The 56803-nt window shown below is 73.4% G+C and carries 53 protein-coding genes and 1 tRNA gene; 43 read left to right on the top strand and 11 right to left on the bottom strand.

Annotated features, from left to right (window positions below; genetic code table 11):
- Window positions 1-43: 43 nt before the first annotated feature.
- The 4 genes from cysT to AW16_RS0111360 all read right to left on the bottom strand — a co-directional run bounded on the left by cysT (window position 44) and on the right by AW16_RS0111360 (window position 3022).
- Entirely contained in the window at window positions 44-895 is an 852-nt protein-coding gene (cysT, locus tag AW16_RS0111375) for a sulfate ABC transporter permease subunit CysT (RefSeq protein ID WP_029290458.1), read from the bottom strand.
- Window positions 895-1947: a sulfate ABC transporter substrate-binding protein gene (locus AW16_RS0111370; protein WP_029290457.1), complete on the bottom strand. Its 1053-nt coding sequence runs from the start codon at window positions 1945-1947 to the stop codon at window positions 895-897. The genes cysT and AW16_RS0111370 overlap by 1 nt, the downstream gene beginning before the upstream one ends.
- A gap of 296 nt (window positions 1948-2243) precedes the next feature.
- A tRNA-Arg gene (locus AW16_RS0111365) sits at window positions 2244-2316 on the bottom strand.
- Between the two features lie 52 nt (window positions 2317-2368).
- On the bottom strand, window positions 2369-3022 hold the full coding sequence (locus AW16_RS0111360; RefSeq protein ID WP_029290456.1) for a FadR/GntR family transcriptional regulator: 654 nt from the start codon (window positions 3020-3022) through the stop codon (window positions 2369-2371).
- Between the two features lie 92 nt (window positions 3023-3114).
- On the opposite strand from AW16_RS0111360, the gene AW16_RS0111355 reads away from it, so the two are divergent.
- The 15 genes from AW16_RS0111355 to rho all read left to right on the top strand — a co-directional run bounded on the left by AW16_RS0111355 (window position 3115) and on the right by rho (window position 25260).
- Window positions 3115-4398, top strand: a complete 1284-nt coding sequence (locus AW16_RS0111355) for a CynX/NimT family MFS transporter (RefSeq protein ID WP_197021611.1) — start codon at window positions 3115-3117, stop codon at window positions 4396-4398.
- 9 nt (window positions 4399-4407) lie between these two features.
- A complete protein-coding gene (gene argS, locus AW16_RS0111350; protein WP_029290454.1) occupies window positions 4408-6087 on the top strand; it encodes an arginine--tRNA ligase in 1680 nt (559 codons plus the stop codon).
- Window positions 6084-7445 carry a diaminopimelate decarboxylase gene (gene lysA, locus AW16_RS0111345; RefSeq protein ID WP_029290453.1) on the top strand — a complete coding sequence of 454 codons (1362 nt, stop codon included), beginning with the start codon at window positions 6084-6086 and terminating at the stop codon, window positions 7443-7445. The genes argS and lysA overlap by 4 nt, the downstream gene beginning before the upstream one ends.
- Before the next feature lie 236 nt (window positions 7446-7681).
- Window positions 7682-10882, top strand: coding sequence for an Ig-like domain-containing protein (locus tag AW16_RS0111340; protein WP_081861616.1), 3201 nt, complete (start codon window positions 7682-7684; stop codon window positions 10880-10882).
- A 201-nt stretch (window positions 10883-11083) separates the two neighbouring features.
- Window positions 11084-12193 (top strand): hemin ABC transporter substrate-binding protein, encoded by a 1110-nt coding sequence (locus tag AW16_RS0111335; protein ID WP_051681885.1) that lies wholly within the window; start codon window positions 11084-11086, stop codon window positions 12191-12193.
- A 62-nt stretch (window positions 12194-12255) separates the two neighbouring features.
- Window positions 12256-13278: a FecCD family ABC transporter permease gene (locus AW16_RS0111330; protein ID WP_369794783.1), complete on the top strand. Its 1023-nt coding sequence runs from the start codon at window positions 12256-12258 to the stop codon at window positions 13276-13278.
- Window positions 13275-14105, top strand: a complete 831-nt coding sequence (locus AW16_RS0111325; RefSeq protein WP_081861615.1) for a heme ABC transporter ATP-binding protein — start codon at window positions 13275-13277, stop codon at window positions 14103-14105. The genes AW16_RS0111330 and AW16_RS0111325 overlap by 4 nt, the downstream gene beginning before the upstream one ends.
- On the top strand, window positions 14102-15292 hold the full coding sequence (locus AW16_RS0111320) for a hypothetical protein (RefSeq protein ID WP_029290448.1): 1191 nt from the start codon (window positions 14102-14104) through the stop codon (window positions 15290-15292). Before AW16_RS0111325 ends, AW16_RS0111320 begins: the two co-directional genes overlap by 4 nt.
- The gene (locus AW16_RS17770; protein ID WP_156044146.1) at window positions 15289-16620 is read left to right on the top strand and encodes an HtaA domain-containing protein; all 1332 of its coding nucleotides are present in this window, start codon (window positions 15289-15291) and stop codon (window positions 16618-16620) included. The genes AW16_RS0111320 and AW16_RS17770 overlap by 4 nt, the downstream gene beginning before the upstream one ends.
- Before the next feature lie 82 nt (window positions 16621-16702).
- Window positions 16703-18352 (top strand): HtaA domain-containing protein, encoded by a 1650-nt coding sequence (locus tag AW16_RS0111310; RefSeq protein ID WP_029290446.1) that lies wholly within the window; start codon window positions 16703-16705, stop codon window positions 18350-18352.
- Between the two features lie 83 nt (window positions 18353-18435).
- Window positions 18436-19533 (top strand): WxL protein peptidoglycan domain-containing protein, encoded by a 1098-nt coding sequence (locus tag AW16_RS0111305; protein WP_051681884.1) that lies wholly within the window; start codon window positions 18436-18438, stop codon window positions 19531-19533.
- 79 nt (window positions 19534-19612) lie between these two features.
- Window positions 19613-20923, top strand: a complete 1311-nt coding sequence (locus AW16_RS0111295; protein WP_029290445.1) for a homoserine dehydrogenase — start codon at window positions 19613-19615, stop codon at window positions 20921-20923.
- Window positions 20923-21993, top strand: a complete 1071-nt coding sequence (thrC, locus tag AW16_RS0111290) for a threonine synthase (protein ID WP_029290444.1) — start codon at window positions 20923-20925, stop codon at window positions 21991-21993. Before AW16_RS0111295 ends, thrC begins: the two co-directional genes overlap by 1 nt.
- Window positions 21994-21997: 4 nt before the next feature.
- Window positions 21998-22936, top strand: a complete 939-nt coding sequence (gene thrB, locus AW16_RS0111285; protein ID WP_029290443.1) for a homoserine kinase — start codon at window positions 21998-22000, stop codon at window positions 22934-22936.
- Window positions 22937-23226: 290 nt separating this feature from the next.
- Window positions 23227-25260, top strand: a complete 2034-nt coding sequence (gene rho / locus AW16_RS0111280; protein ID WP_255347059.1) for a transcription termination factor Rho — start codon at window positions 23227-23229, stop codon at window positions 25258-25260.
- A gap of 73 nt (window positions 25261-25333) precedes the next feature.
- Here the strand turns inward: rho and AW16_RS0111275 are convergent, their stop codons facing one another.
- The 4 genes from AW16_RS0111275 to AW16_RS0111260 form a co-directional block, all read right to left on the bottom strand.
- The gene (locus tag AW16_RS0111275; RefSeq protein WP_156044145.1) at window positions 25334-25543 is read right to left on the bottom strand and encodes a hypothetical protein; all 210 of its coding nucleotides are present in this window, start codon (window positions 25541-25543) and stop codon (window positions 25334-25336) included.
- Between the two features lie 103 nt (window positions 25544-25646).
- The gene (locus AW16_RS0111270; protein WP_156044144.1) at window positions 25647-25820 is read right to left on the bottom strand and encodes a hypothetical protein; all 174 of its coding nucleotides are present in this window, start codon (window positions 25818-25820) and stop codon (window positions 25647-25649) included.
- A 163-nt stretch (window positions 25821-25983) separates the two neighbouring features.
- A complete protein-coding gene (locus AW16_RS0111265) occupies window positions 25984-27372 on the bottom strand; it encodes a mechanosensitive ion channel family protein (protein WP_081861614.1) in 1389 nt (462 codons plus the stop codon).
- A 76-nt stretch (window positions 27373-27448) separates the two neighbouring features.
- Complete coding sequence (locus AW16_RS0111260; protein WP_231496029.1) at window positions 27449-28588, bottom strand: glycosyltransferase family 4 protein; 1140 nt, start codon at window positions 28586-28588, stop codon at window positions 27449-27451.
- 151 nt (window positions 28589-28739) lie between these two features.
- On the opposite strand from AW16_RS0111260, the gene rpmE reads away from it, so the two are divergent.
- From rpmE to AW16_RS0111165, 19 genes are all read left to right on the top strand, one after another.
- Window positions 28740-28952: a 50S ribosomal protein L31 gene (gene rpmE / locus AW16_RS0111255; RefSeq protein WP_029290437.1), complete on the top strand. Its 213-nt coding sequence runs from the start codon at window positions 28740-28742 to the stop codon at window positions 28950-28952.
- Between the two features lie 126 nt (window positions 28953-29078).
- Window positions 29079-30167 (top strand): peptide chain release factor 1, encoded by a 1089-nt coding sequence (prfA, locus tag AW16_RS0111250; RefSeq protein WP_029290436.1) that lies wholly within the window; start codon window positions 29079-29081, stop codon window positions 30165-30167.
- Window positions 30164-31078 carry a peptide chain release factor N(5)-glutamine methyltransferase gene (gene prmC / locus AW16_RS0111245; protein WP_029290434.1) on the top strand — a complete coding sequence of 305 codons (915 nt, stop codon included), beginning with the start codon at window positions 30164-30166 and terminating at the stop codon, window positions 31076-31078. Before prfA ends, prmC begins: the two co-directional genes overlap by 4 nt.
- Complete coding sequence (locus AW16_RS0111240) at window positions 31075-31722, top strand: L-threonylcarbamoyladenylate synthase (protein ID WP_029290433.1); 648 nt, start codon at window positions 31075-31077, stop codon at window positions 31720-31722. Before prmC ends, AW16_RS0111240 begins: the two co-directional genes overlap by 4 nt.
- Complete coding sequence (locus AW16_RS0111235) at window positions 31719-32882, top strand: MraY family glycosyltransferase (protein WP_029290431.1); 1164 nt, start codon at window positions 31719-31721, stop codon at window positions 32880-32882. Before AW16_RS0111240 ends, AW16_RS0111235 begins: the two co-directional genes overlap by 4 nt.
- On the top strand, window positions 32879-33391 hold the full coding sequence (locus AW16_RS0111230) for a hypothetical protein (RefSeq protein WP_051681882.1): 513 nt from the start codon (window positions 32879-32881) through the stop codon (window positions 33389-33391). The genes AW16_RS0111235 and AW16_RS0111230 overlap by 4 nt, the downstream gene beginning before the upstream one ends.
- Before the next feature lie 107 nt (window positions 33392-33498).
- Window positions 33499-34293, top strand: coding sequence for a F0F1 ATP synthase subunit A (gene atpB, locus AW16_RS0111225; protein WP_029290428.1), 795 nt, complete (start codon window positions 33499-33501; stop codon window positions 34291-34293).
- A 62-nt stretch (window positions 34294-34355) separates the two neighbouring features.
- The gene (atpE, locus tag AW16_RS0111220) at window positions 34356-34586 is read left to right on the top strand and encodes an ATP synthase F0 subunit C (protein ID WP_029290426.1); all 231 of its coding nucleotides are present in this window, start codon (window positions 34356-34358) and stop codon (window positions 34584-34586) included.
- Complete coding sequence (locus tag AW16_RS0111215; protein WP_029290425.1) at window positions 34586-35158, top strand: F0F1 ATP synthase subunit B; 573 nt, start codon at window positions 34586-34588, stop codon at window positions 35156-35158. The genes atpE and AW16_RS0111215 overlap by 1 nt, the downstream gene beginning before the upstream one ends.
- Window positions 35158-35970, top strand: coding sequence for a F0F1 ATP synthase subunit delta (locus tag AW16_RS0111210; protein WP_029290424.1), 813 nt, complete (start codon window positions 35158-35160; stop codon window positions 35968-35970). The genes AW16_RS0111215 and AW16_RS0111210 overlap by 1 nt, the downstream gene beginning before the upstream one ends.
- 84 nt (window positions 35971-36054) lie before the next feature.
- Window positions 36055-37683 carry a F0F1 ATP synthase subunit alpha gene (gene atpA / locus AW16_RS0111205; protein ID WP_029290423.1) on the top strand — a complete coding sequence of 543 codons (1629 nt, stop codon included), beginning with the start codon at window positions 36055-36057 and terminating at the stop codon, window positions 37681-37683.
- A gap of 3 nt (window positions 37684-37686) precedes the next feature.
- On the top strand, window positions 37687-38586 hold the full coding sequence (locus AW16_RS0111200; protein WP_029290422.1) for a F0F1 ATP synthase subunit gamma: 900 nt from the start codon (window positions 37687-37689) through the stop codon (window positions 38584-38586).
- 50 nt (window positions 38587-38636) lie between these two features.
- Window positions 38637-40118 (top strand): F0F1 ATP synthase subunit beta, encoded by a 1482-nt coding sequence (gene atpD, locus AW16_RS0111195; RefSeq protein ID WP_029290420.1) that lies wholly within the window; start codon window positions 38637-38639, stop codon window positions 40116-40118.
- A gap of 99 nt (window positions 40119-40217) precedes the next feature.
- Window positions 40218-40502, top strand: coding sequence for a F0F1 ATP synthase subunit epsilon (locus AW16_RS0111190; protein ID WP_029290418.1), 285 nt, complete (start codon window positions 40218-40220; stop codon window positions 40500-40502).
- Window positions 40503-40515: 13 nt separating this feature from the next.
- Window positions 40516-40914, top strand: coding sequence for a DUF2550 domain-containing protein (locus AW16_RS0111185; protein ID WP_029290417.1), 399 nt, complete (start codon window positions 40516-40518; stop codon window positions 40912-40914).
- 3 nt (window positions 40915-40917) lie between these two features.
- Complete coding sequence (gene nucS / locus AW16_RS0111180) at window positions 40918-41613, top strand: endonuclease NucS (RefSeq protein ID WP_029290416.1); 696 nt, start codon at window positions 40918-40920, stop codon at window positions 41611-41613.
- Between the two features lie 291 nt (window positions 41614-41904).
- Complete coding sequence (locus tag AW16_RS0111175) at window positions 41905-42375, top strand: hypothetical protein (protein WP_029290415.1); 471 nt, start codon at window positions 41905-41907, stop codon at window positions 42373-42375.
- Window positions 42372-43016 carry a TetR/AcrR family transcriptional regulator gene (locus AW16_RS0111170; protein ID WP_029290414.1) on the top strand — a complete coding sequence of 215 codons (645 nt, stop codon included), beginning with the start codon at window positions 42372-42374 and terminating at the stop codon, window positions 43014-43016. Before AW16_RS0111175 ends, AW16_RS0111170 begins: the two co-directional genes overlap by 4 nt.
- A gap of 130 nt (window positions 43017-43146) precedes the next feature.
- Window positions 43147-44382, top strand: coding sequence for an N-acetylglucosamine-6-phosphate deacetylase (locus tag AW16_RS0111165; protein WP_231496028.1), 1236 nt, complete (start codon window positions 43147-43149; stop codon window positions 44380-44382).
- A gap of 27 nt (window positions 44383-44409) precedes the next feature.
- Here AW16_RS0111165 and AW16_RS18140 read toward each other — a convergent pair whose 3' ends face one another.
- Window positions 44410-44958, bottom strand: coding sequence for a substrate-binding domain-containing protein (locus AW16_RS18140; protein WP_231496027.1), 549 nt, complete (start codon window positions 44956-44958; stop codon window positions 44410-44412).
- On the opposite strand from AW16_RS18140, the gene AW16_RS18800 reads away from it, so the two are divergent.
- The 6 genes from AW16_RS18800 to AW16_RS0111135 all read left to right on the top strand — a co-directional run bounded on the left by AW16_RS18800 (window position 44844) and on the right by AW16_RS0111135 (window position 49811).
- Complete coding sequence (locus tag AW16_RS18800) at window positions 44844-45323, top strand: hypothetical protein (RefSeq protein ID WP_051681880.1); 480 nt, start codon at window positions 44844-44846, stop codon at window positions 45321-45323. The two genes, AW16_RS18140 and AW16_RS18800, sit on opposite strands and share 115 nt — an antisense overlap.
- A gap of 225 nt (window positions 45324-45548) precedes the next feature.
- The gene (locus AW16_RS0111155; protein ID WP_029290410.1) at window positions 45549-46982 is read left to right on the top strand and encodes a GH1 family beta-glucosidase; all 1434 of its coding nucleotides are present in this window, start codon (window positions 45549-45551) and stop codon (window positions 46980-46982) included.
- 35 nt (window positions 46983-47017) lie between these two features.
- On the top strand, window positions 47018-47332 hold the full coding sequence (locus AW16_RS0111150) for a hypothetical protein (protein WP_029290408.1): 315 nt from the start codon (window positions 47018-47020) through the stop codon (window positions 47330-47332).
- Window position 47333: 1 nt separating this feature from the next.
- Window positions 47334-48191 carry an HAD family hydrolase gene (locus tag AW16_RS0111145; RefSeq protein ID WP_034648871.1) on the top strand — a complete coding sequence of 286 codons (858 nt, stop codon included), beginning with the start codon at window positions 47334-47336 and terminating at the stop codon, window positions 48189-48191.
- A gap of 10 nt (window positions 48192-48201) precedes the next feature.
- Window positions 48202-49032 (top strand): alpha/beta hydrolase, encoded by an 831-nt coding sequence (locus AW16_RS0111140; protein ID WP_051681879.1) that lies wholly within the window; start codon window positions 48202-48204, stop codon window positions 49030-49032.
- The gene (locus AW16_RS0111135) at window positions 49029-49811 is read left to right on the top strand and encodes an alpha/beta fold hydrolase (protein WP_029290403.1); all 783 of its coding nucleotides are present in this window, start codon (window positions 49029-49031) and stop codon (window positions 49809-49811) included. The genes AW16_RS0111140 and AW16_RS0111135 overlap by 4 nt, the downstream gene beginning before the upstream one ends.
- 56 nt (window positions 49812-49867) lie before the next feature.
- Here AW16_RS0111135 and AW16_RS0111130 read toward each other — a convergent pair whose 3' ends face one another.
- Together AW16_RS0111130 and AW16_RS17755 are read right to left on the bottom strand one after the other, a co-directional pair.
- The gene (locus tag AW16_RS0111130; protein ID WP_029290401.1) at window positions 49868-50284 is read right to left on the bottom strand and encodes a hypothetical protein; all 417 of its coding nucleotides are present in this window, start codon (window positions 50282-50284) and stop codon (window positions 49868-49870) included.
- 16 nt (window positions 50285-50300) lie between these two features.
- Window positions 50301-52490 (bottom strand): hypothetical protein, encoded by a 2190-nt coding sequence (locus AW16_RS17755; protein WP_231496026.1) that lies wholly within the window; start codon window positions 52488-52490, stop codon window positions 50301-50303.
- Between the two features lie 226 nt (window positions 52491-52716).
- Between AW16_RS17755 and AW16_RS0111120 the strand changes: the two genes are divergently transcribed.
- The 3 genes from AW16_RS0111120 (at window position 52717) to AW16_RS0111110 (ending at window position 56392) form a co-directional block, all read left to right on the top strand.
- Window positions 52717-54354 (top strand): hypothetical protein, encoded by a 1638-nt coding sequence (locus AW16_RS0111120; RefSeq protein ID WP_029290397.1) that lies wholly within the window; start codon window positions 52717-52719, stop codon window positions 54352-54354.
- A complete protein-coding gene (locus AW16_RS0111115; RefSeq protein ID WP_029290395.1) occupies window positions 54351-55394 on the top strand; it encodes a hypothetical protein in 1044 nt (347 codons plus the stop codon). The genes AW16_RS0111120 and AW16_RS0111115 overlap by 4 nt, the downstream gene beginning before the upstream one ends.
- 68 nt (window positions 55395-55462) lie before the next feature.
- Entirely contained in the window at window positions 55463-56392 is a 930-nt protein-coding gene (locus AW16_RS0111110; protein ID WP_029290393.1) for a tetratricopeptide repeat protein, read from the top strand.
- The last annotated feature ends 411 nt before the right edge of the window (window positions 56393-56803 follow it).

The following is a 56803-nucleotide window of genomic DNA, read 5'->3' as shown; positions in this document are numbered from 1 at the left end:
CGGCGGGGGGGTGGTCGGCGGCGTCGTCGGACGCTCGAGGAGGTCAGCCACGGCGGGCCGTCCGGCGCTGGACCACGTCGAGCAGCACGAGCACGACGACGGCGACCGCGAGCAGCAGCGTCGCCACCGCGGCGGCGGAGACGGGCTCGGCGGACTCGATCATCTTGAGGATGTAGGACGACGACACCTGGGTCTTCCCGACGAGGTTCGCGGAGATGAGGATGACGGACCCGAACTCGCCGAGCGCACGCGCGAAGCTCAGCGCGGCGCCGGACACCACGGCGGGCACGATCGTCGGCAGGATCACGCGGCGGAACGTCGTGAACCCGGACGCGCCCAGCGAGGCCGCGGCCTGCTCGACCTCGCGGTCCGCGTCGATGAGCACGGGCTGCACGGAGCGCACGACGAACGGCAGCGTCACGAACAGCAGCGCGAGCACCACGCCCGCGCGCGTGCCCACCAGGTTGATGCCGAACGGGCCGCCCGGGCCGTACAGCGTGATCAGCACGAGCCCCGCGACGATCGTCGGGAGCGCGAACGGCACGTCGATGACCACCTCGACCACGCGCTTGCCGGGGAACTGGTCACGCACCAGGACCCACGCGATGAGCGTGCCCATCACCGCGTTGACCACCGTCACGAGCGCCGCGGCGCCGACCGTGAACGTGATCGCCGACACCGCCTCGTGGTCCGTGACCGCGGCCCAGAAGCCGGACAGCCCGTCCTCGAACGCGGTCGAGACGAGCGCCGCGATCGGCAGCAGCACCAGCAGCGACAGCCACAGCACGCCGACGCCGAGCCCCAGGCCGGCACCCCCGCTGACCGCGCCCGGGCGGCGCCCCCGACGTGAGGTCGTCGGGGGCGCCACCCGGTCCAGCCGTGCGAGCAGGGTCATCAGCCGCGCAGCTTCGCGACGAGGCCGTTGTCCTTGTCGAACAGCTCGTCGTTGACCGTGCTCCAGCCGCCGAGGTCGGCGACCGTGATCGCCTTGACCGCGGGGAACGGGTTCGCCGGGTCGTTGGCGCCCTTCACGTCGCTCGTCGGCTTCGCGCCGCTGACCGAGCGGAACCCGTGCGCACCCAGGACCTGCTGCCCGGCGTCGCTGCGGACGTAGTCGAGGAACGCCTTCGCAGCCGGCACGGCCTTGGTCGTCACCGCCGCGGGGTTCTCGATGAGGAACGTCGTGCTGGGCACGATGTAGTCGAGGTCCTCGCCCGCCGCGCGGGCCGCGATCGCCTCGTTCTCGTACGAGATCAGCACGTCGCCCGTGCCCTTGACGAACGCGTCGGTCGCGGTGCGGCCCGAGTCGTTCCAGCTCACGACGTTCTTGACGAACTTGCCGAGGTAGTCCTGCGCCGCGGCCTTGTCGCTGAGGTCAGCGCCGAGCGCCTGCGAGTACGCGCCCAGCAGGTTCCACTTGGCCGAGCCCGACGTGCCGGGGTCGGCCGTGACGATGCCCACGCCCGGCTTGACGATGTCGTCCCAGCCGGTGATGTGCTTGGGGTTGCCCTTGCGCACGGCGATGACGACGACCGAGTCGGACACGATCCCCTTGTTCGCGTCGTCGGCCCACGTCTTGTCGATCAGGCCGGCGTCGACGATGTTGTTGACGTCGGGCGTGAGCGAGAGCGCGACGACGTCGGCCTTCTGGCCCGCGATGACCGCGCGGCTCTGGGCGCCGCTCGCGCCGTACGAGCCCTTGACCGTGACGCCCTTGCCGGCGTCGGTGGCCGCGAAGCCCTTGGCGAGGTCGTCGTACGCGGACTGGATGACGGCGAAGCCGACGAGGTTCACGGTGCTGCTGCCCGCGCCGCTCCCGGCCGTGCTCGACGCGTCGTTCTCCGAGGAGCTGCTGCACCCCGCGACAGCCATCAGGGACGCGGCGGCGACGAGGGCGGCGACTCGAGAGGGCGTCCGGGCGAAGGCCCGGTGCAGGGTGGACGTCATGGTGACTGGTCTCCTTGGGAGGGTCGGCGCTCGGCGTTTTCCGAGGTATCCGATCAGAACAGTCGGGATTCAAACAGCGCCCCGCGCTCGCGCACAACGCCTGTCCGGATGATGGGCATCCGCCCTCGTCGCCCGTCGTCGGCCCTCGCCGACCATCAGCCGGCCATCCGCTGACCGCGCGTCATACGGCACGAGCGCGCACGGCGCGCGACGCGCGCTCGCGTCGCCGCACGCGCGCTCGGCGTGACGACACAAAGAAAGGGCCGCACCACGTGGCGTGGTGCGGCCCTTCTGCGTGCGCCCGAAAGGATTCGAACCTTCGACCTTCTGCTCCGGAGGCAGACGCTCTATCCACTGAGCTACGGGCGCATGCACCTGCCCGGCAGGCGGGCTGGTGTGCGGCCCCGAGACTACCAGCCGATCACGCCTCGCCCAGCAGCGCGGACAGGTAGCGGGACGTCTCGGCGACGGCGCCCCGGTCGTCGCCCGCGACGACCGCCTCGACGAGCGCGTCGTGCGCGTCGTGCCCGTGGGTGTCGGTGACGAAGTTGAAGCGGATGTTCTCGCCGATCGCGTCGATGAGGTTGTCGTACAGCGACAGCAGCACGGGGTTGGCGCCCGCGCGGACGATCGCGCGGTGCAGCGCGAGGTCGGTCTGCACCATCGCGTCGATGTCCGCGGCGAGGTAGGCCCGCGAGCGCTCGTCGCGCAGGTCCATGAGGGTCGCGGCGTCGGTGGCGTTGCGCCGACGAGCCGCGAGCCGGGCGGCCTCGACCTCGAGCGCGCGCCGCACCTCGATCACGTCGCGCTGACCCGCGTCGGCGATCTGGCGGACCATGCTGACGGCCAGCTCGGACGTCGACAGCACGTACGTCCCCGAGCCCTGCCGGCGCTCGAGCAGCCCCGCGTGGACCAGCGACTGCACCGCCTCGCGGACCGTGTTCCTGCCCACACCGAGCAGCTCTACGAGCGCGGGCTCGGGCGGGATGCGGCTGCTCACGGGCCACTCGCCGCCTGCTATGCGTGCGCGCAGGGCCTCCACCGTGGAGTCGATGAGTCCGGTCCGTCGAGGCATGCGGGTTAGGCTCCGATCCCAGGCATGGGGTGCAGTCAACACGGGCGGCACGGCCCGCCGCCAGACCCCACGCGAAATCCAGGAGCACCCACGTGAACGCAGCAGCGCCCGCCCCGTGGCGCGGCCGGCTGGTGGTGCTCGCGGGGATCGTGCTCGTCGGGCTGAACCTGCGCATCGCGGTGGCCGCGGTCTCTCCGATCGTCGACGTGGTCCGCCAGGACGTCGACCTGACCGCCACCGAGGTCGGCCTGCTCGGCACCATCCCGGTGATCTCGTTCGCGTTGTTCGGCTCGCTCGCCACGCCGCTCGCGCGGCGCTTCGGGCTCGAGCCGACGATGGTCGCGGCGCTGCTGCTCAGCGCGGGCGGCGAGGTGGCGCGCGCGCTCGTCTCGTCGCCACCGGCCTTCCTGGGCTGGTCGATGATCGCGCTGGCCGGCATGGGCATGGGCAACGTGCTGCTCCCGCCGCTGGTCAAGAGGTACTTCCCGGACCGCATCGGCGCAGTGACCGCGTCCTACTCGGTCGCGCTGTCGGTCAGCACCGCGGTGCCGCCGCTGTTCGCGCTCCCGCTCGCGCAGGCCACCAGCTGGCGCGTCGCGATCGGCGTGTGGGCGGTCGTCGGGCTCGCGGCGGTGGTGCCGTGGGCCATCGTGATCGTCCGGTCGGCGTCGGCACGCGCGCACCTGGGCGCGATCCTGCGCCGCGCACCCCAGCCCACGGGCCCCGGCGCGCTGGGGCACACGGACGGCACCGAGGTGCGGACGGTGTGGCGCTCGCGGCAGGCGTGGGCGATGGCCGTCATGTTCGGCATGAACTCGCTCGGCACGTACGTGGGGTTCGCGTGGATCCCGCAGCTGCTCGCGGACGCGGGCCTCCCGGCCGACGAGGGCGGGCGCTGGCTCGCGCTGTTCGCGGTGCTGGGCGCGCCCATGTCGCTGTTCGGGCCGGTCCTGGCCCAGCGGCTGCGCAACCCCTACCCGGTGGTGGTCGCGTTCGTGACGTGCTGGGCGATCGGGTACGTGGGGCTGCTGACGACGCCCGCGCACGGCACCGCGGTGTGGATGGTGCTGCTCGGCATCGGCCCGTCGTCGTTCCCCGTGCTGCTCGCGCTGCTCGGCCTGCGCAGCACGACTCCCGCGACCGCGATCGCGCTGTCCGGCATGGTCCAGGGCACGGGGTACGTGATCGCAGGCGTCGGGCCCGTGGGGATCGGGGCGCTGTACGAGGCGACGGGTGGCTGGGACGCGCCGATCGTCGTGCTGCTCGGGTGCCTCGTCGTGCTGCTGACGGCTGCCTGGTTCGCATGCCGGCCGACGATGATCGGGCCCGAGACCGTCGTCGTGGACACCGCCGGGACGGCCTCCGCGCCCCGGTAAACTCCCCGGGTGACCCCCGAGCAGCTCGCCCAGGCCATCACGGCCGCCCTCGCGCAGGCCGTCGACGACGGGACGTTCGCCCTCGCGGCCGACGACGTCCCCGCCACCGTTCACCTGGAGCGCCCGCGCCAGCGCGAGCACGGTGACTGGGCCACCAACGTGGCGCTGCAGCTCGCCAAGAAGGCGGGCACCAACCCGCGCGCGTTCGCGACCGAGCTGGCCTCGCGTCTCACCGCGGTCGACGGCGTCGCGTCGGTGGACGTGGCCGGGCCCGGCTTCCTCAACATCCGGCTCGACGCCGCCGCGGCGGGCGAGCTCGCGCGCTCGGTCGTCGACGCGGGCACCGCCTACGGGCGCGGCGACGGGTTCGCGGGCGTCAAGGTCAACCTCGAGTTCGTGTCCGCCAACCCGACGGGGCCGCTGCACATCGGCGGCGTGCGCTGGGCCGCGGTGGGGGACAGCCTCGCGCGCGTGCTCGAGGCGTCGGGCGCGGACGTCACGCGCGAGTACTACTTCAACGACCACGGCGCGCAGATCGACCGCTTCGCGCGGTCCCTGCTCGCGCGCGCGCTCGGCGAGCCGGCGCCCGAGGACGGCTACGGCGGCGACTACATCACCGAGATCGCCGGCCAGGTGGTCGCGGACGCGGCCGCCGCGGGCGAGCCGGACCCGCGCACGCTCGAGCGGGCCGAGGCGACCGAGGCGTTCCGTGCCCGCGGCGTCGAGCTCATGTTCGGCGAGGTCAAGAAGTCGCTGCACGACTTCGGCGTCGACTTCGACGTGTACTTCCACGAGGACTCGCTGCACGAGTCGGGCGCGGTGGACCGGGCCGTCGCCCGCCTGCGCGAGCTCGGCCACATGTACGACCAGGACGGCGCGACGTGGCTGCGCACCACCGACTTCGGAGACGACAAGGACCGCGTCGTCATCAAGTCGGACGGCAACGCCGCCTACATCGCGGGCGACATCGCCTACTACCTCGACAAGCGCGAGCGCGGGTTCGACCGCGTCGTCATCATGCTCGGCGCGGACCACCACGGGTACATCGGCCGCATGATGGCGGTGTGCGCCGCGTTCGGGGACACGCCGCACGTGAACCTCGAGCTGCTCATCGGGCAGCTGGTGAACCTCGTCAAGGACGGGCAGCCGGTGCGCATGTCCAAGCGCGCGGGCACCATCCTGACGATCGACGACCTGGTCGACGCCGTCGGGGTGGACGCCGCGCGGTACGCGCTCGCCCGCTCGTCGGCCGACACCACGCTGGACCTGGACCTGGACCTGCTGGCCAGCGCGAAGAACGAGAACCCGGTGTTCTACGTGCAGTACGCGCACGCGCGCACGGTCAACGTGGGCCGCAACGCCGCCGAGGCGGGCGTGCGTCGCGAGGACGGGTTCGACGCGAGGCTGCTCGACCACGAGTCCGAGGCCGTGCTGCTCGGCAAGATCGCGGAGCTGCCACGCATCGTCGCGCAGGCCGCCGAGCTGCGCGAGCCGCACCGCGTCGCCCGCTACCTCGAGGACCTCGCCGGCGGCTACCACAAGTGGTACGACCAGCGCCGGGTCACGCCGTTCGGCGACGAGGAGGTCACCGACGTGCACCGCACGCGCCTGTGGCTCAACGACGCGACGCGTCAGGTGCTCGCCAACGGCCTCGCGCTGCTCGGGGTGTCCGCTCCGGAGCGGATGTGACGACGACGATCCCCGGCGAGCCCTGGTCCACGGGCGTCGCGCGAGACGACGAGGGCGCCCTGGTGGTCGCCGGGGTGCCCGTCGCGGACCTCGTCGCGCAGCACGGCACGCCCGCGTACGTGCTCGACGAGGCCGACCTGCGCTCGCGCGCAGCCGGCTACCGGCGCGCGTTCGAGGCCGCGTTCGCCGAGGTGGGCGCCGGTGTGGACGTGTACTACGCGGGCAAGGCGTTGCTGTCCGTCGCGGTCGCCCGATGGGTGCACGAGGAGGGGCTGCGCGTCGACACGGCGACCGGCGGCGAGCTCGCCGTGGCCCTGCGTGCGGGCGTGCCCGGTGCGCACATCGGCGTGCACGGCAACAACAAGTCGGACGACGAGATCCGGGCCGCGCTCGACGCCGGCGTCGGCCGCATCATCGTCGACTCGCTCGTCGAGGTGGACAGGGTCGCCGCGCTCGCGGCTGCCGCGGGCGTCGTCGCCCCCGTCATGGTGCGCGTGACCACCGGCGTGCACGCGGGCGGGCACGAGTACATCTCGACCGCGCACGAGGACCAGAAGTTCGGCCTCTCGGTCGCCGCGGCCGACGGCGCCGACAGCCCCGCGATGACGGCACTGCTTGCCGCGGTCGCGCGCCCCGAGCTGCACCTGCTCGGCATCCACTCGCACATCGGCTCGCAGATCCTCGACCCGTCCGGGTTCGAGGTCGCCGCGCGCACGGTGCTCGAGCTGCGCGCCGCGCTCGCGCTGCGCACCGGGGTGCTCGTCGACGAGGTCGACCTCGGCGGCGGCTACGGCATCGCGTACCTGCCCGGCGAGGTCGCGCTCGACCCGGACCGGATCGCGAAGGACGTGGCCGCGTCCGTCGCGTCGTCGGCCGCTGCCCTGGGCACGCCGCTGCCGCGGTTCTCGATCGAGCCCGGGCGTGCGATCGTCGGCCCCGCCGGGCTCACGCTCTACACGGTCGGGACGGTCAAGCCCGTTCGGGTCGACGAGGGGCTCGTGCGGACCTACGTGTCGGTCGACGGCGGGATGAGCGACAACATCCGGCCCGCGCTGTACGGGGCTCGGTACCACGCGGAGGTCGTCGGGCGCCTGTCCTCGGCGGAGCCGGTCCTCGCGCGCGTCGTCGGCAAGCACTGCGAGAGCGGCGACATCGTCGTCCACGAGGTGCAGCTGCCCGGGGACGTGCGCGCCGGGGACGTGCTCGCGGTCGCCGCGACCGGCGCCTACGGGCGGTCGATGGCCTCGAACTACAACCACGTGCCGCGCCCGCCGGTCGTCGCGGTGCGCGACGCCGCGTCCCGAGTCCTGGTGCGTCGCGAGACGGTCGAGGACCTGCTGGCACTCGACCAGGGCTGAGCCGCCGACCACCCGGACGGCGTATCCAGATCGGGGTGCTCGCACCCCGGCGGATCGTCCGGTGGCGTCCCCCGCCGTCCCGTCCGTCGGCTTTTTTCACCCGCTGGGCCGTCCTCGACCTTTCGGTGGAACCGGACTGTTCGCCCTGGTCAGGGTGCCGCCGTGTCAGGGGCGGCCCCTACGTTCGCCTGCGGCAACCCGCCATCGAGGGCGGGTCCTAGGGGAACAGGACATCGATGAGGAATCAGCGCAGGGCGACAGCGGTCGCCGGCTCACTGGTCGTCGCGCTCGGCGTGACGACCCTGTCGGCGCTGCCGGCACTCGCGGCGGACGCGCCGGCCGGCTCGACGACCGGCACGACCACGCTGCCGTCGTACGACGGCACCTTCAGCGGACCGCAGGCGGACACTTCGGCGGGCTCGGCGCTCCGCTACGAGGCGAACCGAGGCATCGACCTCGCGGCGCTCGGCGCGGACCGCACCGCGACGTTCACGACGACGATCACGGAGGACGAGTGGGCCTCCGACTGGACCAGCCAGGGCAACCTGTTCGGCGTCGGCTTCGCGAGCGACCTCACGAACGGTCTGACCCCGACGCGCGGCTCGCTCATCGGTGAGCAGCACCTGGGCGACGCGATCATCTGGGCGCAGGACAACTCGAACCGTGGCACGGGCATGTGCGCGAACGACCAGTTCTTCGGCCCCGGCGACTCGTTCCTGTTCGGCCAGGGCGCCGGCTACCAGTGCGGCCTGCCGTTCGACGACGCCGACCAGTCGGCCGTCGCCCCCGGCTCGTCGTTCCGCTACAGCGTCACCGTGAAGGGTGACGGGACGTGGGCGGCTCGCCTGGTCGCGCTCGACGCGCGCGGTCGCGTCGTCACGCACTTCCAGAACGGCCAGACCCCGAAGCTCGGGTGGAGCGGCGCGTTCGCCGAGGGCACCACGCGCGTCGTGCCGTTCATCCGCGCCGGCCTGGGTGACCCGGGCGACGACTGGAGCTACGAGATCAGCGACTCCGCCCTCGTGGTGGAGCCCGCGCAGAAGGTCACCGCGACCTCGGCGCTGCTCAACGTGCGCGACTACGACCAGTTCGCCGACCTCAACCAGCACGGCTGGACGTACGCGACGAACAGCGGCGTCGACGCCGCCGCACGCGAGGGCGCGCTGCGGATCTCCAACGCCACGACGAGCGGCGTCATCACCCAGCTGGTCACCCCGCAGCTCGCGCAGTCGGCGGGCGAGCAGGGCTCGGGTGCGACGCACGACCAGTTCGACGCCTCGTTCACGGTCGCCTCGGCGACCGGCGGCTTCCAGCCGGGCCTCAAGGTCGAGGTCGCGCCCGACAACGGCAGCGGCTCGCGCACGGGCGGCTCGTTCACGCTGTGGCACAACCCGGCCTCGGGCAAGCTCGAGATCGGCGCCATCTGGGCCAAGCCCAACGGCGACACCAACGACACGTCGGGTTGGACGAGCAAGACGCTCGCCGCCGTCGACGCGACGGTGCCGCACACGGTCTCGATCGCCGAGCACTTCGTGACGAACGGGCAGGACGTCGCCGACGTCACCGTCGACGGCACGTTCGTCGGCCGCGTCGGGACGTACGAGAAGTACGCCAAGGACGCGGGCGGCCCGCTCGGCACCATCGACTCGCTGCTGTTCCGCGCCTCTCCGAGCGTGCCGGTCGACGGCGACGGGTGGGGCCAGCAGCCCGCGGTGGCCGCCAACGAGGGTCAGGGCTTCCTGGTCTCGGACATCCGCTACGGCGTCTCGGACCGCTCGGCGGCGACCGTCCCGGCGACCCCCGCGGTCGTGCAGCCCGCCGTGACGTCGCTGAGCTTCTTCCAGGACCTGTCCGACACCCGGAGCAAGGGCCACAACGTGCTGACCACGTCGGGCGTCCACGTGTGGACCGACGACGCGAGCAGCGAGTCGAAGGCGGCGGCGTACCACGTCTTCGCGCAGCCCGTCCCGCTCGCGCAGATCGGCGCGCCCGCCATCACGTTCGCCGACGGCCACACCGGCGGCCTGCCGGGCCTGCAGCTCGGCATCGACCGTGACGGCAACGGCACCTGGGACGGCTACCTGGTCAACGAGGGCGACCTCTACGGCCACGGCATGTGGTGGACCAACAAGGACTACTTCGGGGTGTCCAACGGCGGTGGCTACGCCTCGCTCGGCACGCTCGCGGACTACCTCGCGGCGAACCCGCGTGCGCAGGTCCTCTCGGTCGGCTACTCGCTCGGTTCGGGCGTGAAGGGCGACTCGACGATCACCTCGCTGACCGTCGCGGGCAAGACCTACCCGTTCCACGCGGCCTACCCCGCGTCGATCGCGGCGACGGTCACCAAGGGCGCCTACGGCCAGGCCGGCACGGTGGCCGTGAAGGTCTCGGCTCGTTCCGACTCCGGTGCGCTGCTGAGCAACGTGCCCACGGGCAAGGTGACCGTCTCCGAGGGCGCGTGGCACTCGGCCGCGACCTCGCTGGTGAACGGTGCCGCCAAGGTGTCGATCCCCGCGGACCTCGCGGTCGGCGACCACACCCTGACGGTCTCGTACTCCGGCGACGCCGACGTGGCGCCCGCCTCGGCGGAGCTCGGCGTGGGCGTCCCGCTCGCGACGTCCTACCTGCTGTCGGGGGACGTCGAGCAGTACGCGGGCACCACGGGTGCTCTGCCCGTGCTCGTGTTCCCGGCGAACGCGACCGGCACCGTCACGGTCCGGTCGGGCTCGACGGTGGTCGGTACCGCGAAGATCCAGGACGGCGGCGCCCTCGTCCCGCTCTCGCGGTCGATCCCGGTGGGCGGCCACCCGCTGACGGTCTCGTACTCCGGTGACCGCACCACCGGCGCGAGCTCCGTCACGGTGACCGACTACGTGGTGAAGTCCGCCCCGGCGCTCTCGATCTCGTGGTCCAAGGCTCACTACGGCAAGGCCGCGACGGTCAAGGTGTCGATCGCGGGGGCCGCCGGCGCAGCGACCGGCACGGTGTCGGTCGTCGAGGGTTCGAAGACGCTCGCGAAGAAGACGCTCTCGCACGGCAAGGCGACGCTCGCGCTGCCGAAGTCGCTCACGGCGGGCACGCACAAGGTGAAGCTGCGCTACTCGGGCAGCTCGATCGTGTCGTCCTCGGCCGTCGCGAAGTCGCTCGTCGTCGCCAAGGCGACGTCGAAGACGTCCTTCACGCTCGGCTCGAAGCGCACCGTCAAGGTCAAGGTGTCCGTCGCGGGCGTCAAGGCCACGGGCAAGGTCCAGCTGGTCGTGGACCCGGCCGCGAAGGGCGCGAAGACCATCGTCACCACGGCGAAGGTCAAGAACGGCAAGGCCACCGTGACCCTGCCGCGCGTCGTCCACGGCAAGTACGCCGTCAAGGTGAAGTACCTCGGCTCGGCGAACGTGAAGTCGTCGACGTCGAAGGCGCGCACGCTCACGCTGAGCTGATCGCACCCAGCACGCGAGGGGCGGTCCGGGTCATCCGGGCCGCCCCTCGCGGTGTGCCCGGGGGCGTACAGGTCCGTGCAGGCCCGTCCTGCCATCCAGACGGCGAGGTTAGGCAACGCTTGCTTAGGTTAGGATCACCTTCGCCGGGGTGGGTGCCTCGAGCACCGGATCATCCGTGTCCCCCGTGGAGGTCGTCCCCGCATGAGCGTGCCCGCCCGCGCCGTCCGAGCCCTCGCGTCCGCGCTGACCGTGGCGCTGGTCGCGGCCTCGCTCGCCGCGTGCGGTGGGGGCGCCGCGGCGAGCGGGGACGGCGCCGCGTCGGGCGGCGCGCTGCTCGCGGACGTGACGCCGGTCCCCGACCCCAAGGCCGCCACCGGCCCGAGCACCGCGGTGCTCGCCGACGCCGCACTGCATCCCGTGGCCGACGACCCGCACGCGACGCTGCCCGCCACCGTGACCGACGCCCAGGGCACGTCGGTCACCGTCACCGACACCAGCCGTGTCCTCGCGCTCGACATCTACGGCTCGACGTCGCGCATCGTCTACGAGCTGGGCCTCGGCGACCACGTCGTCGGGCGCGACACCTCGTCGGCCTTCGCCGAGATCAAGGACAAGCCGCTCGTCACCGCCAATGGCCACGAGCTCGACGGCGAGGCGATCCTCGAGCTCGCGCCGACCGTGATCATCACCGACACGAGCCTCGGCCCGTGGGACGTCGTCCTGCAGATGCGCGACGCCGGGATACCCGTGGTCGTCGTGGACCCGCACCGCGACGTGGACTCGGCCGGGAAGCTCGTCCAGGCCGTGGCCGACGCGCTGGGCGTGCACGACGTGGGCGAGAAGCTCGCGCAGCGCACGCATGACGACATCGCGGCCAAGGTCGCGCAGATCGCGAAGATCGCACCGCAGGAGAAGTCCGACCGGCTGCGCGTCATGTTCCTCTACGTGCGAGGCCAGGCCGGCGTCTACTACCTGTTCGGCAAGGAGTCCGGCGCCGACTCGCTCATCGACGCGCTCGGTGCCGTGGACGTCGCGTCCCAGATCGGCTGGGACGGCATGAAGCCGATCAACGACGAGGCGATGGTCAAGGCCGCGCCGGACGTGGTGCTCGTGATGACGCACGGTCTGGAGTCGGTCGGTGGCGTCGACGGGCTGCTCGAGCGGTTGCCCGCGGTCGCGCAGACCCCCGCGGGGGAGAAGCGCCGCATCGTCGACATGGACGACACCGAGATCCTCTCGTTCGGGCCGACCACCGCCGACGTGCTCGACGCGCTCGCGGTCGCGCTCTACGCACCCGGGACGCACGCGTGACGGTCACGGCCGCGCGGCCTCGGATGGCGCCGCCGTCGACGACCGCGCGCAGGCGCTCACGGGTGCCCTACCTGTTCGGTGGCCTGGTCGTCGCGCTCGTCGTGCTCGCGATCGTCTCCGCGGGAGCGGGCCAGCTCGACGTGCCCCCCGCCGAGGTGGTCGGCTCGGTCCTGCACCACCTGGGCCTCGACATCGGCCCCGTGCCGAGCCACCCCAACGGCGACGCCGCGCTGTGGACCATCCGGTTCCCGCGCGTCGTCATGGCGATGCTCGTCGGGGCCGCGCTGGCCACCGGGGGTGCGCTCATGCAGGGCGTGTTCGGCAACCCGCTCGCCGAGCCGGGCGTCGTCGGCGTGAGCTCGGGTGCCGCGGTCGGGGCGTGCCTCGTCATCGTGCTGGGCTGGACGTTCGTGGGGTCCTGGACCGTCGCGCTGCTCGCGTTCGTCGGGGGCCTGCTCACCACGCTGCTCGTGTACGCGACCGCGCGGGAGAACGGCCGCACCGAGGTCGTCACGCTCGTCCTCACCGGCGTCGCGGTCAACGCCGTGGCCGGCGCCGCACTCGCGCTGCTGACGTTCCTCGGCGACACCCAGGCGCGCGAGCAGATCGTGTTCTGGCAGCTCGGGTCGCTCAACGGCACGCGCTGGCCGTACGTCGCCGTCGTCGCGCCGCTCGTGCTCGTCGGCATCGTCGGCGCCATGACCACCGCCCGCAGGCTCGACCTGCTCGCGCTCGGCGAGCGCTCTGCGCGGCACCTCGGCGTGGACGTCGAGCGGCTGCGCCTGGTGTGCATCGTGCTGGTCGCGCTGCTGACCGCCGCGGCGGTCGCGTTCTGCGGCGTCATCGCGTTCGTGGGCCTCGTCGTGCCGCACCTCGTGCGCATGGCCGTCGGGCCCGGCCACCGCGTGCTCGTGCCGGCGTCCGCGCTCGGCGGTGCGGTGCTGCTGCTCGGCGCGGACCTCGTCGCGCGCACCGCCGTGCCGTACGCCGACCTGCCGATCGGGATGCTCACCGCGCTCGTGGGCGGGCCCTTCTTCTTCTGGCTGATCCGGCGCACGCGTCGCAGCGCGGGAGGCTGGGCATGAGCGCGGTGCTGCGTGCGCGCGGCGTGCGCGTCGCGTTCGGTCCGGTCGTCGTGCTCGACGGCGTCGACGTCGACGTCGCGGCGGGCGAGCTCGTCGCGCTCGTCGGGCCCAACGGCGCAGGCAAGTCGACGTTGCTCGCGGTGCTCGCGGGGGACACCGCACCGACGGCGGGCACGGTCGAGCTCGACGGCGTCGCCGTCGCGGCGATGCGGCTCGACGAGCTCGCGCGTCGGCGCGCCGTCCTGCTGCAGGAGAACCGCCTCTCGTTCCCGTTCGAGGTCGACGACGTCATCCGCATGGGCCGCGCGCCCTGGCGCGGCACGCAGCGCGAGGACGACGACGACGCCGTGGTCGCGCTCGCGGCCGCGACCGCCGACGTCGCGCACCTCGCGGCGCGGAGGTACCCCACGCTGTCCGGCGGCGAGAAGGCGCGGACCTCGTTCGCGCGGACGCTCGCGCAGGAGCCCGGGGTCCTGCTGCTCGACGAGCCGACCGCCGCGCTCGACGTGCGCCACCAGGAGGCGCTGCTGACCGAGGCGCGCTCGCGCGCGCGGGTCGGTGCGAGCGTCGTCGTCGTGCTGCACGACCTCACGCTCGCCGCCGCCTACGCGGACCGGGTCGTCGTGCTCGACGAGGGCCGCGTGCGCGGCGACGGCTCCCCGCACGACGTGCTGACCGCCGACCTGCTGAGCGACGTGTACCGCCACCCGATCGAGGTGACCCGCCGGCACGGGACCGACGAGCTCGTCGTCCTGCCGGTGCGGTCGCAGCCCGAACCGCACACCCCGCGCACCACCCCGCCGACCACCACGGAGGAGAACCGATGAGGCCCGCCGTCCGGACGCTGCTGGGCGCGAGCCTCGCGGCGGCCGCACTCGTCCTTCCTCTCGCGACCCCCGCGCAGGCCGCGGGCCGCGTGAGCGTGACCGGTCCGTCGGGCGCGACGGCGAGCAGCAGCGGGCCGACGACGTTCAAGGTCTCCGGCTCGGGCTTCCAGTCCGTCAAGGGCGGCTTCGGCGGCATCTACGTCTTCTTCGGCTGGGTCGACGACCCCTCGGGCGGCTCGTGGCGCCCCAGCAAGGGTGGCGTGACGGGGACCGACTACCGGTACGTCCCCGACTCGGAGCAGAAGTCGAACCACGGCTACCAGCGCTTCGTCGCGTTCCCCGGCTCGGACACCGCGTCCGCCGCCAACGGCGGGACGGTGTCGGCGTCGGGGGCGTGGTCGACGACCCTGACCGTGCCGGGACCGACGTTCCGCGCGGCGGACCGGGACGGGAAGGTGCGCACCGTCGACTGCCGCGAGGTGACCTGCGGGGTCATCACGATCGGCGCACACGGCGTGGTCAACGCGAGCAACGAGTCGTTCACGCCTGTGCGGTTCGCCTCGCCGGGCTCCACGGGGTCGAAGGGCTCGTCGGGCACCTCCTCCGGCTCCTCGACCGGTAACGGCACGACGACCGGGAACGGCACGACGACCGAATCGGCCACGTCGCCGACGAGCGGCTCGACGGCACCCGCAGGCGAGTCCACGGCCGACGGCGCCGCCACGGGCACGCCTGTCACGAGCGACGCGCCCGCGACCGTGGGCGTCGACCAGCGCACGGTCGTCGTCGGCCGCGTGATCGGCTTCACGGGGCAGGCGTTCACACCGGGGGAGCAGGTCGTGGGCTCGCTCGTCGGGGGCCAGGCGGCCGTGGGACCGCTGACCGCGGGCGCGCAGGGCGAGGTCGCGGGCGTGCTGCAGCTCCCGGCGACGCTGCGGCCCGGGACCCAGGCGTTCACCCTGACGGGCGCCGCGTCGGGCAAGAAGGCGCAGGTCGAGTTCCAGGCGATCGCGGACCCCGTGACCGCGGCCGCCGCGGCCAACGCCGCGCAGGAGTCGCACGGCCCGGGCGTGTCCCCGGTCGCGATCGGCGTCGTCGTCGCGGCGCTCGCGCTGCTGTGGTTCGTCGTCGCGGGGGCCGTCGCCGCCCGTCGCCGCCGATCGTCGTCGCGGGCGGTGCGCCCATGAGAGCCCGCAGGATCGGTGCCGCGCTCGCGGCGGCCGGCATGGCGCTGCTCGTCGCGGCCGCGCCGTCGGTCGGCAAGGGCGTCGACGTCCAGGTCGAGATCCCGCGCTCGGGCGTCCTCACGGTCAAGGACGCCGAGCTGCGCTGGGGGCTGACCCGCGAGGCGAGCAGCGGCTCGTACGCGTTCGGCTGCCACTTCCTGTCCGCGGGCGTCGCGGGCGACACGGGGTCGTCGCGCGCCTGGACGGCCGCCGACGGCTTCTACCGCTCGACCTCGGGCTCGGTGCGGATCCAGAAGCCCGACAGCGCGGGCCGACCGACGCTCGCGACCTGGGCGACGCGGTGCCTCGACCGCGACGGCAAGGCCGTGACCGCGTCGACGACGTCGCCGAGCACCGAGAGCGAGGTCGTCGTCGACGGCGGGACCGGGACGGTCGACCAGCGCAAGGGGACCGCCCGGATCGCGTGGCGCGGCTCGTTCACGGTCGCGTTCTACGGGGGCCTCACGTACTGGTCGGCGACCGACCCGGTGCTGACGGTCAAGGGTGGCGTGGGCACGCTCACGGCGACCGCGAGCGGGTACGGGGCCGACCGCGAGGACGCGTCGTCGTGGCAACCGCTCGAGGAGCGGGAGGTGAAGCTCGCGACCTTCGAGCACGTCGACCTCGGCTCGACCGGGATCGTCGAGACGCCGGACTACGTGGGCGTGCGCGTCGACACCGGCTCGGCGACGCCCCAGGCGCGGCGGACGGCGGCGAACTCCGACTACTGGGGTGCGTTCCCGCAGGACTTCGTCGACCTGCAGGTCGAGACCGGGCAGTCGGCGTACTGGTACACGAGCGGCGGTGAGCGGGACCGGTTCAAGACCCCGCTCCCCGTGTACGTGAGCTACGACGCGTCGCAGTCGGTCGCGCCGCCGACGACCGACCCCGAGCCAGGCACGGGGGACCCGGGCGGTACGGGCGACCCCGTGACGCAGCCGACGCCCGAGCCGACCGGGACCACTCCCGGGGGCGACGGCGGCTCGGGCGGTGGCGGCTCGGGCGGTGGCGGCTCGAGCGGCGGTGGCCCGACGTCGAGCACGCCGGTCACCCCGGGCCTGGACGGCGGGGCCGTCGCACCGGGTGTGTTCCCGGCGACCGCGGCGGCGACTTTCGCGGCCGCGACCCCGGGCCTCATCCCCGCGGCGGGTGCCGCCGTGAGCTGGCTCTCGGCGCAGGACCCGCTGCTCCTCGGCGGGCTCGGTGCCCTCGCGCTGCTGGCCGTGGTCGCCGCGATCGGGACGTGGCGTGGCTGGATCGTGCCGCCGTGGACCGGATCGCGGACATGACTTCCCATCAGGATTAGGTAAGGCTAACCTCATTCCGGCCGGTCCGAACCGGCTCTCACCCCCACCGAGAGGACACGAGAACGTGACAACACGATCCGGCTGGGCCGGTCGCGCCGTCGCCGCCGCAGGCGTGCTCGCGATCGTCGGCGGCGCCGTCGCCGCGATGCCCGCGAGCGCCGCGGACTCCCGCGACGTCAAGGCGGAAGGGACCCTCGACTGGGGCTTCCGCAACAGCTTCCGCAACTACGTCGGCCAGCAGATCGCGGCGCTCCCGCCGGTCGGTGCCGTGGCCGTCGGCCAGCGCATCACGCTGCTCGACCCGGCGACGTTCGACACGGCGGGCACGCCGGCGTGGCCCGCCAGCACGTCGAGCCCCAACGAGACGCTCCCGTACCACCTGCCCGTGCAGGGCGGCTCGTACACGTCGGACGACGACCTGCGCGTCGAGAGCGCGGGCGGTGCGGTGTTCCACTTCCCGTCGCACGCGTTCACGGTGACGGTCAAGGACGTCGCGGTCGTCGTCTCCGGCGGCACCGCGAAGCTCGAGGGCGACCTGTCGGTCGTCATCCCCGAGTCCGGGACCGCGCTCGGGTACACGCCGGGCACGTACGGCGGCGACGACATCGTCATCGGTGACGTCGCGTCGGCCCAGGTGACCGAGACCGGCGATGCCGTGACCGTCTCCGGCTCGGGCGTCACGCTCAGCGCCGCGGGCTCCGCCGCGCTGCAGGGCTTCCTGAACACCGGCGACGCGCTCGACGACTTCACGCTGTCGACGTCGCTCGCCGCGGTCGCTCAGGCATGGACCCCCAAGATCACGGTGTCGAAGACCTCTGGCTTCGACCCCGCGGGCACCGAGACGGTGACCGTCACGGGCACCGGCTTCAAGCCGGACGCCAACGTGTCGACGCGCGTGCCCGTCACGGTCGGTCAGCCGACCGGTGTCTACGTGACGTTCGGCCGCTTCGCCGACGTGTGGCGGCCGTCCGCCGGTGCGTCGTCGTCGGCGCGTCCGATCACGAGCCAGAAGTGGGCGCTGCCGGCGGCATCGCTCACGCAGGTCGCGACGGACTACCCGTCGCAGGCGGCCGCGCTCGTCGAGCTCGCCGCGGACGGCTCGTTCACCGCGCAGGTGGACGTCAAGAAGGCGACCGCGACGAGCGGCAACTACGGCATCTACGTGTACGCGGCGGGCGGCGCGGCCGCCAACGCGGCACAGGAGCTGTTCGTGCCCGTGACGTTCGCCGGCGACGTGAACGTCGGCGTCGAGGTCCCCGAGACGCCGGTCACCCCGGACCCGGGCGAGTTCTCGTGGACCATCGGCGGCTCGGGCTCGGTGAGCCTCGGCACGGCCACCTCCACCGCGGCGGGCTTCACCGCGTCGGGCCAGCTCCCGGCGATCGTCGTGAAGGACACGCGCGACGGCGCCCCGGCGTTCTCGATCTCCGGCCAGGCCGGCAGCTTCCTCGCGGCCGACGGCTCCGGCTCGTTCGGTGGCCAGGCGCTCGGCTGGACGCCGAAGCTCAGCGCGAACTCGGTCGGGGCCGTCGCAGGCGCGACCGTCGCACCCGGCACGGGCAACGGGCTCAAGGCGTCGAGCACGCTCGTGTCCGGTGCTGCGGGCCACGCGCTCGGCACGGTCGACGTCGGTGCGACGCTCGACCTGCTCGCGCCGGCCGACGCCAAGCCGGGCAGCTACACGTCGACGCTGACGCTCACCGCGCTCAGCTGACCCGACCACGCAGGACGGCCGCGGCCGGTCGGGACCTCCCGGCCGGCCGTGGCCCGTGCACGCCCCCGAAGGAAGGACCCCCCGTGCGCCCGCTCGCCGCACTCGTCGTCGGCCTCGCCGCCGCGCTCGTCGGGACACCGGCAGCCGCGGCTGTCCCCGTCATGGCACCGGCCGCCGACGACGGCACCGTCCAGTGGGCCGTCGCGCCCGCCGACGGCGACCTCGGCACCGGCCGGCCCAACTTCGGGTACTCGGTCGAGCCCGGGCAGACGGTCCACGACGCGATCGTCGTGACGAACAAGACGCCGACGGCCCTCACGCTCGCGGTGTACGCCGCCGACGCGTTCACGACGTCGTCGGGCCAGCTCGACCTGCTGCCCGCCGGCGAGCCGTCGAAGGACGTCGGCGCGTGGGTCCACCTCGACGACGACGAGATCACGCTGAAGGCCGGAGCGAGCACCACCGTGCCGTTCACGCTCGAGGTGCCGAAGGACGCGACACCGGGGGACCACTCGGGCGGCGTGGTGACGTCGTTCCGCTCGGCACAGGACGGCTCGCCGGTCGCGCTCGACAGCCGGCTGGGCTCGCGCATGCACGTGCGCGTCGCGGGCGAGCTGTCGCCCGCGGTGGCAGCCACCGACCTGCGCGTCGAGTACCACCAGAGCTGGAACCCGTTCGCCCCGGGCTCGGTCACGCTGCGCTACGAGCTGAGGAACACCGGCAACACGCGCGTCGCCGCGGCGCAGACGGCGCAGGTGCAGGGCCCGGGTGGCGTGCTGCGCACCGCGGCGGACCGCGCAGAGACGCCCGAGCTCATCGCGGGGAGCGTGCTCGAGCAGAGCGTCGAGATCAGCGGCGTGTGGCCGGCGGTGCGGATCGACGGGCGCGCGGACGTCTTCCCCGAGGGGGTCGGCGTCGGCGGTGCGACGTTGCCCACGGTCGTCGTCGAGGGATCGACGTGGGCCGTGCCATGGACGTTGCTCGCGCTCGTCGTCCTCGTCGTCGCGGGGGCGGTGGTCGTCGGCTGGCGCCGCGGACGCCGTGGCGCGACGCCGGGGACCGGGCGGGACGCGCCGGACCCGGAAGCGCCGGACGCGCCGGAAGCGCGGGACGCGCGGGACGCGCCGGAAGCGCGGGACGCGCCGGACGTGCCGAACGGCGACGCACGGGCGGACGCCTGACCGTGGACAGCCGCACGGGCGGGGAGCGGGGGCGCCCTATCCTGTGGGCCAGCCGTCCCACCGTCCCGGAGGTGCCTTCGTGCCCGACCCGACCCGACCCGACACCCTGAGGGTCGCCCTGCTGGGCTGCGGTGTCGTCGGCAGCCACGTGGCCAGGCTCCTCACGGAGCAGGCCGACGACCTCGCCGCGCGCGCGGGCGCCCGGCTGGAGCTCGTCGGCATCGCGGTGCGCGACCTGGCCGCACCGCGCGAGGGCGTCGACCCGGCGCTCCTGACCACCGACGCCGAGGGCCTCGTGGCGCGGGCCGACGTCGTGGTCGAGGTCATGGGCGGGATCGAGCCCGCGCGCACGCTCATCCTGCGCGCGATCGAGCACGGCGCGTCCGTCGTGACCGCCAACAAGGCGCTGCTCGCGCAGGACGGGCCCACGCTGTACGCGGCGGCCGACGACGCGGGGGTCGACCTCTACTTCGAGGCGGCCGTCGCGGGTGCCATCCCGATCGTCCGCCCGGTGCGCGAGTCCCTCGCCGGTGACCACGTCCGGCGCGTGCTGGGCATCGTCAACGGCACCACCAACTACGTCCTGGACCGCATGGCCACGGACGGGCTCGATCTCGACCAGGCGGTCAAGGAGGCGCAGGCGCTCGGGTACGCCGAGGCGGACCCGACGGCCGACGTCGAGGGCTTCGACGCCGCCGCGAAGGCCGCGATCCTGGCGAGCCTCGCGTTCCACACGCGCGTCTCGATCGACGACGTCCAGCGCGAGGGCATCACGGGCGTGTCGGCCGACGACGTCGCGTGGGCCGCCGCGAGCGGTCACGTCATCAAGCTGCTCGCGATCGCCGAGCGCAACACCGCGGCCGACGGCACGCAGGGCGTGCAGGTGCGCGTCCACCCGTCGCTCGTGCCGGCGCACCACCCGCTCGCAGGCGTGCGGGGCGCGTTCAACGCGGTGTTCGTCGAGGCCGAGGCGGCGGGCGAGCTCATGTTCTACGGACGCGGTGCGGGCGGCGCGCCCACCGCGTCGGCCGTGCTCGGCGACGTCGTGTCCGCGGCCCGGCACCGCGTGCTGGGCGGGCGGGGTCCCGTCGAGTCGTCGTACGCGGACCTGCCCGTGCTGCCGGCCGACGAGGCCCGTACCCGCTACCAGGTGCGCCTCGAGGTGCGTGACCAGCCGGGCGTGCTCGCGCAGGTCGCCGCCGAGCTGGCGCGCCACGACGTCTCGATCGAGGCGGTCCGGCAGACGGGCGCGGCCGACGAGAGCGTCGCGCGACTGCTCATCACCACCCACGCGGCGAGCGAGCGAGCGCTCGCGGGCACCGTCGAGGCCGTCGCCGGCCTGGACGTGGTCCACGCCGTCGTGTCCGTCCTGCGAGTCGAAGGAGCCTGATGGCCCACCAGTGGCGCGGCGTCATCGCCGAGTACGCCGACCGCCTGCCCGAGCACGTCCGCACGCACGTCGTGACGCTGGGGGAGGGCGGCACGCCGCTCGTCGCCGCGCCCGCGCTGTCCGACCGCGTCGGTGCCGAGGTCTACGTCAAGGTCGAGGGCATGAACCCGACCGGGTCGTTCAAGGACCGCGGCATGACCACCGCGATGTCGGCCGCCGCGGCACGCGGCGCCAAGGCGGTCGTGTGCGCCTCGACCGGCAACACCTCGGCGTCCGCGGCCGCGTACGCGACGCGCGCCGGCATGACGTGCGCCGTGCTCGTCCCCGACGGCAAGATCGCGATGGGCAAGCTCAGCCAGGCCGTCGCGCACGGTGCGAGGCTCCTGCAGGTCGACGGCAACTTCGACGACTGCCTGATCGCCGCGCGCAAGCTCGCCGAGGCGTACCCGGTCGAGCTCGTGAACTCGGTGAACCCTGACCGCATCGAGGGCCAGAAGACCGGTGCGTTCGAGATCTGCGACGCGCTCGGCGACGCACCGGACGTCTTCGTGCTGCCCGTCGGCAACGCCGGCAACATCAGGGCGTACTGGAAGGGCTTCAGCGAGTACGCGGCGGACGGCACCGCGTCCCGCACCCCCGTCGTGTGGGGTTTCCAGGCCGCCGGCGCCGCACCCATCGTGCGCGGCTTCCCGGTCGACGAGCCCGAGACGATCGCCACCGCCATCCGGATCGGCAACCCCGCGTCCTGGAGGCAGGCCGAGGAGGCGCGCGACACGTCGGGCGGCATCATCGAGGCCGTGACCGACGAGCAGATCCTCGCGGCGCACCGCGTGCTGTCGGCCGAGGTCGGCGTGTTCGTCGAGCCCGCGTCCGCCTCGGGCGTCGCCGGGCTGCTGGCGATGGCCGAGGCCGGCCGCGTGCCGTCGGGTGCGCGCATCGTCATCACGGTCACGGGTCACGGTCTCAAGGACCCGCAGTGGGCCCTGCGCACGCTCGACGGCGAGGAGGTGCGCCCCGAGCGCATCAGCGCCGACGTCGTGTCGATCGCCTCCGCGCTCGGCCTGGACTGACGTCGTGCGCCTGGGTGCGGACCGCGTCCGCGTGCGGGTGCCGGCCACGAGCGCGAACCTCGGGCCCGGGTTCGACGCGTTGGGCCTGGCGCTCGCGCTGCACGACGACGTCGAGGTGCGGGCGCTCGGTTCTCCGGATGTCGTCGTCGACGTCACGGGCGAGGGCGCGGGCGAGGTCCCGGACGACGAGCGGCACCTCGTCGTGCAGGCGCTGCGGGCCGGGCTGGACCACGCCGGGGCGCCGCAGTCCGGGCTGCACCTGGTGTGCCACAACCGGATCCCGCACGGTCGCGGCCTCGGGTCGTCGGCCGCCGCTGTGGTCGCCGGTCTCGCCGCGGCGCGTGGCCTCGTCGCGGAGCCGCAGGCGCTGTCCGACGACGTGCTGCTCGCGCTCGCCACCGAGCTCGAGGGTCACCCGGACAACGCCGCACCGGCGATCCTGGGCGGGGCGACCCTCGCGTGGGGCGGCACCGGCAGTGTGCGTGCGGTCCCGCTCGACGTGCACCCGGACGTCGCGCCGGTGGTCGTGATCCCGCCGACGACGTTGTCGACCAAGGCCGCCCGCGGCGTCCTGCCCCCGACCGTCCCGCACGCCGACGCGGCGCAGCAGGCCGGCCGTGCCGCGCTGCTCGTCGAGGCCCTCGGACGCCGCCCCGAGCTGCTGCTCGACGCGACGGTCGACACGCTCCACCAGGAGTACCGCCGCTCGGTCATGCCGCACTCGCTCGCGCTCGTCGACGCGCTGCGGTCCGCCGGTGTGGCGGCCGTCGTCTCGGGTGCCGGACCCACGGTGCTGGCTCTCGCGCGTCGCCTCGAGGGTGGCGGGACCGATGCCGACGAGGCCATCGCCGCGGCCTTCGGCGGCGCCATGGGCGGCTGGCGCGTGCTCCCGCTCGCGGTCGCCCACGGCGGCGTCGAGATCGTTGCCGCGGCGAACGGGTGAAACCGGCCCAGGTGGCGGCAGTGAGCTGGACGAGTGGTCCACAGTGGTATCCTCGAGCCGTTCCCCGGAGCTCGATCCTCCGGTTTCCGCGCCCTTCTCGCACCGTCGAGGTGGCCGGACTCCTGCGGAGCCGATCGGCCGGGAGCATCTTCCAGCCCGGGTGCGCTGACGTCACGGACGTCGTCCTGAGCAGCACCTGAGGCTTCCATCTCCGTCCTGGTCGTCGTGACCGGACGTAGGCCGAGATCCGCTGTGCGGACCGGCCGCCGAACGAGGGGGAAGGATCCTTCGTGACAGACAACATCTCCGCGCTGCGACTGCCCGAGCTGCAGGCCATGGCGACGGGACTGGGGGTCAAGGGCACCTCCAAGATGCGCAAGGGCGACCTCGTGAGTGCGATCCAGGCCGCCCGCGGCGGTTCCTCGCGCCCGAGCGCGCTCGACGAGCGCCGCGACCAGGCGGTCGCCGTCGCCGAGGCGCCCGCGCGTCGTCGCGCGACCCGCGCCGCTGGTGCGAACGAGAGCGTGAGCACCGCGCCCGACGCGACGACTGCGCCCGCGGACGAGACCGCCCGGGCCCCCCGCGCGGAGCGCACCACCGACCACACGACCGAGCGCTCCACGGACCGCCCCGCACGGGAGCAGCAGCCGCAGCGCCGCGGTGACGCGCTCGCGGGCCTCGAGGCCGCGCTGGACGCCAAGCTCGACGCCAAGGCCGACGGCAAGGGCCACCCCGACGACCGCGACGACCGCGCCGCGCGTGCGGCGGACGCGGTCGGGGACGTGACCGGTGAGCGCCGCTCGCGCCGCTCCGCACGTGGCGCGGGCGCGCCGCAGGCGGGCGAGGACGAGCGTCGCCAGAACGGCCAGAACGGGCAGCAGCGCGCCGACGACGGCCAGCCGCGCCAGCAGCGCCAGGGCCAGGCCCAGAACTCCAACCAGAACCAGCCTCAGGCCCAGAACCAGGGCCAGAACCAGGGCCAGAACCAGGCGCAGGACGGCGACGAGGACGGCACCGGCCGTCGTCGCCGCTCGCGCGACCGCTACCGCGACCGTGACCGCAAGCGCGGCCGTGGCCGTGGCGGCAACGGCCCGGACCTCGCGGGTCTCGACGAGATCGAGGTCGCCGACGACGACGTGCTGCTGCCCGTGGCGGGCATCCTCGACGTGCTCGAGAGCTACGCGTTCGTCCGCACCACGGGCTACCTGCCGAGCCCCAACGACGTCTACGTCTCGCTCAACCAGGTCAAGCGTGCGGGTCTCCGCCGCGGCGACGCGATCACGGGTGCGGTCCGCCAGCCCCGCGAGGGCGAGCAGGTGCCGCAGCAGCAGGGCAACCGCCCGAGCAAGATCAACGCGCTCGTGCGGCTCGACTCGGTCAACGGCCAGACGCCCGACGAGGCGCGCCAGCGGCCGGACTTCACCAAGCTCACGCCGCTGTACCCGCAGGAGCGGCTGCGCCTCGAGATCGACGACCCGACGCGCATCACGCCCCGCGTGATCGACATCGTCGCACCGATCGGCAAGGGCCAGCGCGGCCTCATCGTCGCGCCGCCCAAGGCCGGCAAGACGATCATCATGCAGCAGATCGCCAACGCGATCACCGCGAACAACCCCGAGGTCCACCTCATGGTCGTGCTCGTCGACGAGCGCCCCGAGGAGGTCACGGACATGCAGCGCACGGTGAAGGGCGAGGTCATCGCCTCGACCTTCGACCGGCCCGCGTCCGACCACACGATCGTCGCCGAGCTCGCCATCGAGCGGGCCAAGCGCCTGGTCGAGCTGGGTCAGGACGTCGTCGTGCTGCTCGACTCGCTCACCCGCCTGTCGCGCGCGTACAACCTGGCCGCACCGGCTTCGGGCCGCATCCTGTCCGGTGGCGTCGACGCGTCGGCGCTGTACCCGCCCAAGAAGTTCTTCGGCGCGGCACGCAACATCGAGAACGGCGGCTCGCTGACGATCCTCGCCTCGGCGCTCGTCGAGACCGGCTCCAAGATGGACGAGGTCATCTTCGAGGAGTTCAAGGGCACGGGGAACATGGAGCTGCGCCTGTCGCGCTCGCTCGCGGACAAGCGCATCTTCCCGGCGGTCGACGTCAACGCGTCGGGCACGCGCCGCGAGGAGATCCTCATGTCGAACGACGAGCTGAAGATCATCTACAAGCTGCGTCGCGTCATGGGCGCGCTCGACCAGCAGCAGGCGATCGAGCTGCTCGTCGGCAAGCTTCGGGAGACCAAGTCGAACGTGGAGTTCCTGCTCCAGGTGCAGAAGACGACCGGCCCCCTGCACCCCGGTGCCGAGGACGCGGTCGGCAAGCACGTCTGACCCGTTGCTTCGCGGTGTGTCGGCGTGCGCCGGCACACCGCGTCGCGGGGCCGTCAGGTCTCGCGCGGGGGCATCATCCGTCGTCGACCTGCGTGAGCCAGGCCCGGATCCGTTCCAGCCACTCGTCCTGAGTCAGGAGCGTGCCGTCGCTGTGGCTGATCGCGAAGCCACGACCGGCGAGGGGACTGCCGATCTGCGTCGCGCCCTCACCGCCTCCGGGCAGGATCGTCAGGGCGAACGTGGTGCCGTCGACGACGACGTTGCGTACGAGCGGTACCGACACCACGGCCTTCCGGGGACGACGACTGTCGTGGGTGAGCGAGCACGGGCGACCGTGCGTGGCGCGAGTGTCTCGCGTCCGTCGAGGACGAGTCAGGTGACTCTCGTCACACCACGCGCATGTGGTAGATGCCGGCCGACTGCAGCGGGGCAGTGGCGCGTTGCGGCCAGTCCTGCACGTAGCGGCGGTGGCGTCCGCAGCGGACGCACACGTAGGTGCGGGTGATGTGGGTCCCGGGTTCGGGCGTCCGTCCGTCGGGGTCTCCGCGGTAGACGTGCATGCACACCGTCATCGGTGCTCAGCTCCTCGGTGAGGTGGGGTGCCTCGATGGTCCTCCGCACCGAGCGGTGGACCGGGTGAAGGGCGACGGGTGACCCCGCGACGTCCATATCGCGAGACAGGTGCGGTGGAACGCGGCCTGACCTGCATGTACGCCGGGTCGCTCACGACCGGTCGGCGTGCTCCTCGCGCTCGTCGATCGCGTCCTGTCCCGGGCCCTGGAAGTCCCGCGACCGCTCGATCGCGTCGAAGCTCCCCGTGAACAGCCGGGCGTCCCCCGGCGCAGCGGTGATGACGGCGGTCGCGTCCGTCGGGGGTGCCGGCTCGGCCGCCGTGGAGGTCGGCTCCGAGATGGTCGCGGAGGCAGGCCCGGAAGCCGGCGTGGCCACGGTCGCGGTGCCGGGCGACGGGGTGCCGGGCGACGCGGCGACGACCGGCGCCGGCTCGTCGTCCGCCGACGTCCATCGCGTGCGCGGCGCGGTCTGCGGCGCGACGTCGCGCACCCACGCGACGAGGCCCTCGCGCACGTGGCACCGCAGGTCGAACAGCGTCGGCGCGTCGGCGGCGCTCGCCAGCGCCCGCACGCGGACCACCCCGTTCACGGCATCCGTCACCTGCAGGACGCCCACGCGTCGGTCCCACATCTCGGTGCTCTCGAGCAGCCGCGTCAGCTCGGCACGCATCTGCGGCACGGGGACGCGCCAGTCGACGTCGAGCTCCACGGTGCCCAGCAGGTGCGCGTCGCGGCGGGTCCAGTTCTCGAACGCCGTCGTCGTGAAGTACGTCGACGGCATGATGAGGCGCCGGTCGTCCCACACGTGCACGACGACGTAGGTCAGCGTGATCTCCTCGATCCGCCCCCACTCGCCCTCGACCACGACGACGTCGTCCACGCGGATCGCGTCGGTGAACGCCAGCTGCATGCCGGCGAAGACGTTCGCGAGCGAGCTCTGGGCCGCGAGCCCGGCGACGATCGAGATGAGCCCCGCCGACGCGAGCACGCTCGCCCCGAGCGCACGGGCGCCGGGGAACGTCAGCAGCATCGCGGCGACCGCGCACACCGCGAGCACCGCGACCGTGAGCCGGCGCAGCACCTGCACCTGCGTGCGCACGCGCCGCGCGTGGCGGTTGTCGGGCACGTCGGTGCGGTAGCGCTCGACCGCCTGGTCCTCGAGGACGAACGCGAGGCTCCCGACGAGCCACGCGATCGCACCGATGAGCGCGACGAGCAGCCCGTGCTCGACTGCGCGCCGCCACGTCGAGGGGTCGGCGGCCACACGCACGGCGACCCAGCTCGCGACGACCACGAGAACCACCCGCAACGGCGCGTGCGCCCGCCGGGACAGGTCGGCGGTCAGCCGAGAGCCGCGTCCGGCGCGTCGGACCAGGGCGCCCACGACGCTCGAGACGACGAGCGCGACGACGACGCCGAGCGCGACCGCGAGCACGGGACGCAGCACGTCCCACGCGCCCGAGGCGACCTGCTCGGCGACGGGGGTGGGTGACGGGGTGGGGCTGGGGGCGGCGGTCAGGAGCGTGGAGAGAAGAGGCATCGGCGCCAGGCTAGACAGGCACCTGCCGCCGCGTCACGACGAGGCCGCGCGCTCGAACGGGGCCGCGTGAGCAGCCTCACGCCTCGAGGTACTCCCGGCAGCGCGCGGCGATGTCGTCCCACTGCCAGTCCCGCTGCGCGCGCTCGCGCCCCAGGCGACCCATCTCGCGCGCCTTGTCGCGATCGGTCAGCAGCTCGACGACACGCTCGGCGATCTCGGCGGGCGAGCGCGGGTCCACGACGTACCCGGTGACGCCGTCGTCGACCGCGTCGGGCGCCCCGCCGGACCGCCCCACGACCACGGGCTTCTCGCACGAGGCCGCCTCGAGGAACACGATCCCCAGCCCCTCCGGCTCGAGCCCGAGCATGCGCGTGCGCGACGGCATCGCGAACACGTCGGCCGCGTCGAAGTACGGCGGGATCTGCGCCCACGGCACCGGCCCGGTGAACGTCACCGCAGAGGTGAGCCCGAGCGCCGCGACCTGCTTGTCGAGCGCGGCCCGGTGCGGGCCGTCGCCGACGACCACGAGGTGCGCGCCGGGGACCTTCTCGAGCACCGCGGGCCACGCGGCGACCAGCTGGTCCTGGCCCTTGCGCGCGACGAGCCGCGCCGCGCACACCACGACCGGCGCTCCCTCGAGCCCGAGCTTCGCGCGCACCTCGTCGCCACCGCAGCCCGGGTAGAAGCGCGCCGAGTCGACGCCCGGCGCGAGCCGCTGCTGGTGGGCGCGGCCCGCGGGGGACAGGCCGCGCGCGATCTGGTCCCGGCACCAGCCGGAGATGTAGGTCAGGACGTCCACCGAGTCGCCGATGCGCCGCAGCAGGGATCGCATCACCGGCACGCGCGCCCACCAGACCTCGTGCCCGTGCGTGATCGCGACCACGCGCTCGGCGCCCGCCTCGCGCAGCGCCGGGGCCAGGAGTCCCAGGGGGGCCGAGGCGCCGAACAGCACGCGGTCGCAGCCGTGCTCGCGGAACGCGGCGACCACGTCGCGGCGGACGCGTCGCGTGGGCAGCAGCATCGACGAGCGGTCGCGCACCACCGGGTAGGGGAGCGCGGCGTCGTACTCGTCGTCGCCGGGCATCGAGGCGGTGTACACGACGACCTCGCCGGCGGGGAACCGGTCGCACAGCGCGGAGACGAAGGCCTCGATGCCGCCCTGACGGGTCGGGAAGTCGTTCGTCACGACGAGCGTGCGCGGCAAGAGGTCCTCCAAGCGTCGGGGGTGCCATCGTAGGAACCAGGGGTGGGGGCCACGGGAAGATTTCGGACCTCGCCGCGGTTCTGGCAGAATGTTCCGCTGATCTGCGGTTCACCTGCGCGAGTCACGTGCGGGACCCGGAGACACCCCGAACGAGGAGATCCCCGTGAAGTCTGACATCCACCCGGAGTACGTGGTCACCGAGGTCACGTGCACCTGCGGCAACACGTTCGTCACCCGCAGCACCGTGACGAGCGGCAAGATCCACGCCGACGTCTGCAGCGCCTGCCACCCGTTCTACACGGGCAAGCAGAAGATCCTCGACACCGGCGGCCGCGTGGCCCGGTTCCAGGCGCGCTACGGCAAGAAGGCCGACTAGCACCCTCGCAGCGCCGGTGCCCGGCGCGGACGACTGCCCTCCATGGCAGTGTCCGCGCGAGCACCGGCGCTGCGTCGTTCCCGGGTGCCGTCGGCGCCCGGGTCACCCGCCGCCTGGAGGTCCACCGTGAGCGAGGCGTTCGCTGCCGCCCAGCCGCTGCTCGCCGAGCACGAGCAGATCGAGGCGCAGCTCGCGGACCCCGCGGTGCACGCGGACGCGAGCCGCGCCCGCACGCTCGGCCGCCGCTACGCCGAGCTCAGCCGCGTCGCCGGTGCCTACCGCGCGTGGCAGTCGGCGCAGGACGACGCGGAGGCCGCCGCCGAGCTGGCCGACGAGGACGCCTCGTTCGCCGCCGAGCTCCCCGCGCTGCGCGCAGCGCAGGACGAGGCGGCGGCGCGGCTGCGTGCGGTGCTCATCCCGCGCGACCCCGACGACGCGCGCGACGTGATCCTCGAGGTCAAGGCCGGCGAGGGCGGCGAGGAGTCCGCGCTGTTCGCGGCCGACCTGCTGCGCATGTACGTGCGCTACGCCGAGCGGATGGGCTGGTCGGCGCAGGTGCTCGACTCCACCGAGTCGGACCTGGGCGGCTACAAGGACGTGCAGATCGCCGTGAAGGCTCGGGGCACGGTCGCCCCCGAGGACGGCGTGTGGGCGCACCTGAAGTACGAGGGCGGCGTGCACCGCGTCCAGCGCGTGCCCGTGACCGAGTCGCAGGGCCGCATCCATACCTCGGCCGCGGGCGTGCTCGTCTTTCCCGAGGTGGAGGACGAGGGCGAGGTCGAGATCGACCAGAACGACCTGCGCATCGACGTCTACCGCTCGTCGGGCCCGGGCGGCCAGTCGGTCAACACCACCGACTCGGCGGTGCGCATCACGCACGTGCCCACGGGCATCGTCGTGTCGATGCAGAACGAGAAGTCGCAGCTGCAGAACCGCGAGCAGGCGATGCGCGTGCTCCGCGCCCGGCTGCTCGCCGCACGCCAGGAGGAGGCCGCTGCTGCCGCGAGCGAGGCGCGCCGCTCGCAGGTGCGCACCGTGGACCGCTCCGAGCGGATCCGCACGTACAACTTCCCCGAGAACCGCATCGCCGACCACCGCACGGGCTACAAGGCCTACAACCTCGACCAGGTGCTCGCGGGCGACCTCGGTCCCGTGGTCGAGTCCGCGATCAGCACCGACGAGGCGGCGCGGCTCGCGGCGGCCGCGGACCAGTGAGCGACGCCGGCGCACCGACCCTGCGCGCGTACGTCGAGGGTGCCGCGCGCGTGCTGGCGGAGGCGGGCGTCGCCTCGCCGCGCGTCGACGCGACCGAGCTCGCGGCGTTCGTGCTCGGGCTCGACCGGCTCGAGCTGGTCGTCGCGCCGGCGGTGCCGGAGGGCTTCGGGGTGCGGTACGCCGAGCTCGTCGAACGGCGCCGCGCGCGCGAGCCGCTGCAGCACATCACCGGGCGTGCGTGGTTCCGGCACCTGACGATGGTCGCGGAGCCCGGTGTCTTCGTGCCGCGGCCCGAGACCGAGGTCGTCGCGCAGGTCGCGATCGACGAGGCGGCACTCGTCGCAGGCACGCGCACGCCGCTCGTCGTCGAGCTGTGCTGCGGCGCCGGGGGCATCGCCGTGTCGCTCGCCGCGGAGGTCCCGACCTCGCGCGTGCGGGCCGTGGACCTCTCGCCCCAGGCCGTCGACCTCACGCTGCGCAACGCACGCGGCGCGGGCGTGCCCGACGAGCGGTTCGACGCGGTCGTCGGCGACGTGCGCGACGACGCCCTGCTCGCCGACCTGGACGGCACGGTCGACGTCGTCGTCGCGAACCCGCCGTACATCCCCCCGGACCAGGTGCCGATCGACCCCGAGGTCCGCGACCACGATCCCGACCTCGCGCTGTACGGGGGCGGTTCCGACGGCCTCGAGATCCCGCGTGCGGTGCTCGCCGCCGCCGCACGGCTGCTGCGTGACGGCGGGCTTCTCGTCATGGAGCATGCCGAGGTGCAGCGCGCCGCTGCGCGCGCCGACGCGGCCGCCACCGGCGCGTTCGTCGACATCCGGACCGAGCCCGACCTCACGGGCCGGTCCCGCATGCTCGTCGCTCGCCGGGGCTCACGGGACGGCGTGAAAGACTCGCAGCCGTGAACCAGCGCATCCTGCCTGCCGGCGACCCGACGAGCTGGGGCCCGGCGATCGACGAGGCCGTCAACGCCGTGCACCGCGGCGCGCTCGTCGTGCTGCCGACCGACACCGTCTACGGCATCGGGGCCGACGCGTTCGCGCCCGCGGCCGTGCAGGCGCTGCTCGACGCGAAGGGCCGCGGCCGCCAGATGCCCCCGCCGGTGCTGATCCCCGAGGTCGGCACGATGGCGGGGCTGGCCGACGGCGTGCCCGACGCGGCGCACGCGCTCGCGGAGGCGTTCTGGCCCGGCGGGCTCACGATCATCGTGCGCGCGCAGCCGTCGCTCGCGTGGGACCTGGGGGAGACGGCGGGCACGGTGGCGCTGCGCGTCCCGGACCACGACACGGCGATCGCGCTGCTGCGGCGCACCGGGCCGATGGCGGTCTCGAGCGCCAACCGCACCGGGTCGCCCGCAGCGCTCGACGCCGCCGACGCCCACGCCCAGCTCGGCGACTCGGTCGACGTCTACCTCGACGCGGGAGCGGCCCCGGGCGGGGTCGCCTCGAGCATCGTCGACGCGACCGGCACGACGCTGCGCCTCGTGCGCGCCGGCGCGATCACCCTCGACGAGCTGCGCGCGGTCGCGCACGTGGAGGCCGCCGGGTGAGGGTCTACCTGCTCGTCCTGCTGCTCGCCGCCGCGGTCGCCTACCTCACGACGCCGCTGGCCCGCTGGTGCGCCCTGAAGTGGGGTGCGATCACCGCGGTGCGCGACCGGGACGTGCACGCCGTGCCGACGCCGCGGCTCGGCGGGATGGCGATGTTCGCGGGCATCGCGGTCGCGATCGTGATGGCGAGCCGCCTGCCGTTCCTCTCGGCCGTGTACGACAACCCGCGCCCGATCGTGGGGATCGTCGGGGGAGCGGCGCTCGTGTGCGCGCTCGGCGTGGCCGACGACATCTGGGACCTCGACTGGCTCACCAAGCTGATGGGCCAGGTGCTCGCCGCGGGCTTCCTCGCGTGGCAGGGCGTGCAGCTCTACCAGCTGCCGATCGGCGGCGTGACGGTCGGCTCGACGCGCATGTGGACGTTCCTGACGGTGCTCACCGTCGTCATCGCGATGAACGCCGTGAACTTCGTCGACGGGCTCGACGGGCTCGCGGCGGGCGTCCTCGCGATCGGCGGCACCGCGTTCCTGCTCTACTCGTACCTGCTGACGAAGTCGACGAGCTCCGACTACGCGAGCCTCGCGACTCTCGTGCTCGCCGTGATGGTGGGAGCGTGCGTCGGCTTCCTGCCGCACAACGTGTACAAGGCGCGTATCTTCATGGGCGACTCGGGCGCGATGCTGCTCGGGTTCGTCTTCTCGGCCGCGGCCGTCGTGGTCACGGGGCAGATCGACCCTGAGTCGGTGTCCGAGCGCGCGTCGTTCCCCGCGTTCCTGCCGATGCTGCTGCCGTTCGCGGTCCTCCTGCTGCCGTTGCTCGACATGGCGCTCGCGATGGTCCGCAGGCTCGGTCAGGGCAAGTCGCCGTTCCACCCCGACCGCATGCACCTGCACCACCGGCTGCTCGGGCTCGGGCACTCGCACCGGCGCGCGGTCGTCATCATGTACGTCTGGACGGCCGTGATCGCCTTCGGCGTCGCGGCGCTCGTGGTGGTCTCGTCGACGGTCGTCGCGTGGCTGCTCGTCGCGGGCGTCGCGCTCGCGCTCGTCCTGACCCTCGGTCCGCTGCGCGGACGCCCGCGCCCGCCCGCAGCCGCGGCTCCTGTCGAGCAGCAGCTCCCGACCAGCGCCCCGACCAGCACCCCGGAGAACGCCCGATGACACAGCCCTTCGCCTCCCCGGCCCAGCCGCCGCTGAGCGAGAGCGCAGCCGGCGAAGCCTTCCGCCGCGCGCTGCGGGACATGCTGTGGCTGCTCGGCATCCTGCTGGTGCTCGGTGTGGGCATCGGCTGGGCCGTGTCCGGCTCGAAGGGCGTGTGGGGAGCGTTGCTCGGCGTCGCCCTCGCGCTCGTCTTCTCGGGCACCACGGTGATCTCGGTGCTGCGCTCGGTCAACACGTCGCCGACCCACACCGCGATGCTCGTCATGGGCGCGTGGCTCGTGAAGATCGTCGTGGTGTTCATCGCGCTGGCGGTGCTCGCGCGACTCGACTTCTACGACCACGCGGTGCTCGCGGCGGTGCTCCTTGCGGGGGTCCTCGGCTCGGCAGTCCTGGACCTGCGCGCGGTCCAGCGCGCGCGCATCCCGTACGTCGACGCGGACCCCGTCCCCGGGCTCGATCCGAGCGGGCGTGCGGGCGAGAACGGCGGGTCAGGACCGGCCGTTTCATAGGTTAGGCTTCCTCCGACCACGACGGCCGCCGGCGCGACGATGAGCCGCTACGCCGCGGCCAAGCGCCACGACTTCAGGAGACCGCCCTGTTCAGCCTCGCGACGATCATGCCGCTCGCCGCCGACGACAGCGGGAGCGAGTTCCACGCGCCGTCGCTCGCGGACTTCTTCCCGCCGGCGGTGCTCTTCGAGGGCACGCCGTTCGAGATCAACCGCGTCATGATCGTCCGGTTCATCGCCACCGCGGTCCTCGTGACGATCATCGTGATCGCCGCCAAGCGCGCGACGCTGGTGCCCGGTCGCTTCCAGGTCATGATCGAGATGGTCATGGACTTCGCGAAGAAGGGCATCGCCTACGACGTCCTGGGCAAGAAGCTCGGGGACAAGTACGCGCCGGTCATCACGACGATCCTGTTCTCGGTCTTCTTCCTGAACATCACGGGCGTCGTGCCCTTCCTGAACATCGCCGGCACCTCGGTCATCGGCCTGCCGCTGATCTTCGCGCTCTGGGTGTTCGCGCTCTACCTCGTCGACGGTGTGCGCGCGCTGGGCGTGGGTGGCTTCCTCAAGGGGCAGCTGTTCCCGCCCGGGGTGCCCAAGCCCGTGTACCTGGTGCTCACGCCGGTCGAGTTCCTGCAGGCCTTCCTGCTGCGCCCGGCCACGCTGACCATCCGACTCTTCGCCAACATGATGGCCGGGCACCTGCTGCTCGCGCTGTGCTTCTCGGCGACGTCGTTCCTGTTCTTCCACGCCGCCGCGACGCTCAAGCCGCTGGGCGCGGTGACGTTCGTCGCCGGCTTCGCGTTCTACCTGCTCGAGGTGTTCGTCGCCGCGCTGCAGGCCTACGTCTTCGCCATCCTGACGGCCGTCTACCTGCAGATGGCCGTGGAGCCCGAGCACTAGACCGACGCGGACGGTCCGTAGGGGACCGACGCCCCACCCCGGACGCGCCGAGCGGCGCGCAGATGAAAGGAACCACCTCAGTGGAGATCTCCGGCAACCTCGCCGTCATCGGTTACGGCCTCGCGGCCATCGGCCCCGGCATCGGCCTGGGCATCCTGTTCGGCAAGACCATCGAGAGCATGGCCCGCCAGCCGGAGATGTCCGGCCAGCTGCGCTCGCTCATGTTCATCGGCCTCGCGTTCATCGAGGTGTTCGGTCTGCTCGGTCTCGTCACCCCCTTCATCTTCAAGTGATCGGCGCCCAGGTCGCAGGTCTCCTCAGCGCAGCGGAGGAGGCGGAGACCCCCAACCCGCTGCTGCCGGAGACCTACGACATCGTCTGGTCGCTGGTCATCGTCGTCATCCTCGCGTTCGTCTTCCTCAAGTACGCGCTGCCCAAGATCCAGAAGGTGCTCGACGAGCGCACCGAGCTGGTCGAGGGCGGGCTCGCCAAGGCGGAGACCGCGCAGGCCGAGGCCGCTGCGGCGCTCGAGGAGTACCAGCACCAGCTGCAGGACTCGCGCACCGAGGCGGCGCGCATCCGCGAGGAGGCGCGTGCCGAGGGCGCCGCGATCGTCGCGGAGTCGCGCACGCGTGCGCAGGCCGAGGCGGCGCGGATCGTCGAGAACGCGCAGCGCCAGATCGAGGCCGAGCGGCAGCAGGCCGAGGTGCAGCTGCGCACCGAGGTCGGCGCGCTCGCGACCGAGCTCGCGTCGAAGATCGTCGGCGAGTCGCTCGAGGACGAGGCGCGCCAGTCGCGTGTCGTCGAGCGCTTCCTGGACGACCTCGAGGCCAGCACGGCGGCGGACGCAGGTAAGGGGAACTGATGCGAGGGACGAGTCGGGCCGCGCTGGCGGCCGCGGAGGACCGGTTCGAGCCGGCGCTCCAGGCTGCCGGGGCACAGGCCTCGGCGCTCGGCGAGCAGCTCTTCGTGCTCGTCGACGCGCTGGACCAGTCCGGCTCGTTGCGCCGGACCCTGGCGGACCCGTCGATCCCGGCGGAGCCGAAGGTGGCGCTCGTGCGGCGCCTGCTCGACGGCGCGGAGCCCGCGGTCGTCGAGGCGGTCGAGGGTCTCGTGAGCGCGCGCTGGTCGGCCGAGGCGGACCTCGGCGACGCCGCCGAGCGCCTCGGGTTCCACGCGCTTCTCGCATCGGCCGACGCACGCGGTGCGCTCGACCGCGTCGAGGAGGAGCTGTTCCGCCTCGTGCGCGCCCTGCACGGGCAGCGTGAGGTGCGTCAGACGTTGTTCGACGACCGCATCCCCGGTGCGGCGCGTGCCGAGCTCGTCGACAAGATCCTCGCGGGTCGGGCCGACCAGACCACGACGGCGCTCGCGCGTCGTGCGGCGGCCGCGCCGCGCGGCCGGCGGTACGTCGCGACGCTCGGCCACCTGGCGGACCTCATCGCCGAGCGGCGCAACCGCAAGGTCGCGACGGTCACGGCGGCGACGCCGCTGACGCCGGCGCAGCGCGAGCGTCTGGCCACGATCCTCGGGCGCGCCTACGGGAGCGCCGTGCAGATCAACGAGGTGCACGACGCCCACGTGCTGGGCGGACTGCGCATCCAGGTCGGACCGGACGTCGTCGACTCGACGGTCCTGAGCCGACTGGCGGACGCGCGCCGACAGCTGGCGAGCTGACGGGCGACAAGCCGCGCGCCGCCAGGTGCGCACCACGACATGCCACACCGCACGGGACCCGTGCGAAGGACGAGGAGAAGAGCAATGGCTGAGCTGACGATCCGGCCGGAGGAGATCCGGGCCGCGCTGGACAGCTTCGTGAAGTCGTACGAGCCGACCGGTGCGGTGTCCGAAGAGGTCGGCCGTGTGACGCTCTCGGGCGACGGCATCGCGCAGGTCGAGGGCCTGCCGGGCGCCATGGCCAACGAGCTGCTGCGGTTCGAGGACGGCACGCTCGGCCTCGCGCTGAACCTCGACGTCCGCGAGATCGGCGTCGTCGTGCTCGGTGAGTTCACGGGCATCGAGGAGGGCCAGGAGGTCCGCCGTACGGGCGAGGTGCTCTCGGTCGCCGTCGGTGACGGCTACCTGGGCCGCGTCGTCGACCCGCTGGGCAACCCGATCGACGGTCTCGGCCCGGTCGAGACCGAGGGGCGCCGCGCGCTCGAGCTGCAGGCCCCCGGCGTGATGGCCCGCAAGTCGGTGCACGAGCCGCTGCAGACCGGCCTCAAGGCGATCGACTCGATGATCCCGATCGGCCGTGGCCAGCGCCAGCTGATCATCGGCGACCGCCAGACGGGCAAGACGGCGATCGCGATCGACACGATCATCAACCAGAAGGACAACTGGGCGACGGGCGACCCGGAGAAGCAGGTCCGCTGCATCTACGTCGCCATCGGCCAGAAGGGCTCGACCATCGCGTCGGTGCGCGGCGCCCTCGAGGAGGCCGGCGCGCTCGAGTACACGACGATCGTCGCGGCCCCCGCGTCCGACCCGGCCGGCTTCAAGTACCTCGCGCCCTACACCGGCTCGGCCATCGGCCAGCACTGGATGTACCAGGGCAAGCACGTCCTCATCGTGTTCGACGACCTGTCGAAGCAGGCCGAGGCGTACCGCGCCGTGTCGCTCCTGCTGCGTCGCCCGCCGGGCCGCGAGGCGTACCCCGGTGACGTCTTCTACCTGCACTCCCGCCTGCTCGAGCGCTGCGCGAAGCTCTCCGACGAGCTGGGTGCCGGCTCGATGACGGGCCTGCCGGTCATCGAGACCAAGGCGAACGACGTCTCGGCGTACATCCCGACGAACGTCATCTCGATCACCGACGGCCAGATCTTCCTGCAGTCGGACCTGTTCAACGCGGACCAGCGTCCCGCCGTCGACGTCGGCATCTCGGTGTCCCGTGTCGGTGGTGCCGCACAGGTCAAGGCGATGAAGCAGGTCTCGGGCACGCTGAAGCTCGACCTCGCGCAGTTCCGCTCGCTCGAGGCGTTCGCGATGTTCGCGTCCGACCTGGACGCCACGAGCCGTGCGCAGCTCGCGCGTGGCTCGCGCCTGACCGAGCTGCTCAAGCAGGGTCAGTACAGCCCGTACCCGGTCGAGGACCAGGTCGCGTCGATCTGGGCCGGCACCAAGGGCAAGCTGGACGACGTCCCGATCGAGGACGTCCGCCGCTTCGAGTCCGAGCTGCTCGACCACCTGCGCCGCAACACCGACGTGCTCTCGACGATCGCGTCCTCGGGCAAGCTCGAGGAGTCGACCGAGAAGGCCCTGTCGGACGCGGTCGACACGTTCCGCGACGGCTTCCTCAAGTTCGACGGCTCGCCGCTCGTCGGCGGCGAGGACGAGGCCGAGGGCGTGGACGTCGAGCAGGAGCAGATCGTCCGCCAGAAGAAGGCCTGATCCATGGCCGGTCTGCAGCGCATCTACAAGCAACGCATCAAGTCGACCCAGTCGCTGAAGAAGATGTTCCGGGCGCAGGAGCTCATCGCCGCGTCCCGCATCGGCAAGGCGCGTGACCGGGTCACGATGGCGACGCCGTACTCGCGCGCGATCACCCGTGCCGTGTCGGCCGTGGCGACGCACACGAACGTGTCCCACCCGTTCCTCGTGGACCGGACGGACACGAACCGCGTCGCGGTGCTGGTGATCGCCTCGGACCGCGGCATGGCCGGTGCCTACTCGGCGAACGTCATCCGTGAGACCGAGCGGCTCGTCCAGCGGCTCACGGACGAGGGTCGCGAGGTGGCCCTCTACGTGTCCGGGCGGCGCGCGGTCACCTACTACACGTTCCGTGGGCGCGAGCTCGCGGGCGAGTGGTCCGGTCACTCGGACGCGCCGAGCACCGAGGTCGCCGGCGAGATCGCGGACGCGCTCCTCGGTGCCTTCACGGCTCCGGCGGACCAGGGCGGCGTGGCCGAGGTGCACGTCGTGTTCACCCAGTTCGTCAACATGGTCTCGCAGCAGGCCCGGGTGATCCGGATGCTCCCGCTCGAGGTCGTCGAGGGCGTCGAGACGCACGACGCGGCTGACCAGCTCCCGCTCTACGAGTTCGAGCCGGAGCCGGCCGTGGTGCTCGACGCGCTCCTGCCGCGCTACGTGCGGGCCCGCATCTACGCGTGCCTGCTGCAGGCGGCCGCCTCGGAGCTGGCCGCCCGCCAGCGCGCGATGCACACCGCGACGGAGAACGCGGAGGACCTCATCCGCATGTACACCCGGCTCGCCAACCAGGCGCGTCAGGGCGAGATCACCCAGGAGATCAGCGAGATCGTCTCGGGCGCCGACGCGCTCGCCTCGGCCTCCTGACGGACCTGACCCAGACACCCGCGAGACACCCCAACGAAGCGAGGCCAGACATGACCGCCACCACCGTCGACGAGACGGCCGCCACCGCCGGCACGCCCGGCGTGGGACGGGTCGCCCGCGTCATCGGCCCGATCGTGGACATCGAGTTCCCGGCGGACCAGCTCCCCGAGCTCTACAACGCGCTGACGGTCGACATCGACCTGACGAGCCAGGGCGAGGGCGAGAGCACGTTCACGATGACCCTCGAGGTCGCGCAGCACCTGGGCGACTCGCTCGTGCGTGCGATCGCGCTCAAGCCGACCGACGGCCTGGTCCGTGGCGCGCAGGTCACCGACACGGGCGCGCCGATCTCGGTCCCCGTCGGTGACGTCACCAAGGGCCACGTCTTCAACGTGACCGGCGACGTCCTGAACCTGCCCGAGGGCGAGACCCTCGAGATCACCGAGCGCTGGCCGATCCACCGCAAGGCCCCGGCCTTCGACCAGCTCGAGAGCAAGACCCAGATGTTCGAGACGGGCATCAAGGTCATCGACCTGCTCACGCCGTACGTCCAGGGCGGGAAGATCGGCCTGTTCGGTGGTGCCGGCGTCGGCAAGACCGTCCTCATCCAGGAGATGATCCAGCGCGTCGCCCAGAACCACGGCGGTGTGTCGGTGTTCGCCGGTGTCGGCGAGCGCACGCGTGAGGGCAACGACCTCATCGTCGAGATGGAGGAGGCGGGCGTCTTCGACAAGACCGCCCTCGTCTTCGGCCAGATGGACGAGCCGCCGGGCACGCGTCTGCGCGTCGCCCTGTCCGCGCTCACGATGGCGGAGTACTTCCGCGACGTGCAGAAGCAGGACGTGCTGCTGTTCATCGACAACATCTTCCGGTTCACGCAGGCCGGTTCCGAGGTGTCGACGCTGCTCGGCCGCATGCCGTCCGCCGTGGGCTACCAGCCCAACCTCGCGGACGAGATGGGCCTCCTCCAGGAGCGCATCACGTCGACGCGCGGCCACTCGATCACCTCGCTGCAGGCGATCTACGTGCCGGCGGACGACTACACCGACCCGGCGCCGGCGACGACGTTCGCGCACCTCGACGCGACGACCGAGCTGAGCCGTGAGATCGCGTCGCGCGGTCTCTACCCCGCCGTGGACCCGCTGTCGTCGACGAGCCGCATCCTCGACCCGCGCTACGTGGGCCAGGACCACTACGACGTGGCGACCCAGGTGAAGTCGATCCTGCAGCGCAACAAGGAGCTCCAGGACATCATCGCGATCCTCGGTGTCGACGAGCTCTCGGAGGAGGACAAGACGGTCGTGGCGCGTGCGCGCCGCATCCAGCAGTTCCTCTCGCAGAACACCTACATGGCCGAGAAGTTCACCGGCGTCGAGGGTTCGACGGTCCCGGTGGCCGAGACGGTCGAGGCGTTCAAGAAGATCGCGGCCGGCGAGTTCGACCACATCGCCGAGCAGGCGTTCTTCAACATCGGCGGGCTCGAGGACCTCGAGAAGAACTGGGCCCGCATCCAGAAGGAGTACGGCGTCTGACGAGCGGTCGAGGCGCCGGGCCGCGACGGCCCGGCGCCCACCACTCGCTCGACACCGGGCGCCCTCGGGGCGCCACCCGGCAACAACGGAGGATGACCAGTGGCTGAGTTCGAGATCGACCTCGTCGCGACCGACGGCAAGGTCTGGTCCGGCACGGCGCGCCAGCTCGTCGCGCCCTCGGTCGACGGCGAGATGGGCATCCTGGCCGGCCACACGCCGGTGCTCGCGGTGCTCCGACCGGGTGAGATCCGGGTCTACCCCGGAGAGGGCGCGGTGCAGCGCTGGTCGGTCGACGGCGGGTTCCTGTCGTTCGACGAGAACCGCGCGACGATCGTCGTCGACGCCGTGTCGTCCGAGCCGCAGTCCGCGGCCGCCGCGCACTGAGGTCGTCCACCAGGTGCACGGCGTCGTCGCGATCGTCACGATCGGGCTCGTCGTCGTCCTGGTCGCGTTCGGCGCCGTCGCCTGGTCGCGCACGCACACGCTCGACCGCAGGGTCGGGTCGTTCCGCTGCGCGGTGAACCGCCGCGGCGAGGGGCACTGGAGCCCGGGCGTCGCGCAGTACGGCGCCGAGCACCTGTACTGGTGGCGTCGCCACTCGCTCGCGCCGCGCCCGCGGCTGCGGTGGGATCGCCGTGCCCTCAGCGTCGTCTCGCGCGTGCCGGAAGGTGCGGACGTCGTCGTCACGTGCTCCGCGGCCGGCCGCTCGTGGTCGTTGCTCATGTCGCCCGAGGCGTACGCAGGGCTCACGTCGTGGCTCGAGGCGACGCCCTCGCGCGTCGGGACCGTGATCTGACCCGTGCGTCTCGTCGTCGCGTCCTGCGCCGCGCGCTACAGCGGCCGCCTCAACGCCCATCTGCCTCGTGCGACCCGCCTCGTCGTGGTGAAGTCGGACGGCAGCGTGCTGCTGCACTCCGACGGCGGCAGCTACAAGCCGCTCAACTGGATGAGCCCGCCGTGCACCCTGACGGTGGGTGAGCCCGACGACGAGTCCCGCGCGGCCGGGGTCACGCAGGTGTGGACCGTCCAGCACGCGAAGTCGGACGACCGCCTCGTCGTCGACCTGTACGAGGTCCTGCACGACTCCGCGCACGAGCTCGGCGTCGACCCCGGGCTCGTCAAGGACGGGGTCGAGGCCCACCTCCAGGAGCTCCTGGCGGCGCAGATCGTGCTCCTCGGCACGGGGCACCAGCTGGTGCGTCGCGAGTACCCGACGGCGATCGGGCCGGTCGACATCCTGGCCAAGGACCCGGCGGGCGGCACGGTCGCGGTCGAGATCAAGCGCCGGGGAGACATCGACGGCGTCGAGCAGCTCACGCGGTACCTCGAGCTGCTCAACAGGGACCCGCTCCTGGCGCCCGTGCGCGGCGTGTTCGCGGCGCAGGAGATCAAGCCGCAGGCGCGTGTGCTCGCGACCGACCGCGGCATCTCGTGCCTGGTCCTCGACTACGACGCCATGCGCGGCGTCGACGACGTGGACTCCCGCCTGTTCTGAGCGCGCCGCCCGCTGCGGCGGTCGCCGCGTCCCGCCCGACGCGCGACCGCACGTGTGACACCCCACCCGGCTGGCCACGACGCGTCGCGGCGCGCGGCACACCCCCGATCGCGTGACCACGTTGCGTCGGCGCAGTTCGCGGCCCTCGCGCCCCTCGCCGCCCTCGCGACCCTCCCCGCCCGCCGGGGGCGTGGCGTGAAGCTTTCCGCTTCTCACAGGCGCCCAACGCTTCACGTTCGACCGCACCGCCCGAAGCTGAACGCGGTCGATAGGCGGGGCTAGTCTTTGAACATGTTCAAGGATGCGCTCGTGCTCGCCGGCCGAGGCGCCGTCGCACTGCTCGCGGTCGCCGTCGCCGTCGGGCTCCCGTTCGGCCCCTACGTGGTCGTCGTCGCTGGCTACTCGCTCGCGCTCGGCCTCCCGGCGCTCGCTATCCTCGGCGTCCCCGTGGCGCTCGGGCTCGAGGCGGTGGGACGCCGGTTCGACGCGCGCGCGATGGTCGCGCTGTACGCGGTCGTGGGCGCGGTCGTCGGCGTCGTTGTGCAGGGCGTCGTCCTGGGAGGCGAGTCGTCGGGGGGTCTCTTCCCTGCGATGTCCGTGCTCGTCGGCGGCCTGACGGCCGGTGCGGCACGGTGGTGGCACGCGAGGGCGGCCCGCCGCCTCGGTCGTCGTGCGGCGCCGCCCGAGGTCGAGGACGCCGACGTCGACTCCCAGCTCGGGCACCAGCGCGTCGACGCGTCCGACGTCCGGAGGTACGTGTGACCAACAGCCGCGAGCTGGTCCGCGACACCGCCCTGCGCCTGTTCCGCGAGCGCGGCTACGCGACCACGACGATGCGCGCGATCGCCCAGGAGGCCGGTGTCGCGACCGGCCTCGCGAACTACTACTTCCCCTCCAAGGACCATCTGGTCCAGGAGCTCTACGTCGAGGTCAACCGGGACCACGCGGTGCGGGCCGCACGCGTCCTCGAGCGGGGCGGCGACCTGACGACGAGACTTCGTGGGGTGCTGCACGCGGGCCTGGACGCCTTCGCGGAGTACCACGGCTTCGGTTCCGAGTTCGTGACGGTCGCGATCCGTCCGGGATCGGCCGCGAGCCCGTTCTCCACCGAGTCCGACGAGGCCCGCACGACGTCCCGTGCCGTGCTCGACGAGCTCGTCGCGGGCGCCGACCCGGCGGTCCCGGACCACCTGCGCGCCGAGCTGCCCGAGCTCCTGTGGCTCGCGCAGCTCGGCGTGACGCTGTTCTGGGTCCACGACGGCTCGCCCGGCCAGCGCCGCACACGCACCCTGGTGGACGGCGCCGCGCCGCTCGTCGGCCGCCTGGTGCGGCTCTCGAGGCTCCCGGTGCTGCGCGGCGCGTCCCAGGAGGTGCTCGACCTGTTCCGCGCGGTACGCGCGTGACCTGAGCCGAAGACTCGTGTGCCGCACGAGCGTGAAGCGAAAGGTCGCTGTGAGCGCATCAACGCTTCACGCAGCGCCGCACGGTGCCGAGACAGCGCCGCGCGGTGCCGAGACACGGCAGGATGGGCACGTGATCGCACCGAGCAGCAGCCCCGTGCCCGAGACCGTCGTCCTGCGGGGGCGGGTCGTGACGCCGCTGACCGTTCTCGAGGACGGTGCCGTCGTGGTCGACGGGACGACGATCGTGTGGGTCGGTCGCAGCGACCGTCTCCCGCAGGCGTGGCAGCTCCCGGACGCGACGGACGACCTCCTTCTTCCGGGCCTGGTGGACGTGCACGACCACGGGGGCGGGGGAGCGAGCTTCCCCGACGCGACGACCGCCGACGAGGTGCGAACCGCGGCGCGCGAGCACCTGCGGCACGGGACCACCAGTCTCGTCGCGTCGCTCGTGACGGCACCGCGCGACGTGCTCCTGCAGCGCACGGCGCTGCTCGCGGACGCGGTCGAGGACGGGGAGCTGGCCGGCATCCACCTCGAGGGCCCGTTCCTCTCGCACGTGCGCTGCGGTGCGCAGAACCCCGACGACATGCTCCCCGGAGACCCGACGCTGGTGCGCGAGATCGCGCAGGCGGCACGCGGCCACCTCGTGACCATGACGATCGCCCCGGAGGCGGCGGGTGTCGCGGACGGCGACGACGACGTGCTCGCGGCCCTCGTCGAGAGCGGGGCGCTGCCCTCGATCGGCCACACCGATGCGAGCTCGGAGCAGGTCGAGGCCGCGATCGACCGCTCGTTCGACCTCCTGGCCACGGCGCGGGGCGCCCGCAGCGCGCGTCCGACCGCGACGCACCTGTTCAACGGCATGCGCCCGCTGCACCACCGCGACCCGGGCCCGATCGCCGCGTGCCTCGCGGGCGCCGCGCGAGGGGAGCTGGTCGTCGAGCTCGTCGCCGACGGCACGCACCTCGCGGACGGCACGACGAAGGCGGTGTTCGACCTGGTCGGACCGGGCTCGATCGCGCTCGTGACGGACGCGATGGCGGCGGCGGGCATGGCCGACGGCGACTACCAGCTGGGCCCGATGGCCGTGCGTGTCGCGGACGGCGTCGCCCGGATCGTCACCGAGGACGGCTCGGCGGGCGCGATCGCGGGTGGCGTGGCGCACCTTCTCGACGTGGTGCGCCAGGTCGCGCGGGCGGGGATCCCGCTCGAGGACGCGGTGCGCGCCGCGTCCTCGACCCCGGCCGAGGTCCTGGGACGCCGCGACATCGGCGCGCTGGCGGCGGGACGCCGCGCGGACGTCGTCGTCGTGGACGCGGACCTGCGTCCGCGTCGGGTGATGCGCGCCGGGGCCTGGGTCGCCTGACCCCGGGCGCCCGGGGAGCGACCGTCGCTAGGCGTCGCGCGCCGGTCCGGTCGTCTCGCGCGGCGTGAGCACGGGCGAGATGAGCCGTGTCTCGGCGAGCTCGGACCCGTCGAGACGCGCCATGGCCATGTCGACGGCGACGCCGCCGATCGCGGCGGCCGGGATGTCGACGGACGTGAGCTGCTGAGGCTGGCCCACGGCGACGTCCTGCGGGCACACCGCCACGACGGACAGGTCGCCGGGCACCGAGAGCCCGCGTTCGCGCAGCGTCGTGAGCACGGCGGGCAGCGCGACCTCGTTGTGCACGACGACGCCCGTGACGTCGGGCAGTCGCGCGAGGACGCGGTCGACGGCGGCGACGGCACCCGCGTGGGACGACTCGCACGGCTCGAACACCGCCGACAGCCCGCCCGCGCGGCCTCCTCCGTGAACCCGCGCACCATGCGCGCGGCGTAGGTGGTGTGCCGGTCGAGCACGGCCTGAGGCGAGCCGACGAGTGCGACGGACCGGTGCCCGAGGTCGACGAGGTGCGCGACGGCCGCTCGTGCGGCGGACTCGAAGTCGAGGTCGACGCACGAGAACCCGCTCGTGTCGCGGGGCAGCCCGACGAGGACGGCCGGCTGTCGCTGTCGACGGAGCAACGGCAGTCGCGCGTCGTCGGCCTCGACGTCCATCATGATGACGGCGTCCACCATGGACCCGGCCGCCACCCGCTCGACGCCCGCGTGGTCGTCCTGGGTCAGCAGCAGCGCGTCGTGCTGGTCCGCGTGCCGGCGGTGGGGGGCGGCGACGCCGAGACGGTGTTCACGGTGCGGCGGGACGGCGACGTCGTGCGCGCCGAGGCGCACGGGCTCGTGGGCTCGTGGGCGCTCGCGCTGGTGCACGGCGGCGACCCGAGCGCGCCGGCAGCGGGCGCGGACGGGCTCGAGCTCGGCGTCTGAGGGGTCCCCGGCCTGGTCGCCCGACGAGGGGCGCTCGCCTGTGCCCCTCGTCGTGCCATGCTTACGCACGAGAGAGCGCTCTCTGGCGTGGTCCGACGAGCCGTCGCCCGTGTTGCGGCGGGACTGGCGGGAGCGTTCCCACGCTGTGTATCGTAACGTTTCGACAGGCCCGACGAGGGGCCGCGCGCACCGCAGGGGGTGCGCCTTGACGAAGGATCGCGAGACATGACCACGACGCTGCCGTCCGGCCGCCAGTTCGCCCCCGAGTTCCTCTGGGGATCCGCCACCGCCTCGTACCAGATCGAGGGCGCTGCCGCCGAGGACGGGCGCCTGCCCTCCATCTGGGACACGTTCTCCCGGACCCCGGGCAAGGTGCTGAACGGCGACACCGGTGACGTCGCGGTCGACCACTACCACCGTGTCGCGCAGGACATCGAGATCATGAAGGACCTCGGCCTGCAGGCGTACCGGTTCTCCATCGCGTGGCCGCGCATCCAGCCGACCGGCTCCGGCGAGGTCAACCAGGCGGGTGTCGACTTCTACGTCGATCTCGCCGACCGCCTGATCGAGGCCGGCATCAAGCCCGTCGCGACGCTCTACCACTGGGACCTGCCGCAGACTCTCGAGGACGAGGGCGGCTGGACCAACCGCCGCACGGCGGAGCTCTTCGCCGACTACGCGCGGATCATGGCCGAGGCGCTGGGGGACCGCATCCACCTGTGGACCACGCTCAACGAGCCGTGGTGCTCGGCGTTCCTGGGCTACGCGTCGGGCGTGCACGCACCGGGCGTCACGGACGACGAGGCCGCGCTCAAGGCCGTCCACCACCTCAACCTCGCGCACGGGCTGGGGGCTCGCGCCGTCAAGGAGGTGCTCGGCGAGGACACCCCGATCTCCATCACGCTCAACACGCACGTGACGCGCGCCGCGAGCGACGCCCCGCAGGACGTCGAGGCCAAGCGCCGCATCGACACGATCGCCAACGAGGTGTTCCTGCGGCCCGTCGTCGAGGGCGTCTACCCGCCCGAGGTCTTCGCGGACACCGCACACATCACGGACTGGTCCTTCGTGCGCGACGGCGACCTCGAGATCATCAAGGTCCCGCTCGAGGTGCTGGGCATCAACTACTACTCGACCGGCCGCGTGCAGCACGGCACGCCCGTGACGGGCGACGGCGAGCCCGGTCCCGACGGCCACAAGACGTCGTCGCACACCCCGTTCGTCGGCGCGACCGAGGTCGAGTTCCTCCCGCAGCCCGGCCCGCACACCGCGATGGACTGGAACATCGAGCCGCTCGGCCTGACCGAGCTGCTGCTCGACCTGTCGAAGCGCTACCCGGAGCTCCCGCTCGCGATCACGGAGAACGGCGCCGCGTTCTACGACACCGTGACCGACGACGGCCGCGTGCACGACGTCGAGCGTACGTCGTACCTGCACGACCACATCGAGGCCGTCGGCCAGGCGATGGACCAGGGTGCCGACGTGCGCGGCTACTTCGTGTGGTCGCTGCTCGACAACTTCGAGTGGGCGTACGGGTACGACCGCCGGTTCGGCATCGTGCACGTCGACTACGACACGCTCGTGCGCACGCCCAAGGACTCGTCGCGCTGGTACGCGGACCTCATCCGCACGCGAACGATCGCACCCGTCGAGGGCTGACCGCTCTGGCGTCCCCGACGCGGCAGGATGGACGCATGCCCTCCGGTCGACGGTCCTCCAAGCGTCCGTACGCGGCGCAGCACGTCGAGCTCGACGTGCTGCGCGCGTCCGGCGGTCGTAGCACCGAGGACGACGAGCAGGGCGCGTGGGTCGTGCAGCAGGTACGCGGGTCCGACCGCGAGTTCCGCTGCCCGGGCTGCGACCAGCTCGTCTCCCCGGGGACGCCGCACGTCGTGGCCTGGCGCTCCGACGGGCTGCCGGGGCAGGGGCTCGACGACCGGCGGCACTGGCACCGGTCCTGCTGGTCCGCGCGCTCGCGGCGCGGACCGAGCGGACGGGCGGGTCGCTGACGTGGGCTCGCCGACGTGGCCGACGACGGCCCCGCGGCTCGTCGCGACCGATCTCGACAACACGCTGCTCGCGCCCGACGGGACGCTGTCGACGCGCACGCGCGACGCGCTGCGGTCGGTCGCCGGTGCGGGGATCGACGTCGTGTTCGTCTCGGCGCGCCCGCTGCGTCGCCTCCAGGAGCTCGCCGAGCACGTGGACGGCCACGGGGTGGCGATCTGCTCGAACGGCGCCGCGGTGCTCGACGTCGCCACCGGTGCTCTGCTGACCGAGCAGGGCATGTCCGCGGCCGACGTGACCGCGGTCGTCGAGCGGCTGCGCACCGCGTGGGGGCCGGACGCGGTCCACTTCGCCGTCGAGCACGCACGGGGCTTCGACGCGGAGCACGGCTTCGTGGACTCGCACCCGGTGCCGCCGACGGCGCGGTTCGCCGATCGCATCGAGGAGCTGCTGCCGCACGCGACGCTCAAGCTCCTCGTGCGCACGTCGGCGCCGTGGGACGAGACCTTCCCGTCGCTCGTCGCGACCGTGATCGGGGAGCTCGGCCGCGTCGCGGACTCCGGCGCGCCGGGGCTCGGCGAGATCTCGGCGACCGACGTGACGAAGGCAGCGACCTTGCAGCGGCTCGCAGCCGACCGCGGCATCCGCAGCGAGCACGTCTGGGCGTTCGGCGACGCCCCCAACGACCTGCCGATGCTGCGCTGGGCCCGAACGTCGTTCGCCGTCGCGAACGCGTTCCCCGAGGTCCTCGCGGCGGCGTCGCACTCGTGCCCCTCGAACGCCGAGGACGGCGTCGCGCAGGTCCTCGAGCACGCCGCGGCGCTCGTCGTCGGATCGCCCGGTCGCGCCGCCACGTCCTAGGCTCGTCGTGATGAGCACCCCCATCCGATCCCTCACCGTCCTGCCCGCGCTGCGCGAGGACGTCGAGCTGCACACCGCCGACGGCCTGACGCTCGTCGGCGAGCTCGCGCTCCCGGTCGACGAGAGCGGCGCGCCGGTGCCGCCCACCGCGACGCTCGTGACGCTCCACCCGCTGCCGACGCACGGCGGCTACATGGACTCGCACGTGTTCCGCAAGGCGGCGTGGCGGCTGCCGGCGCTCGCGGGCCTCGCGGTCCTGAGGTTCAACACGCGCGGGACGTCGAGCCCTCGCGGGACGAGCGAGGGTGCGTTCGACGGCGGTGCGGCGGAGCGGTTCGACGTCGCCGCGGCGATCGAGCTCGCCGAGTTCCGCGACCTGCCCCGCCCGTGGCTCGTCGGCTGGTCGTTCGGCACCGAGCTGGCCCTCATGCACGGTCGCGACCCGGCGATCGAGGGCGCCCTTCTGCTGTCGCCGCCGCTGCACCGCGCGACCGACGCCGACCTGGACGCGTGGGCCGCGACCGGCACGCCGCTCGTGGTGCTCGTCCCCGAGCACGACGACTACCTGCGGCCCGACGAGGCCCGTCGGCGCTTCGCACGCGTGCCGCAGGCCGAGGTCATCGGCGTCGACGGTGCGAAGCACCTGTGGGTGGGGGAGCCCGCGGTGCGTCGGGTGCTCGACGAGATCGTCGGCCACGTGCTGCCGGGGCGCGGTCCGCTGCCGACCGAGTGGGACGGCCCGAGCGAGACGGCGTCCGGTGCCCTCCCGCCAGCCGTGACGCGGGCGCCCGACGAGCTCGACGAACGTGGCGACGACGACTCGGACGAGGGCGCCGCATGACGTTCCACGAGCTCCGCACCGGGACGGGCACGCCCGTGGTGCTGCTGCACGCCTTCCCGCTCGACCATCGCATGTGGCTCGACGTCGCGGACGCCCTGGAGGGCCGCACGGTCCTCGCGGTCGATCTGCCGGGCTCCGCGGGCTCGCCTCCCGACCGCCCGGAGCCGTCGGTGGACGCGGCAGCCGATCGACTCGCGGCGCAGCTGGACGCCGCAGGGGTGGGACACGCGGTCGTGGCGGGCCTGTCCATGGGTGGCTACGTCGCTCTGGCGCTCGCAGAGCGCCGGCCGGACCTCGTCGCGGCGCTCGGCCTCGTGGACACCAAGTCGACGGCGGACACCGACGACGCGCGGGCCAACCGGCTGCGGATCGCGGCCGAGGCCGACGAGCAGGGCACGGTCGCCCCCGTCCGCCCGATGGCCCAGACGCTCCTCGGCGCGAGCACACGGAACGCCCGGCCCGAGCTCCAGGAGCAGGTCGCGCAGTGGATCGAGGAGCAGCCCCCCGCGGGTGTGGCGTGGTCCCAGCGCGCGATGGCCGCACGCCCCGACCGCACGGACGTCCTCGCGGCGTTCGCCGGTCCGGCGGTGGTGGTCGTCGGGGCCGAGGACACGTTGACGCCGCTCGACCAGGCAGAGCACATGGCCGCTGCGGCGAGCGCCCCGCTCGTCGTCGTGCCGGCCGCAGGTCACCTGTCGGCGCTCGAACGGCCGGCCGCGGTCGCGGCCGCTCTCGACGAGCTCGTCGGCCGCACGGACGCGGGCCTGAACGCCGGCTGAGCCCGCACCAGCCGACCGGCGCGCCCCGTCTCGTCGCGGCGGCGAGCCCCTGCGGCTCAGTGCTGCGCGAGCACGCGGTCGAGCGCCTGGCGCAGGTCGAGCGACTCGCCGTCACGCCCACCCGCGCCGAGGACCAGCGGCGGGTCCGACGGCTCCGGCGTGACACCACGGAACCGCGCGGCGAGGCTCGGCGCGGCACGGAGCACGTAGAAGCGGCCGTGGGTGTCGACCGCGACGCTCTCGTCCACCCGCAGGTACCAGCCGACGAGCGGCGTGCGGTACCGCGCCCGCCCGTCCGACGACCGTGCGCGCAACGGCTCGGGATCGGGCCCGTGGACGCGTGCCCGCACCACGAACTCCGCGAGCATCTGCGCCGCCTGCGCGGACTCGGCCTGCTGGCGTCGTCGCAGGGCCTCGGCGTGCGCGGCGGCGGCCTCGCTGCGCTGCGCGCGCCACGCCCCGGCGTCGGTCATCGCCGCGCTGCCGTGCTCAGTCGGCCGACGACGGCTGCGGCTGCTCGTCCTGCGGGACCACCGACGGCTCGCTCGCAGCCTCGTCGCCCGCCGCACCCGACGCGGGAGCGCCCGCACTCTCGCTCGCGCCGTCCTTCGCACCGTCGGGAGCCGCGTTCGGCGCAGCGCCCTGCGGCGAGCCGTCCTTCTCCGGACCGTCCTTCTCCGCACCGCCCTGCGGCGCAGCAGCGCTCGCGGCCACCGACACCGGCGCGGGCCGAGCCTTCGTCGTGCGGGCCTTGGCCGCCTTGGCCGCCGGCCGGGCGGCACCACCGGACCCTGCCGGGGACGCCTCCTGCTGCTTGTTGAACGCGGCCTCGGCGCGGCGCGCGCGCTCGAGCGCCGCGCGGTCGGGGTCGTGCCCGAGCAGGTTGCGCAGCTCGTCGAGGTACGTGGTGATCGACTCGCGCTGGCGGTTGAGGTCCTCGACCTGACGGGCGGCGGTCGTGCGCTCGCGCTCCGACTCGGTCATGGCGTCCGAGAGCTGCTTCTCGGCGTGCTCGCGAGCCTCGGCGACCACGCGGTCGGCGTTGCGCCGCGCGTTGGACAGCAGCTCCTTGGCACCAGCCTCGGCGTCGACGCGGACCTTCTCGGCCTGGGCGAGCGCCTTCGCGACTCGCTCCTCGGCCTCGGCCGCGTGCGCCTCGGCGTCGTGCACCAGTCGCTCGGTGTCCGCTCGTGCGGCCTCGTGACGCTCGGCGTCCTCGCGCTCGGAGGCCTCGCGCTTCGCGGCGATCTCCAGCTCGGCGTCCGCGAGGCGCTGCTCGGCCTGGGCCACGAGCTCCTCGGCCCGGGCCTTCGCGCCCGAGACGGTCTCGCCCGCGGATCGGCGGGCCTCGGTCAGGACGCGCTCGGCGTCGAGGCGGGTACGGTCCGCGAGCTCACGCGACTCGCGATCCGCGCTCGCCCGCAGCTCCGCTGCCTCGCGCGCGGTGACGTCGCGCAGCTCGGTGGTCTCGCGCTCGGCGCTCTCGCGCTGGTGCGTCGTCTCGTGGTGCGCGCGCGCCCTCAGGTCGCCGGTCTCGCGTTCCGCGGCGGCGCGCAGCTCGGCGGAGTACTGCTCGGCCTCGGTGCGCATGCTGGTGAGCGTGGCCTCGTGCTCGGCACGAGCGGTAGCGATCTCGTCGGCCACGGCGGCCCGCTGCTCGCCCGTCTCGCGGTCGGCGGAGGCCCGAACGTAGGCCGCGTACTGCTCGGCCTCCGCACGCAGCGCGGCGATCTCGGTCGCGACGCGCTGCTGCAGCGCCGCGGCGTCGCGCTCGGCGGCGGAGCGGGTCGCGTCGGCGAACTCCTGCGCCTGCGTGCGCTGGGACGTCGTCTCGTCGTCGGCCTGCTGACGCAGCGCGGCGATCTCGGACGCGGCCTGCGAGCGCAGCTCGGCGACCGAACGGTCCGTGTCCTGCCGCAGCTTCGCGGTCTCCGCCTCGGTCTGCTGTCGCAGCGCGGTGGTGTCGGCGTCGGCGCTCTGGCGCAGGTCCTGCGAGTAGCGCTCGGCCTGCTCGCGCTGGGCAGTGGTCTCCTGCTCAGCGCGCGTACGCAGCTCGTTCGCCGTGCGCTCGGTCGCGATCCGGAGCTGCGTGGCCTCGTTCTCGACGCTCGCCCGCAGCGTGCCCAGCTCTCGCTCGAGCGACGCTCGTCGCTCGCTCTCCTCGGTCGTGATCGCGGACTGGATCCGTGCGGCCTCGCGCTCGGCCGAGCCGACGAGCTCCTCGGCGCGCCGCTGGGCCGCGGTGAGCGTGCTCTCGGCCTCGGTCGCCGCGGTCGTGCGCACCTCGTCGGCCTCACGCCGCGCGGTCGCGAGCAGCTCCGCGACCTCGTTCTCGGCACGAGCGCGCAGCTGGCCCGCGGAGAGCTTGGCGCGTGCGAGCGAGTCCGCCGCCTGCGCGTTCGCCTGCGTGACGACGTCCGACGACTGCTCCTCGGCGGAGCGCAGCAGCTGCTCGATGCGCGACCCGAGCCCCGAGTACGTCGGCCGCTCGGCCTCGCGGAGCTGGCGGTGCGCCTCGGCCAGCTCGGCCGACGACTGCATGGCCTTCGCGTCGAGGGCCTCGACCTGGCGGCGGGCCTCGGCGACGGACTGCTCCAGCGCCGCGATGCGCTCGTCGACCGCCTCGCGCTCGTATCCGCGGAAGTTGACGACGGGGAAGGTGGGCCGGGCGTCGGGCACGAGCGTTTCCTCCTGGGGCGGCGCCGTCGAGGCGTCCTCGGTCGAGGGCGCACGACGCACGGACGGGACCAGCCGCCAACGATACGCGGTCGGCCACCCTCGCGACCGGCCCGTCCGCCCGACCACATGGTCGTCGCACGCCGACCGCACGTCCGCGCATCGGCCCGTTCTGTGCCGACCTGCACCTCTGCCTATCCTGGAGCCGCCCATCGGAGAGGATCCCTGCGTGCCCCATCGTCTGATCACGGCTGCCGCCGGCGTCGTCGGCCTCGTCGTCATCGGCCTCGGTGTCGCGTCGGCGACGGCGTGGAAGGCCGACGACGTGCTCGTCGCCACGGCTCCGACCGGCAACCACACCCTCGTGACGGCGCCCGGGGTGCTCGAGCTCGGGGGCGACCCCGTCACGGTCCGGGCGACGACGTCCGACGGCTCGCCCGTCGTGCTCGCGATCGGCCGGGACACCGACGTGACCGGCTGGGTCGGTTCCGAGTCGCATGCGACGGTCACGGGCCTCGACGGCTGGCACACGCTCGCGGTGACGACGAAGCCGTCCGGCAGCGCCACGCCCGGACCGACGACGTCGGCGACGGCGGGAGTCACGGCGACGACCGGCGCGACCCCGACCCCGACCGCGACCTCGAGGTCCGACGAGTCGGCCACGACCGACGTCGCCGACCCGACCGGCTCCGACCTGTGGGTCGCCCAGGCGACGGGCAACGGCTCCGCCCGCCTCGTGTGGCCCGCCCAGCCGGGCCGTTGGACGCTCCTCGCAGTCGGCACCGACACCGCTCCGCAGCTGTCGCTGTCGTGGCCACGCGTCGTCACGACGCCGTGGTTGTGGCCGTGCGTGGTCCTCGGCTCGCTCCTCGTCCTCGCCGCCGCCGCTCTGCTGGCGCGCGACCGGTTCCGTGGTCGCGGGGGCGACGAGGCGCAGTGGGAGCCCGTGACGACCGATGCGATCCCCGCGGTGGGCGCAGGGACGGCTGGTCTCACGCGTCGGCAGATCCGCGAGGCGCAGGAGGCGGCACGGTCGTCGCGCCCGCGGACGGGCGCGATCCCGCGCGTCGCGGCACCGCCCGCAACCTCCCCGGCCCCGGCTCAGTCCCCGGCTCAGTCCCCTGCCCAGGACCCGGCAGTCCTCGCCGCACCGCCCGCGAGGCCCGACGTCTCGACGATCGCGCCCTCGGTACCCGTCGCGCCGACCCAGCCGCTCACGCGCCGCGCGCTCCGGACGGGCGCGATCCCGGTCGTGCCCGACCCTGTCGCCCTCCAGCCGGCTCAGCCTGGCCAGCCGGGCCGGCCCGACCGGTCCGCTGCGTCAGGGGAACCCGACGACACGACCCAGGTGATCCGTGGGATCGCCGCGACGTCGTCTGCCGAGGGCACCGGGCAGACCGAGGCGCCCCCCGAGGCCGCGCGCCCGGCGTGGCTGCGCGCCGCGCTCCCGGCGCCCGCGCCGAGTGCGGGTAGCTCATGGACGCCGCCGACGCCGACCCCCGACCCCGCCACCGGCCAGGGCACGGGCACGCCGGCGGCCCGTCCGCACGCGCGCCCCACGTGGCTGCCCGGCGGGACGAACGCCCCGACCGCCGCGTCGCCGTCGAGTCCCGCGCCGACCTCCTCCGCGGCTGCTGCAGCAGGGGAGCCCGACGCCTCGGCAGCGGACCTCGCGCAGACGATGCCGGTCGTCGTCGCCCCGACGGATCCCGCGCACGGCTCGCGCGCGGACGCGTGGCGTCGCGCCTGGGGCCTGCCGCCCACCCAGCCGGGGTCCGGGACGGACGAGGCTGGCGACGATGCAGTCTCCGATGCAGCTAACGACGCAGCGAACGATGCGGCGACCGACGCAGGGGAGGACCGATGACCGCGCGCCCCGCCCGCTCCCCGCTCGCTGCCGCACCGTCCCGCCGCCGTCGCGGACCTCGCGTCGCGGCGGTCGCGATCGCCGCGGCCCTGACGCTCACGGCGTGCGCGTCGTCGCCGCCGCAGCCGTCCCCCGAGCCCGCGCCCGCGGTCGCACCCGCGGCCGTCGTCCCGGCGCAGTCGGACCGCATCCTCGACGCGCTCGGCCTCGTGCTCGCGGCCGGCGACAAGAAGCTGGACGCCGACGCGCTGAAGCCGCGGCTCGAGGAGCCTGCGCTGACGATGCGCGGGGCCGAGTACGTGCGTGCCGACGCGACGGACGGCAAGCGCGAGCCCACGGCCCTCCCGACGACAGCCCAGGCGACGATCGTCCCGCGCACCGACTCGTGGCCACGCACGCAGGTGGTCGTGACCGACCAGCCCGACGACCTGCAGGCCCAGCGCATCCTGGTCCTGCGTCAGGACGACCCGCGGGCCCAGTACAAGCTGTGGGGCTGGTCGCGGCTGCTGCCCGGCACCGAGATGCCGCAGACCGCGCCCGCGCTGGTCGGCAGCCCGGTCGTGGCGCCCGACTCGTCGGCGCTCACGGTCGCGCCACAGGACGCGCTCGACCAGTACGCCGACCTGCTCGAGAACGGCAGCAAGTCCGATCACGCCGACGCGTTCGAGAAGAACGCGTCCCTGACGGAGATCGAGGAGCTGCGCACACGCAACGAGAAGGCGGTCAAGGGCTCGGGCACGTACGACGAGTCGTACACGGCTGACGACGAGCCGGTCGTGAGCCTCGGCACGATCGACGGCGGCGCGATCGTCGTCGGTGGCATCACGTCGGTCGCCGCGACCACCATCACGCTCAAGGGTGCGACGGTCCCGATCTCCGACCCGTTCTACCGCGCGCTGTCGGGCAAGAAGACGGCCTCGAAGAGCTTCACCCGCACGTCCACCGACGTGCTCGTCCTCTACGTTCCCCCCAAGGGCAGCGACGACAACATGCGCGTCCTCGCCTTCGAGTCGGTCATCACCGGCGCGAAGGCGAGCTGACGCCAGGCCGCCGCGCGGCCCCTGTGCCGATCTCCGCCCGGTCCGCTCCCACGACGAAGGATCACGACATGTCGCAGCCTCCTGGTTCCCGTCCCCGTCTCGACGCGCGGGGTGCCGTCGACCTGTCGGCCTTCACGCGGCCCGCGACGCCCGCGCCGGGGACACCCGGCGGGCTGCCGGCCCCGGGCGCGTACGTCGTCGACGTCGACGAGGCGTCTTTCCCGGATCTCGTCCAGCGCTCGACGCAGCACCCGGTCGTGGTCGTGCTGTGGGCGTCGTGGAGCGAGGTCAGCCAGAGCGCGATCGCCGACCTTGCCGACCTCGCCGACGAGGACGCGGGCCGCTGGCTCCTGGCACGCATCGACTCCGAGGCCAACCCGAACGTCGCGGCGGCCTTCCAGGCGCAGTCCGTGCCGTCGGTGGTCGCGGTGCTCGCAGGCCAGCCCCTCCCGCTCTACCAGGGCGCACCCCCGCGCGAGCAGGTCCGCGGCGTGATCGACCAGGTGCTCGCCGCCGCGGAGGCGAACGGCCTGACGGGGACCGTGACTCCGGCGGACACCTCCGCCGCTCCCGAGCCGGAGCCCGAGCCGCCCCTGCCGCCCCTGCACCAGGCGGCGTACGACGCGATCGAGCGCGACGACCTCGACGCGGCCGTCGCCGCGTACGAGCAGGCGCTGCGTGAGAACCCGCGCGACGACCTCGCACGCGCCGGCCTGGCCCAGGTCCAGCTCCTCGTGCGCACGCGGGGGGCCGACCTCCAGGCGGTCCGCGCAGCGGCCGCGGCTGCGCCGCACGACGAGCAAGCACAGCTGGCCGTCGCCGACCTGGACGTGCTCGGCGGCAAGATCGACGACGCGTTCGCCCGCCTCGTCGACCTCCTCGCGGCCACGAAGTCGGACGCGGTGCGACAACGGCTCGTCGACCTGTTCGAGGTCGTGGGCTCGGCCGACCCGCGCGTCACCTCCGCCCGCCGGGCGATGGCCAACGCCCTGTACTGAGGGGCACCGCCGGTCGCCGAGCAGGTGTCCTCGCAGTTCAGAGGGCCAGCGGGGCCATGTGGCGGCCGTCACCACGGTGCGGATTTGCTCCTGGCGCGACCTCCTGCGTAATGTTCTCGACGTCGCCCGGCAGGGAGGAACGGACACCAGGGATCGAACCCGGTGGCTGGTCCCGCAGGCGGCTACAACCCCGATCGGATCGCAGGCCACCCAGTGCGCCCTGAACCCGATCGGATGGAGCTCGACCAGATCCACGACGCGCCGATGAGGCGGGTTGACGAACTGGAGCGGCTCCGCTAAGTTAGAACGGTTGCCTCCGGGCAGGTCGAGAGACTGAATCGGATGCGCGTCTGTTCCTTGAGAACTCAACAGTGTGCCAAGTAGTCGATGCCATATGGCTCATCTTTGATG

Origin of the sequence: Cellulomonas sp. HZM (assembly GCF_000708885.1) — a bacterium.
Classification (GTDB): domain Bacteria; phylum Actinomycetota; class Actinomycetes; order Actinomycetales; family Cellulomonadaceae; genus Cellulomonas.
This window is presented reverse-complemented; position numbering and strand designations above follow the sequence as displayed.

Coding starts and splice junctions, on each gene's coding strand:
- cysT (WP_029290458.1), bottom strand. CDS start 895: ATGACCCTGCTCGCACGGCTGGACCGGGTGGCGCCCCCGACGACCTCA.
- AW16_RS0111370 (WP_029290457.1), bottom strand. CDS start 1,947: ATGACGTCCACCCTGCACCGGGCCTTCGCCCGGACGCCCTCTCGAGTC.
- AW16_RS0111360 (WP_029290456.1), bottom strand. CDS start 3,022: ATGCCTCGACGGACCGGACTCATCGACTCCACGGTGGAGGCCCTGCGC.
- AW16_RS0111340 (WP_081861616.1), top strand. CDS start 7,682: ATGAGGAATCAGCGCAGGGCGACAGCGGTCGCCGGCTCACTGGTCGTC.
- AW16_RS0111335 (WP_051681885.1), top strand. CDS start 11,084: ATGAGCGTGCCCGCCCGCGCCGTCCGAGCCCTCGCGTCCGCGCTGACC.
- AW16_RS0111325 (WP_081861615.1), top strand. CDS start 13,275: ATGAGCGCGGTGCTGCGTGCGCGCGGCGTGCGCGTCGCGTTCGGTCCG.
- AW16_RS0111320 (WP_029290448.1), top strand. CDS start 14,102: ATGAGGCCCGCCGTCCGGACGCTGCTGGGCGCGAGCCTCGCGGCGGCC.
- AW16_RS17770 (WP_156044146.1), top strand. CDS start 15,289: ATGAGAGCCCGCAGGATCGGTGCCGCGCTCGCGGCGGCCGGCATGGCG.
- thrC (WP_029290444.1), top strand. CDS start 20,923: ATGGCCCACCAGTGGCGCGGCGTCATCGCCGAGTACGCCGACCGCCTG.
- AW16_RS0111270 (WP_156044144.1), bottom strand. CDS start 25,820: ATGCACGTCTACCGCGGAGACCCCGACGGACGGACGCCCGAACCCGGG.
- AW16_RS0111265 (WP_081861614.1), bottom strand. CDS start 27,372: ATGCCTCTTCTCTCCACGCTCCTGACCGCCGCCCCCAGCCCCACCCCG.
- AW16_RS0111230 (WP_051681882.1), top strand. CDS start 32,879: ATGACACAGCCCTTCGCCTCCCCGGCCCAGCCGCCGCTGAGCGAGAGC.
- atpB (WP_029290428.1), top strand. CDS start 33,499: ATGCCGCTCGCCGCCGACGACAGCGGGAGCGAGTTCCACGCGCCGTCG.
- atpE (WP_029290426.1), top strand. CDS start 34,356: ATGAAAGGAACCACCTCAGTGGAGATCTCCGGCAACCTCGCCGTCATC.
- AW16_RS0111210 (WP_029290424.1), top strand. CDS start 35,158: ATGCGAGGGACGAGTCGGGCCGCGCTGGCGGCCGCGGAGGACCGGTTC.
- atpA (WP_029290423.1), top strand. CDS start 36,055: ATGGCTGAGCTGACGATCCGGCCGGAGGAGATCCGGGCCGCGCTGGAC.
- AW16_RS0111200 (WP_029290422.1), top strand. CDS start 37,687: ATGGCCGGTCTGCAGCGCATCTACAAGCAACGCATCAAGTCGACCCAG.
- atpD (WP_029290420.1), top strand. CDS start 38,637: ATGACCGCCACCACCGTCGACGAGACGGCCGCCACCGCCGGCACGCCC.
- AW16_RS0111175 (WP_029290415.1), top strand. CDS start 41,905: ATGTTCAAGGATGCGCTCGTGCTCGCCGGCCGAGGCGCCGTCGCACTG.
- AW16_RS0111155 (WP_029290410.1), top strand. CDS start 45,549: ATGACCACGACGCTGCCGTCCGGCCGCCAGTTCGCCCCCGAGTTCCTC.
- AW16_RS0111150 (WP_029290408.1), top strand. CDS start 47,018: ATGCCCTCCGGTCGACGGTCCTCCAAGCGTCCGTACGCGGCGCAGCAC.
- AW16_RS0111140 (WP_051681879.1), top strand. CDS start 48,202: ATGAGCACCCCCATCCGATCCCTCACCGTCCTGCCCGCGCTGCGCGAG.
- AW16_RS0111135 (WP_029290403.1), top strand. CDS start 49,029: ATGACGTTCCACGAGCTCCGCACCGGGACGGGCACGCCCGTGGTGCTG.
- AW16_RS0111130 (WP_029290401.1), bottom strand. CDS start 50,284: ATGACCGACGCCGGGGCGTGGCGCGCGCAGCGCAGCGAGGCCGCCGCC.
- AW16_RS0111115 (WP_029290395.1), top strand. CDS start 54,351: ATGACCGCGCGCCCCGCCCGCTCCCCGCTCGCTGCCGCACCGTCCCGC.
- AW16_RS0111110 (WP_029290393.1), top strand. CDS start 55,463: ATGTCGCAGCCTCCTGGTTCCCGTCCCCGTCTCGACGCGCGGGGTGCC.